This is a genomic window from Alkaliphilus transvaalensis ATCC 700919 (assembly GCF_000621485.1).
Taxonomy (GTDB): domain Bacteria; phylum Bacillota; class Clostridia; order Peptostreptococcales; family Natronincolaceae; genus Alkaliphilus; species Alkaliphilus transvaalensis.
Map to the genome: position 1 here is coordinate 34,427 of NZ_KK211287.1, position 57,671 is coordinate 92,097.

Consider the following 57,671-nt stretch of genomic DNA (forward strand, 5'->3'; position numbering starts at 1 on the left):
TTTTTGCTGTGACGATGAAGATGAGGCCTTTTCAACAGGCTTATCTGTTGAGATCAATATGACAATACCCCCCAGGATTCTTCTGCAAATACTTCTGGTGGTATTCTTCTGCTGGGTAATAGACTTTTAGTGGCTCTATTTCTGTTGCTATCTTTTCTGAGTATTTTTGTTGTTCAGTTTCTTTTGTTTTTATAATTACTGGCAGGTCCTTTTCATCTGAATAATAGACAGCTGTACGATATTGGTTGCCTATGTCTGGTCCTTGTCGATCTACGGCAATTGGATCAATGATCTTCCAAAAATAACTTAATAATTTTTCTAGGCTGATGATGTTTTCATCATATTTAATTTTACATACTTCTGCATGACCTGTTGTTCTACTACACACTTCTTGATAGGTTGGATTTTCTAAATGCCCATTAGCGTAACCTACTTCTGTTTCCATTATGCCTTCTTTTCTTAAGAAATAAGCTTCTACTCCCCAAAAGCATCCAGCTGCTAACACAATTTCCTTCATTTTTATCCCTCCAAGGTTTATTTTTGTTAATATACCCTCTTTTTGAACAATTACATGCTAAATATAATTTTTTTGCTACAGGTTACAAGTTTATACTTGGAAGAATCATACTATTGGAGACCAAATTTAATTTTTTTGTGTATCGAAAATTAGAGGTAGACTGTATTGTCTACCTCTATTAGGGGGAATGAAAAAAATATTAGATTAAACCTTTAGATTGTAGAAACTCTCTTGCAACCTGTTCTTCTGATCTTTCTTGTTCATCTATTTCATAATTCATATTCTGCATTTCTTCGTCTGAAATTTGATTTTCTAAAATTGATAATATTTCCCTTAGCTCAGGATGGGCTTCTGCAGTCTCTCCATTTAATAAAGGCGCTGCATAATAAGGTGGGAAAAACTCCTTATCGTCCTCTAATACGTATAAATCAAAGGCTGGTATACGACCATCTGTAGCAAAAGCATCAATTACATCTACATGTCCGTCTCTTGCTGCCATGTAGGTTAAGCCTGGGTCAAAACCCCTCTCGTCTTTAAAATTGAAACCATATACATCTTGTAACCCTAAATATCCATCAGGTCTTTCTAAGAACTCCATTGTACTACCTAATATCAAGTCTTGGTCATATTCTAATAAGTCTGTGTAGGTTTTTAACCCTAGCTCTTCGGCCATCTCTCTTCTTACTGTCAAGGTATAGGTATTGTTGAAACCCAACTGTTCAAGCCATTCAATATTATAGTTTTCTTCAAATTCTTCTTTAACGATTTCATAGGTTTCTTCTGAAGTAAGAATTTCATCGTAGCCTAACATTACTGTATAAGCTGTACCTGTATATTCAGGGTAGATGTCTACACTCCCTGTTCTTAAGGCTTCAAAAACCAACTGAGTACCACCAAATTCCCTTACTTCAACCTGAAGGTCTGTATTTTCTTCAATTAATACCTTAAACATTGTTGCTAATAGTCTAGATTCTGTAAAATTTTTTGAGCCTATTGTAATTCTATCTCCTTTAGGAGAACATGCCGCCATGATAGACGTTGTCATTAATATAGCTATTAACAACCATACAACCTTAGATTTTTTTAACAATATATTCATTCTTAACACTTCCTTTAATAATTATTTTAATCCTTTTGGTGTAACTAAATATTCAACCCCACCTAATATCCAATCTACTATAATTGCCAATAGGGCTGCTGGAATGGCACCAGCTAAAATCATATTGTTACTACCGCTAGAGATCCCTCTAAATATTAGATCTCCTAATCCCCCTGCACCAATGAGGGATGCAATGGTGGCAGTACCTATATTAATGACTGTAGCAATTCTAATACCTGCCATGATTACTGAAACCGCTAAAGGAATCTGAACTCTTCTAAGAATTTGTCCCTTTGTCATACCCATTCCTTTTCCTGCCTCTATTAAGGAAGAATCCACATTGATAATTCCTGTATAGGTGTTTTTGATAATGGGAAGAAGGGCATATAGAAAAAGTACAAAAATAGCTGGTACTTCACCAATCCCCATAACAGGAATAATTAGTCCAAATAATGCTAAGCTGGGTAAAGTCTGAAATATATTTGCAATTCCTAAAACAGGATTTGCTAAACGCTTATTCCTTGCAATTAAGATCCCCAATGGTAATCCCACTAATATTGCGCATAAAACTGCTAATCCGGTTAACTGCAAATGTTGAATTGTCAAACTTAACACTTGATCTAGTCTGCCCATGAAAAATTCTATAAAGCCTGGTCTTGCTTGATTCATCTATCATCTCTCCTTAAGCCTCTTCATAGTCTGAAATGGCATCAGCAAATAAATTTAAAATCGTTGTTTGTGTAATTAAACCCTTTAAATAGCCATCTTCATCAACTACTGGTAGATTCTTCAGTTTATTTTCCTTCATTATGTTTAGAACCTGCACCATATTGGTTTTTTCTGCAACAACATGGTAGCTTTTATTTAATATATCTTTCATTTTAATGTCAGAAGTAGTTTTATTCTTTAATTCCTTAGGTGTAATAATTCCTTGTACCTTCTTAGGTCGATCACCAGGTACATCCACCACCAATAAATAGTCGGTTTGCTTTTCTTTCATAATTTCTAAGGCCTTTGCTGGTGTACGCTCAAGAGATATTGTAGCGGGTTGTTTTTTCATTATATCCCTTGCATAAACCATTTCTGGCGATTTCCATAGTCGATCTTTTCCTACAAAATACTCAACAAAATCATTAATCGGATTTTTCAATATGTTCTCTGGTGTATCATATTGAATAATCTTACCATCCTTCATAACTGCAATCTTATCACCTAGTTTTAATGCTTCATCCATATCGTGGGTAACAAATACAATTGTTTTGTGCAGTTCATCTTGTAATTTTAGTAATTCTTCCTGTAATTGCTCTCTTGTAATAGGATCTAATGCACTAAAGGGCTCATCCATTAAAATTACTTCTGGATCTACTGCTAAGGCTCTAGCAACGCCGATTCTCTGTTGTTGACCCCCACTAAGCTCATTTGGATATCGGTCAATATATTGTTGAGGATTAAGTCCAACTAAATCAAGTAATTCTTCTGTCCTTTTTCTTTTTTTAGCCTTATCCCATTTTTTTAGGGTAGGAATTAATTCTATATTTTCACCAATCGTCATATGGGGAAATAATCCCACTTTTTGAATGACATATCCTATATTTCTTCTCAATTCAATCGGATTAATTTCCATGATGTTTTTACCATCTATTAAAATTGTCCCTGATGTTGGTTCATGAAGTCGATTAATCATTTTCATTGTGGTGGTTTTACCAGATCCACTCTCTCCTATAAGTACAACTAATTCACCCTTATTTATTTTCAAATCTAGCTGATCAATTACATTTGTTTGACTATCATAACTTTTAGAAACTTTTTTAAACTCTATCATCTAACCTCTCCCTTTCTAACCGACAACTTATATTATAATGTAAAGGTTGTCGGTTGTCAAATGACGACCTTTATAAATTACTATTTAACTATCAAAGAAATAGTATTTAGCCTTAATAGAAATGCTAAATCATAGTTATACTATTATACAAGTTCCTCATAATTTGAACTTTAAAAGAAAATTCTGTTGTAAATTTTAGTTGACAGGGCAATAATGGAAATATACTATTAAATAGTGATAGAACAAAGTCTTCCTTCAGAAGATTAAAGATTAAAGGATGACTTTATGTGATAAACTAACTAGATCATCGGTTTAATTAATTTGAATTGTTATCCACTTATGTAGAAAACTCTTTTACGTAAAGTTCTTTTTTATCTAATTTCAAGATAGAACTTTCCTATATTCCTGATAAGAAAAAGGTTGGTGAACTTCATCATGTTAAAACAAGGTACTCGATATAAGCTTATCGCACAAGATATTGCCAAGCAAATTGTTAATGGAAATATACAAGAAGGTGCTAAAATAAAGGGCAGGTCAAATCTTGCTAGTAATTATAACGTATCTCCAGAAACAATTCGAAAGGCTATAGCCCTTTTAGAAACAAGTCATGTTGTAAAAGTTGTCCCCAGTAGCGGAATCGTTGTTATTTCAAAAGAAAAAGCAAATCAATTTTTAGAAGAAGCTTTAGGTAAAGAACACCTTGGTTATCTTAAGCATCAACTAAAGAATCTATTAGATGATAAAACCAAATTGGAAGATCAAATAAATAGTACAATCAAAAGAATTACTGAACAAGTTTCAACATCTAGTGAATATAAACAATTTTTATTTATAGAAATGCAGGTGAAGGATAGTCCATTCCTCAATAAAACTATTGAAGAATCAGATTTCTGGACAGCTACTAAAGGAACCATTGTTGCTATTAGAAGAGGGGAATCTTTAATTGTCTCTCCAGACCCTAAAGAACTTTTGCTAGAAAATGATATAATCGTCTATATCGTAAGCAGAGGTGGCTATTTCACTTCCATTTAAGTCGATAAATTATGGCCATAAAAATAAGGACCTCTTTCAACTAATAGAGGTCCTTATTTATTGTAATGCGAAATATATAATTTACTCATTTATAAATCTGTAGAAGTTAATTTCAAAGACTTAACACCAAAGGTGAAAAAGACTAGACCAAATAGTAATAGTACTGCTAGTTCTGTATAGGCGTAGAAAATACTGTTTCCATCAGCTAGGTGGACAAAGGCATCAATTAACCATTTTTGTGGTGTAAGATTTGCCATTTTTTTTAGCAGGTTATTCATATATTCTAAGGGAAAAAATGCACCCCCTATAAAGCTTAGGCTTACGGCAATAGTAGTCAGTATCAGGTTATATTTTCCACTATCATTAATAAAACCAATCATTCCTATACCTAAGCCAATTGCAGTAATTAAAAATATAAGCAGAATTATAAAAACATTAATGATACTAGTGCCATAGTCGAATTTAAAAATAGTAGTTGATATGGTTAAAAATATTCCTATTTGGATCATCCCTAAAAATAGGTTTGCTAATAAATGACCTAATGCTAATTCATACTGCTTCAAAGGTGCACAAAAGCTTCTCATAAAGGTTTTAAGCCTTTTATCTTCTAACAATAACTGCATTCCTGTGCCGATAAACATAATAATAAACATAGACATCATTCCTATAGCCGTTTGGGATTGCATTACTTCATCATTTGTCTTATTTACTGATTTATCAATGCCAATTGATCCACCTGATATTACAGCAGTCAAATAGGAATCTATTGTTGCCTTTAATTTAATAGCCTCTTCGTCATTTTTCTTACTAACTAATTTTATTTTGTCTGTATCATCAATTGTATCAGGAAATACAATACCATATCTTACTTCATTATTATTTACGCTTTCTTCTACATTTTTTTCCTTTATGAAGTGCAGACTGTATCTGTCATCCTCTTCTAGAAAATTAATTAAGCCATAATCCTGCTGAGGCAAATTTGCAACTCCAACTTCTATTGACTTGGGTGAACCAAACATTAATGTTGCAAGGATGGCAGCGATTACTGGAAATAGAAAAATAAAACCCAATGAAGTAATTTCCCGAAGTAATCTTCTGATTACGTTTATAGCGATCAGTATGCTATTCATAAACATTCTCCCTCCTATATAAAAGACTAGCCAGCAACATTAGTAGAGTCCCAATAAGAGCTAATATGGTAAGATTTAAAGATATATCCCTTAATCTTCCCCCTTCTGCTAAGATCAGATAGGCATCTGAAATCCATTTATTAATTGTAAAATTTGAAACCTTCTCCAGTTTGTCCGACTGAATAAGCCCCCCACTCGTAAAAGTCATAGCAATTACAACAATCGACATAACCCCACCAGCAACATTTGAATTTCGGAATATACCTGAAATAATAAAAGCCATTGCTGTTGCCACGTAAACCGCCATTAAGGTAATAGCTATTAAATTTAAAAGAGAGTCTCCCCAATTAACACTAAAAAATCTATAAGAGGCAGAAATAATGACTAAAGCCACTAATAAAACCGTTATTGAATGCCCTAGTAAAATACCAGAAAGAACCTTTAATTTACTAATAGGAGCCACACAGACCCTGATCATTGTATTTTCTTCTCGTTCCGTTACAATATAGGCACCTGCAATCATACTTGTCATCAACAAAAACTGTGTTAAAATGGCAGCTGCATAGAGCTGTAACATATCATTGTTAACAATTCTCGAAACTATAAATATCTCTACAAACCCACTGTTAATACTTTCAGCTACTTCTGCTGCAGCATTTACCGTTGTTACATTAATTAAATAGAGTTGCATTAAAGGCATCACCGTTAGGAATGCCAACAACAAGAAATTTTTTGATATTGTCTTGAAATTCTTCCAAATAATACTCAATAATACCATTCCGACACCTCCCTTAATCCCTTAGCTTCCGCCCTGTTAGGGTAAGAAATACACTTTCTAAATTGGGTTCTTGTAGGGAAAACTTACGAATTAAAGTATTTTCCTTCCCCATTACGAATAACACATCATGTATAACTTGTTGAGCATTTTTTGTAATGATCTCAATTGTGTTTTCCTTCAAGGAAACATTAATAATTCCTTGTAATTTTTTAATTTCATCTATGACATTAAATCTGATGTCGGAGGCTTCTATTAATATAATTTGATCTTGATTCATTTGACTTTTTAATTCTTCTTTTGTTCCTATCCCCATGAGTCTACCGTGATCTATGATTCCTACACGATGACAGAGGACTTCTACTTCTTCCATGTAATGACTCGAATAAATAATCGTTGCTCCTCTTCTATTTAATTCTTTTATAGACTCTAAAATATGATTTCTTGATTGGGGGTCTATCCCTACCGTTGGTTCATCCATAATAATGATTTCTGGTTTATGAACAATAGCACAAGCAATATTTAATCTTCTCTTCATTCCTCCTGAAAATTTCTTAGGCTTTTCTTTCTTTTTATCTAAGAGACCTGTATAGACAAGGGCCTCATCTACAGCTTCCTTTAGTTTTTTTCCCCTTAGTCCATAGAGACTACCAAAATAGGCTACATTCTCCCTTGCAGTTAAGCTTTCATAAATTGCTATATCCTGAGGTACCATCCCCAGTAACCTTTTAATTTCGATACTATTTTTTTTGATATCCAATCCCTGAACTTCTATTTCACCATTATTAGGCTTTAATAGCCCCATAATCATTTTAATTATTGTACTTTTCCCTGCACCATTTGGCCCTAGCAAACCAAATATTTCTCCTTTTTGTATGTTTAAACTAACCTGATCTACCGCCAGTTTGCTATCGTATCGTTTCACTACATTAGTTAATTTGATTGACATCCCCACTACCTCCTATTTCATCTTTAAGTTAATTCTATATACTTTCTTTAGCCTTCTCTATTCCCTAAGGTCATCATTAAAAATGACTAAAGTAATTTTAAAAAGAACAAACCCAATAATAAACATCTAAAGATGATGTTAATTACTGGGTTATCACTTTATTCTACTTTACCACCTTTAAGGTGAAATATTGCAATTTGAGTCCGATCACGCAAATTTAACTTAGCTAAGATATCGGTTATTTTATTCTTTACTGTCCCTTCACTTAAAAAAACCTTTTCTGCTATATCTCGATTACTATAGCCATCGGCTATGTGTTTAATAATTTGCATTTCCCCTTCATTAATTTGATATCTCAAATAGTCAACCTCTGGTTGTTTAATCAATAATCCCGTAACCTTAGGGGCAATTTCTGGATGGATTAGCATATTCCCTTTTTCTACTACTTTAATTGCTTCAATTACTTTATCGGGAGATATATTTTTCAATAGATATCCTGATGCTCCGTTTTTTAAGGCATCAACAATATATCGGTCATCGTCAAAGGTGGTTAGTATTATAATTTTAATGTGTTTGAAAGATTCTAAAATCTTTTTTGTACCCAGTACACCATCGCAGATGGGCATTCTAATATCCATTAAAATAACATCAACAGGGTATTCACGACAAAATGTATAGGCCTCATCCCCATGACAGCATGTCCCTACCACTTTAATATCCTTTTCCATGGATAAAATTATTTTCATACTCTCCCTAATAATTTGATCATCATCCACTATTAAAACCTTAATCATAATCTTCCTCCTTAATTCCCTACGATCTCCTGTTCCACTCCTTGGTGGGGAATGATACTTTTAATTATAAAGCCATTAGTTTGATCTATTTCCAGATATCCCCCTACAAATTTCAAACGTTCTTCCATAGAGCTGATGCCAATTCCTTTCTTAATTTCAACACAACTTTTACCATCATTTTTAATCACTAAATACACTCTATTGGCTTCGTAAATTAAGCAAATGTATATATTCTTTGCCTTGCCATGTCTTACGGCATTGGTTAGGGCTTCTTGAGCGTTTTTATAAAGAACCATTTCTACCCCCGGGTAAAGTTTTTGAATATTTCCCGTTACTTTCAGATCTATGTTTATTTCGGTTTCCTTACTGAATTTTCGAATCATTTCTTCAAAAGATAAAATTAAATTCTTGTATTCCTTTGGCATGGTACTTCTAACAGTTTGCCTTAACACTTCTATACTCTCTCTCAAATTTTCTATTGCTGCCTTTAGAAAAGCCACACCATTGTTAAGGTCATTATCTAAAAGTCGAATGCCCGCCTCCATCTGCATTAAAAGGGCAGTTAATCGATGTCCTATAGTATCATGGATTTCTTCCGAAATACGATGTCTTTCCTTTAAGGAAGCTAAATGTTCTACCTGCTGGGAATAATCAGATATTTGACTCTTTGCCACCTCTAATTGATAGCTATATTTACGCACTTCATCGTAAACTTCTTCAAGTTCAGCAATTTTTTTCCCCATGCTTTTAAATAGGAGGGCAAAAATAGAAGTAAGTAAAAAAATAAAATAACTTAAAATAATCAGGTTAGAATCTTTATTTTGAGTAAAGTAAAACAAGAACCCACCTACTAATAGGAGAAGTCCATATCTATGTTCTTCCTTAAGGAAGATACTATCAATGGTGGTAATCAATAGTGAAAAGTAGGTAATTCCTCCATAACGATTATAAATTAAGTAAATGAGAGCTAAGTCGAGTAACAAAGAAAGGAATATTGCTTTTCTTTTTAAAAAGACGGCTCTAATTTGTACATTTAATGCCAATAGCAGCAATAACATTAAGGCAATTGGAATATCTGTTTCTTTTAAGCCAAGTATAATAGGTATATTGAATAGTAAAATCATTAATCTAGTGATGCTGATTGATTTATTAAGCAATGGACATCACCTCTTTATTAAAATTATAACTTGCTATACTTTTATAAATGTAAAGTAGGCAAAAATAAAATAGTACTATTTATAACACAAAATCTAACCCTAGTATACAGTATCCAAAATATCATCAACTAAACTTTTCCATCCTTCTTCTGGTGAAAATAAACTATAATAATTACCGTCTTCCTTAGCATAGATATTGTGAATACCCCAAAATATTTTATGAAGAATAGATTTATCCCCTATTTCAGCATAGGGAACGTATTGATAAACGCCACTTTTACTAATATAAATCTGTCTTCCCGTTTCCCTCTCACCACTATAAAGTAACAATAACGGAGTTTGTCTATTAACATAAGTTTTATTTACTTTATAATGATATAGGTCTTCTAATTCTTCTATTAACCCTCGTATAACCCCCTGATTCTCGTAATTGACATCTTTATGAATAACGTATAATTTAGGGGTTTCTTCAAAATAGATTAGATCTGTGAGGCGATCTGGCTCCATAATCGATTTGGAGCTAGCCATTAGAACAGCTATCATCAATATTAAAATGAAGACATTCTCTAGCAGAAAACTCATTTTACTCTTCTTTTTTACCTCAGCTTCTTCAAGTGCGCTTTCCAAAAAATAGATTATTTCTCTTTTGCCCTCGTAGTCAAACCACTTTTTAAAATGAATAGAATAACTCTTTTTCTTCTTGAAAGTTGAAACATTGGTTTTTACTTCAATGACCTTTGCTGAATTTGCTAGCGTATATAAAACTTCCTCTTCTTCTTCTTCTTTTTCAAAGTCTGAGTTTATGATTTCTTTTAAAGCAGTCTCTAATTGAACTAACAAATTTTTTCTGTCATCTAAGTTAACACTATAACTATAGCCACTAAAATATCTGATAACAACAGAAATAACAATTACTAAGAACAGTAAAAATAGTAGTTGTTGCGGTCTTTCAATGAATATAATAATGCTACTACAAACAAAAGTAACATTAAACATTAAACCTAAATCACTTTTAATTTTCACCAATTTTTTTCCTTTTGTAAATAATGAAATGATACCATCGATAATGCCCGCCAATGCAACAAACAGGAAAAAGCTCCCCTGTATAAATGCTACTGTATTTTCATCCCACATCAATTCCAGCTACCTCCATTAATTAATCATTTTAATAGGATGATTATACCATATCAACTAATTAATAGAAAGTGATGGCTAGATACTTTGTAGCTATGCGCCTTCATGATATATAAATCTAATTTCCGCTTCGTAGAGTCGCTTATATAGATTAATTTCCTCTTGTAGTTCCCTCTTACTAATAAAAACACTAGTGAAGAACTCCCAAAGAAAAACCCAACCTCCAATGAAAATTCCTTCATGAAGAACTTGATAAATTAAACTAGTTTCTGTCCCTCCAAAAAAGTAACCGATGCTTAAAAACAATAAAGATAAGACTAAATAGGAGGCAATTTTTTTATGAAGATTAGTAATTTTTTTATCAACCCTCGCCATTGCATATTCATAATAGTTCATATAGGCAGAAATTAAAGCTGTTTCCTTTCTTGTATCCTTCTTATTTATAGGAATATATAGAACAATAGAAATATCGAAATTTAGAGGAATATCTTCTGACGAATTCACTACAAAATCATTAAATTCATCTTCAATGTCTCGCTTCTTAAAGGGGGAAGGATCCCAATCATCATAAACGTCATCATAGTCATCTAATGATACTTCAATTAAATATTTCTTACTTGTATCTTCAAATTTGTATAGCTTTTGAAAGTATCTTTTTTTACGCATCTTATCACCATCAATTTAATAAATTTTTTAGAACAAAGTCTTTCTTCGGAAGATTTATAGGATGACTTTAGGTGAAAAAACTAAGCGACTTACACAATTTAATCCATTAAATTGGTTATCTGCTTATCTTGAAACTCATTACGTAAAGTTCTCTTATTTTAATAATAATTAAAATCCAACTTTCCTATTCGTTATAAAAAAGCTATTACTTGAGTAAACTTAAATTTTCTCTCTTATAATTTAGTTTACTCTAATGCTACTTGCTTTTATTCTTATTAAATGACGTATCTTATATCTGGAATAAAAAAAATAAGGAAGTCGCAAATGACTTCCCTTCTAATTATTTAATTCAGATATTTAATTATGATTTTAAATTTCATCTCCAAATATATTATTTATATAGTTAAATCTTCAAAACCCTTCTCTAGGTAGTCATCCTTCTTTAAGAATGCTCCTATAGCTGGTATTTTTGCCCGATAATACTTAGGATTTTTAAATACAACATCTTCTAAGGTTTTAATTTTAGAAAGGGTACTATTCTTCTTAGATTTAAGAACCTGTATTCCTCTAGAGTTTCTTGTGGTTTTTATAGGTATTTCATTCGTATCAAACACTAGAATTTTATCAATACTGCTGATGGCTACCAAATCTTGATCTTCTTGTAGATGTGCGATATAAACTAATTCTGCTTCATCGGCATAGGCATTGGCCAATTGTTTTCTCTTGGTTTTAGTCTGATAGCTTTCCATTGGAATTTTAGCACCTTTACCGTTTTTATAGAAAAAGATCATAAATCCACTGTAGTCTTCCGTTGAAGTCATATAAATAATCTTTTCATCGTCCGCTAATCCCAATAAGTTCTTTAAATAATCTCCTAAGCTACTGGTCTTCTTGTCTTCTAATTCATAATTTCTCACTTTATAAACCACATGCTTATTGGAGAATAGTAGTAGCTCTGACTTATTGGTGCTTTCAACTTCTTGCACAATATAGTCATTATCCTTCAGCTTATGACCATTAGTACTACTTCTTAGGGAGTTTAATGAAATCTTCTTAAGATAATTCTCGTTGGTTAAGAATACCTTAACACCGTAGTCTTCGATTAATAATTCTTCTGTTACTACTTCAATATGCTTTTCTTCGATCACATCGGTTTTTCTAGGATTACCGTACTTATTGGAGATTTCTTGAAGTTCTTTAATGATTAGTTTATTTACCTTGTCATCACTTTTTAATATATTTTCGAGACGTTCAATTTCTTTTTCTAGGGCTTTTATATCCTTAGTTTTATTTAAAATATATTCCTGGTTAAAGTTTCTTAATTTGATCTCAGCAATAAATTCAGCTTGCACATCATCTATTTCAAAGCCCTTCATTAAATTCGGGACAACATCCTTATCCTTCTTTGTGTCCTTAACAATCTGAACAGCTTTATCAATATCCAAAAGAATTTTCTCTAGACCTTTTAACAAATGAAGTCTCTCACTCTTTTGATTGATATCGAAGGCCAGCTGTCTTTTTACACAACCAATTCTAAAGATGGTCCATTCTTTAATAATGCCTTTTACACCTAAAACCTTTGGATTCCCATTTATTAAAACATTAAAATTGCAACTGAAGGAATCTTGTAGGGTAGTTAACTTAAAGAGACGATTCATAAGATGTTCTGGGTCGGTATTACGCTTTAAGTCTAATGTAATTTTTAGACCTTCTTTATCAGTTTCATCTCTTATATCACTAATGTCTTTAATCTTACCAGCCTTTACAAGTTCAATGATTTTTTCTATGATGGCTTCTGTTGTGGTGGTATAGGGAATCTCATAAATATCGATGCAATTATTTTTCTTGTCATATCTATATTTTCCCCTTAAGTAAAAACTACCCTTCCCTGTCTCGTAAATCTCTTTAAGTTCCTTCTTATTAAGGATTAATTGTCCCCCCGATGAAAAGTCGGGAGCAATTAAGTACTGAGATAGATCTACTGCTTCATCCTTAAGAAATTCAATTGTAGCCTCACATACTTCCTTTAGGTTAAAGCTACAAATTGAACTGGCCATCCCTACAGCTATACCCATATTAGGGTTAGTAAGGATATGGGGAAATGTTGTTGGAAGTAGTTTAGGTTCTTGCATTGTATTATCATAATTAGGCACAAAATCTACTGTATCCTTATTAATATCTTTAAAAAATTCTTCACAAATAGCTTCTAGCTTGGCTTCTGTATACCTTGGGGCTGCATAGGCCATTTCTTTAGAATAGTTCTTTCCAAAGTTACCCTTACTATCAATTAATGGATGTAATAATGCCTCGTTTCCTCTAGTCAACCGTACCATTGTTTCATAAATAGCACCATCCCCGTGGGGGTTTAGTTTCATTGTTTGCCCAACAATATTGGCAGATTTAGTTTTTGCCCCCTTCAAAAGACCCATTTTATACATCGTATAAAGGAGCTTACGGTGGGAGGGTTTTAAACCATCTATTTCTGGTAGAGCCCTAGAAACAATAACGCTCATTGAATAGGGCATATAGTTTTTTTCTAGGGTTTCAATTACATTTAAATTCGTTAATTTAGACTCCATTTACTTCCTCCAGTAGCTTATATTCTTTTTTCTATACCACATCGTAGTCTTCAATATATTTATACCCATGCTCTGAAATAAATTCTTTTCTACCAGAAAGATTATCCCCTAAGAAGAGTTCAAAGGCTTCTTTGGTGGCCTGAGCTTCTGCTGGGGTGACTTTAATCAACCTTCTTGTTTCAGGATTCATAGTGGTATGCCACATCATTTCTGGCTCATTTTCACCTAATCCTTTAGAACGTTGAATTTTGTAGTTCTTCTTTAGCTTCTTTAAAATTGTATTTTTCTCACTATCGGAATAAGCAAAATAAGTGTTATCCTTACTATCAGTAATCTCATACAATGGCGACTCTGCAATATATACATAACCCTTTTCTATTAATGTAGGAGTAAGGACATATAACATGGTTAAAATGAGGGTCCTAATCTGAAACCCATCAACATCGGCATCGGTACAAATAATAATTTTATTCCAATTTAATTTTTCAATATCAAAAAAGCTTAAATCATTATGCTTGTTTTTAATTTCAACCCCACAACCCAGTACCTTTAACAAATCAACGATAATATCATTTTTAAAAATTTTATCGTAATCGGACTTTAAACAGTTTAATATTTTCCCTCTAACAGGGATAATCGCTTGAAATTCTGCATCTCTACCCATTTTTGTTGAGCCTAGGGCAGAGTCTCCCTCTACGATAAATAACTCTCTACGGTTTAGGTCCTTTGTTCGGCAGTCTACAAACTTCTTAACCTTATTAGCAAAGTTGTCTACCCCTTTACTAAGCTTTTTCTTAACATCTATTCTAGTAGATTCTGCCTTTTCTCTACTTCGCTTATTGATTAGGACTTGATCTATAATCCGATCTAACTCTCCTTGATTTTCAACAAAATAGATTTCAAGCTTCTCCTTTAAAAAGGCTGTCATTGCTTCTTGAATAAATTTATTAGTAATTGCTTTTTTCGTTTGATTTTCATAGCTAGTAACGGTTGAATAAGTGTTTGTTACTAGAATTAAACTATCCTTAATATCTGTAAAGGTTACTCTTTTCTCGTTTTTGTTGTATTTATTCTTTTCTTTTATAAAGCTATGGATTTCTGATGTAAAGGCACTATCAACTGCTTTATCAGGAGATCCACCATATTCTAGATAAGACGAGTTATGATAATATTCTAATAGGGTGTTTTCATTATTAAAGGCAAAAGCTACCTCTATTTTTAGTTTATACGCTTCTTTATCTTCTCGATCTCGACCTTTTGTTTCAAGTTCAAAAAATTGAGGCTCTGTGAAGCCTTTATCATCGTTAAGTTCTTTTATATAATCAATGATACCATTTTCATAAAAATAGACAAAAGTTTCTTGGCTTTCTTCATCATACAACTTAAAAGTGATCCCTTTATTTGAGATGGCTTGTCTCTTTAAAGTTTCTTTAAAAAAGTCTAATGGAATATCTATATCATTGAAAACCTCTAAATCTGGCTTCCAACGAATAATTGAACCTGTATTTTCATAGTCATAACCCTCTTTAATTAATCCACCAATATTTTCTCCCTTTTCAAAGCGAAGCTGATAACGATGTCCGTCACGGAAAATTTCAACGTCCATATATTCTGATGCAAATTGAGTCGCAGCCGTACCAAGACCATTTAAACCAATACTATATTGATAATTGCTACCAGAGTTATTGTTATACTTACCACCTCCATATAAGATAGTAAAAACAATCTCCCAATTATATTTTTGTTCTTTAGTATTATATTCAACTGGAATTCCTCTACCTTGGTCTCTAACTTCAATAGACTTATCTTTATATCTTATAACCTCAATGAAATTTCCAAAGCCTTCTTGGGCTTCATCTCTAGCATTTGCCACGATTTCTACTAGGGTATGGCGACAACCTTCTATTCCGTCACTACCAAATATAACCCCTGGTCTAAGTCTAACCTTATCTTTTTCTTCTAAAGTTGACAAACTATCATTTCCATAATTGTGTTGATTTTTTTCAGTCATCTTTAGCCCTCTTTCCTTTTACTAAACACTAATAAATATAATACCACATTTACTACATAACTTTCGACCCAACTTTTGACCTGTCTTTTCTTTATTAGACACAAAGGTTCCATTTCCTTCTAGACAGCAGTCGTGTCAAGATGGAAATTTAGTTAATACTATAGCAAATTTCTAACAATAAGGCAAATATTAAAATTAAAATAAGGATATATTTTTTGTTTGATTAAATTGCGTAATACCATAATCTGAATTAATATTTGTTTTGTGTAAAGATAAAAACTATATCGTGCATTGTGAAAAGAGTAATCTAATAGAAAAGAGGCTAGAACATTATTCTAGCCAAATTTTATTCTATCATGCTTTTCAGTTGGTTAATTTTTTGTATCAGCCTATGATACTCTTGATCTAACGCTTCGAGATTACCTTTCTTATCTGGCAGGGATAGTTTACCCAAAATTTCTGAGAGTTTGTTTTGCGAAATTAATAATTCTTCTTGAAGTTCCTTCTTATTAAAGTCAAGCTGTTTGTTCTTTGTTTTTAAGAACTCCTGATAGCCTCCATTAAAAACTTTAATCTTTTGATGATCGATTGTCATGATTTGATTAGCAACCGATTCAATTAATTTTCTATCATGGGAAACAAATAATAAGCTTCGATCGTATTCCTTTAATGTTTCTTCAATCACCTCTAGGGATTTTATATCCAAATAATTTGTTGGTTCATCTAATATCAAAAGATTAAAATCTTGTAAAAGAATCTTAAGCAGTGAAGCCTTTACCCGTTCTCCTCCACTTAAAAGATGCACTTTTTTGTTTAAATCTTCCTTAGTAAATAACATTCTACTTAGTAATATTCTAACGAAGGTCTCGTTGTAAATACTGGTTTCTAAAAGGTTGATTAAAAGACTTTTCTTCATGTCTAAATTTTTTATATCCTGACTAAAGTAGCCTATTTTAGCTCCCTTAGCCCTTTTAATAGAGGTCTCTTCCTCAATAATCATTTTTAATAGGGTTGTTTTTCCACAGCCATTTGGCCCCACAAGGGCTATCTTTTTCCCATTGACTATTGTAAACGCTGCATCATTAAAGATAATTCTATCACCAAAGGCTTTATTTACTTTTTCTCCTTGAACCAGCACTTTACTATAAAGCTTATCTCCCGCTTGAAGATCAAGCTTAATACTAACCTGTTCCTTTGGCTTTTCTTTAACCTCCAGCTGTTCAATTCTACTTTTAATCCCCTTAGCTACCTTGTCAAAGTTGGCTTTAGCCTTCTGGTTGCCCATTTTATGAAGTCGAGCTTCAGAGTTACCCATCCTCTTTGGGGTCTTTTTTATTTTCTTTGACTTTCCCTTTGTTTCTTCTAGGGCCTCCTCTAATCTGGTCTTTTCTTTAATATATTGATGGTATTGAAATTGGGCCCGTTCTTCTTCCAGTTTCATTTGCAGAAGATAATCGTCATAGTTTCCATGATAAATTTTAATTTTTCCATCTTTTACTTCTAATATTTTGTTACAGACTCGATTTAACAGATGTCTATCATGGGAAACCAGTAAAAGTCCCCCTTTAAATTTTTCTAATGAACTTTCCAGCAAGGCTATCCCTTCTAAATCTAAGTTACTAGTGGGTTCATCTCCACAGAGTAAATGACTATGTGAAGTTAGGGCCTGTGCCAGCTTAAATCTAGTTTTTTCACCACCACTCATGGTTTCCTCATATTGGCTCTTAACACCAAACTTTGAAGCCAACTCTTTGCTGATTTCCTTTACCTTTGGCTCTTGCAGTTGAGTAATATAAGAAAGACTTCCTAATAGATTAATAACGCCTTCGTCTGGCTTAATTTCCTGACATAATATCTTCAATAAGGTAGTCTTTCCTACCCCATTGGCTCCAACAATCCCAATTCGGTCGGTGGCATATATCTTGAAGTCCTCAACCTCTAAAATTAATCTATCTCCAAAATATTTTTTTATCTTTATTCCTTCTAATAAAAGCATCAAAAAACCCTCCTTAATCTAGAGGGATAGTGTCGGTTTATAGGTTATGTCCTTTAGAGATCTCCTTAATAAAAATAGATGTCAAAGCAATAGTCCGCTTCAAGCCCCTATAGGGTCCTATACAAACCATTCCCATTGTTAAACAATCTTTTTTATAAGGTCAGTCCCTAAGCTTTAGAGCCAGTATTGACTACGAACAATAACCCACTATCCACTCTCATTTTAATAAAATTTCATGTCAATAAAAGGCTTACAAAAGGCCCTTTTTAACAGTTAATGTTTTATTAATGAAATGTAGTGAGTTATTTTTTCATTTGTCGATACCTTGCCCTTTCTTAAGTTATTTCTATTTTAGAATACAACCTTTTCCATTAATTGTCAAGGGGAGACACGATTAGAGTACCACTGAAACAATTGACAGTAAACCCATAACAAAAATTAAAATTAAGGTCAGTCTTTTAAAAACGTCTTCATCTACTTTATCCCCTAACTTAATTCCTAAAAAGGTCCCCATGATTAGGGCCGGCACTAATAATCCACCATAACGAAGGACCTCTTGGCTAATTAGCCCCCCGAGTAAATAGGTGGGGATTGTAAAAAGGTTAAGCAACCAAAAGTAGGTGGTCAAATTCGCCCTAAAGGTTTGTTTTTCTACCCCTTGATTCGTTAAGAATAAAACTAGGGGTGGACCACCTAAGGAAACACTACCATTTAAAATCCCACTAACTAACCCAACAGGCAGATATGATAGTTTTTCCTTCTTTACTTTTATTTTATAACCATAATAATTTATCACTGTTGATATGATTATAATGACCCCTACAACCAACTTTAATACCCCTTCATCGGTGACCTTTAAAAGATATGCACCAAAGGGTGTTCCCACCATGCCAGCTACAACTAAAATAATAATTCTCTTAATATTGATATATTCTTTGATGTGATGGAGGATCATGCTATTTAATATAAGGCTGTAAATTACTAAAATAGGCACTACAATTTGTAAGGGTAAAAACATCCCCAACAGAGGTAAAGCCACCAACGAGAAGCCAAAGCTAATCATCCCTTGGGTCATAGATGATAAAAAAATAATGATAAATCCTAATATAAGCTTAATTGATTCTTCCATTGTGCTCCTCCTAGAAGTACTAGTAATGTAACGCTATTATAATTCTCTATTTTTTCTTTAAATCCTTTTTTAGATGATTGAGAAGTTCGAACTACTTCTAAAGGCTATTATATTGTACTATAAATGATATAGTTGTAAAGTATTCCATTAAAAAAGCTACCTCTAAGGAAGGTAGCCCCTTTATGTATTTCACTTGATATTCTTGTATCCTTAAACCTTGTGGTTATTGTTGGATCATTGTTATTCTTCAGACTATAAAAGCAAGTTTAATAGATTAGTGGTCCATTTCGCAGCATCATGGTTATTCATTTCCCTTAGAGAATCCTCCATATCCTTAATAAAGTGCTGATCTAATCTCACGTGATTTAAAGAATTTTTAATCTCCTTCAAGCTATTTTCAACACTTCTTTCATTGTCTGCAAACTCTCTTACGATTTCTTCTCTCCAGCTTCCACCCTTTAACTTTATGGCTTCCATAAAGTCCTTAAGCTTAGTGCTATCACTAAAGATTTCCTTTAGATCAGTATTCCCATATTTTTCAGCATATGCCTTTAAGTTAATATAATCTTCTGGTGCATTGGCCATTGAATAGGACTTAAAGGGCTTCATATTGGAGTTGTCAAAAACAATGTATCCCTTCTCCCGTAATATATCCCTTTCGGCAGATTGATTAACTTTTTCAAAGAAATCATTACCTTCTTCTTTATCATTAAAGTAGTTTTCAGCAAGATAAGCTACAAATTTTAAAGCTACTTCTCGATTAAGGCCACGTTCTTCTACACTACCACTTTTATTGTTAACACTTCCTCTAACTTTAGCTGAAATTTCACTGGCCATTAACGATGGATTTTCTACTTTCCCCTCTAACGTTTTAGATAGATAGTCTTCAAGGGTCCCCTCATTAAAGATATAGGTTACGCCAGATATTTGAAATTCATTTTCTAAGGGATTTAAGTCTGTTCTCTCTGCTATACTATTTGCAAAATCTAGCCTTCTTAGTTCATGGTAATCTTTACGGAAAAATGTTTCATCCAGCTTTAAGAAACTATTTTGGTCATACTCTTTCAAAGCAAGATATCTTTCTTTTCCTTCATTGCTGATATAAAGGTCTACTCCCTTTTCATTGCTATTGCCTTTGTTTAAAGTGGTTTCCCCCGCCATCTTCCTCTTGTCACTATTAAAATATGCCCTGGGAAAACTATTTACGTTATTAGCCGTAATTTTACTCACTTCTATCTCCTCCTTAAAGAATAGCGCTTCTACTTTCTATCTTTATCGGCATCTATCAATGAAAAGTTAATACTTTACAAAACTAGTAATTAATTCAACCCTTTTTAATTCTCTTTGGTCTATAGAGAACTATATGCTATATGCAAAAATATAGATTGGAATCACATCTGTGACGGTACTTCCACTTACAGCATATACCCCCCCTATATCGTAATAATGGGTAAAGGGTCTTGGTCCACTTATATAGTATGACATGCTGGCTGTCGAATGGGATGTATTAATTGTTGCAGAAAAGTTTCCTCCACTATCTGTCGTTACAGTTGCTGTTCTATACCTTAGGTTATCTGGATTCCAATTTGGATTAATAACCGTTACAGTAACAGTGGCATTAGGGAGAACATAACCATTGGAGCCTGCAACACCATTTACTGTTATGGTGCTATTTCCATGAACTCTATAACGGGTTTCTCCGTAATAGGTAGCATATCCACCACCGCTAAAGCCAGTAATGAAGAGCTCATCTGCAACAAATTCTGGAGAAACTGTTAAAGTATAATTCCCCCCTGTTAGTCCACTACCATCTGTTGATGTTACTCTAACATAATAACGCCCTGCCCTTAAGGAAACCATATTGTTGGACATGCTCTCCTTTTTCATGGCATTGCCTGCCAGGGCAGTATAAACTTCAACTTGATGACCGGCTGCAACTGAAGCACTGTCCAGTGTAAATGATCCTCTACTAAAGTTTACATTGCTTCCGACAACAAATGTATACCAATCATTATCGCATAAAGTATTGAGGGATCTTACATTAATGGCAGTACTCCCTGCTGTTGATAAGGTAAAGTTAATAGCTTTTGAAGCATTTTCATCGGCTTCGTAGGGGTCTGTATTAATATTAATCCCTATATGGAGTTTAAAGGGGTGGCTTATACTGGAGCCAATATAAGAATTTACAAAAACAGCATAGGTTTTTATGCCTCCACTGGTATTGTATATACCGACGGCTTCTGATAATGTTCCACTGGTTCCATTAATGTAAGTAGCATACTCTGAAGCATCTACTAAAGTCATATTTCCACTAGAATCTACTTCATAAAGATATAAGTCGTAATCTAATTCTGCTATATTGGGCAAGTCTAGTTGGGCATGAAGAACTTCGCCATGGCCTATATGGATAGGATATACATACTTGTTTTGTCCTTCAACCGTTAAGTAATCCACCACTGTTGTATAGAAGCCATCATCAAATTGACTAGTTGATATAACTCCCTCAGAAATTTTTATTTCATTTTTAGGATTAAGGGAACTATCGATCCTGCTTCTTGCTACCACCTTTTGGCTAATCTCATTTACAGTTAAATCATCCCTTGTAACATAGCTTGTAGTTGCTTCCTTAAGGTTTATTTTGTTTTCGTCCATCTCCTTAGGAAAGGACTCTAGGTCCCCATTCAGTCTATTGCTGTCTATCGTAATCTTTTCATGGTGTAGATCTTCCTTGTCGGCTATTCCATAGGCAGATGTATGGAACAGCAATGTCATCATTAATAGAGATAGCACTAAACTACAAAATTTCTTTACCCTTTTGGTTTTCATCGGATCATCTCTCCCTCATATCAATTTAATTTGTGATACTAAACACCTTTTTAAATTTTCTTCTCTTTTTCCTTCAAAAAGTTAGTTTATTGGCTCCCTAACCTTAACTGGAGTTTTACCATTCTTCTAACCCCTCTACTTTATAAAGAGTCGATAGGATTTTCTCCCTACAATAGACCACCCCCTTCATCCTTTATTAATTATTGTTAAATTTTTAACTATATTTTAAAAAATATCTCATTTTTTACCTATTATCCCATTATATGTTCTATCCTCTTGATAATCAAAAAGTTTCGTTCCTCTTTTTTCATCAAACTATACATCCGATAAACACCCCTTCTAAATAGGTGTTTCAATTTGCCATAGGCCCTACAATATCGACTTATTTTGTCTCTGTTTTTTCTTCTTTATTTCTTTCCTCTCTCAAGAAAAAACAGTATAGAAAACCAATAATATCCTCTATTAAACCCCTTTTAAAATAATGATGATGTTTTATTTCCAAAAGAAAAAAAGGATCCCCTCAAAACACATATTAATGTATTTTAAGACAATCCTTTTATCTTTTTAAATAGCTCAATCGCCTTCTCTAATGATCTGCTATCGGTGGAATAGTCTATCGGCTATTATTCTCTTTAATTATCTTACTAGCTTTGCTGTAATGGTTGCCACATGTCTTCCCTGGAACCTAGCTCCATTTAATTCATTTTCACTTGGCATTCTGCTTCCATCACCACCAGCAATGGTTGAAGCTCCGTAGGGTGAGCCTCCAGATACTTCGTTTATTATCGTTTGTCCTTGGAAACTGTAGGGTAGCCCTACAATTACCATCCCATGATGTAATAAAGTTGTATGGAAACTTAAAATGGTAGATTCTTGCCCCCCATGTTGGGTTGCTGTACTAGTAAAGACACTACCAACTTTACCAATTAGCTGCCCATTGGCCCATAGGCCACCAGTAGCGTCTAAAAATTGTCTCATTTGTCCTGTCATATTACCAAAGCGGGTTGGCGTACCAAAGATAATGGCATCTGCTTCAGAAAGTTCATCTAGGCTACAAATTGGTACTTGACTTAAGGCCTTTTGAGCCTCTAATGCTCCCATTTTTCCAAGAATTTCATCGGAAAGAGTCTCGGGTACCCTCCGAAGAATAACTTCTGCCCCTTCTACTTCCTTTACTCCTTCTTCAACTGCCTTTGCCATTTCATATATATGGCCATATATTGAGTGGAACAATACTAATACTTTCAAAACAACTCCTCCTTTATTTCTATCAATTTTGATATTATATATATATCCCATTATCTGATATCATAACCATTAAAACCTTTATAAAGATAAAGGTTTTTCGTTTAGGGATTTTGAAGAAGTTTATTTAAAAAGTTTTTTGAAGGAAATTTTTAAAAAGTTCAAAGGAGTTTAAAGGAGGCACTTAAATAAGTAAATTCCTTAAGACATTCTCTTTCTAAGGTAGTAGCTTAGACTATCTATTATCATTACCATAACTGCAATTCCTAAAATAAGAAGACCTACCCTTTCCCAATTTCTCCAAGTGATATTCATACTTAGAATCGTCCCAATTCCACCCGCTCCAATAATCCCTAAAATTGTAGAAGTTCTTATATTAGACTCTAACCGGTATAATACCAAACTAATAAAAGTAGGTAGGGTTTGGGGAAGTATCCCATGCCTAAAACTAATTAAATTACTGCATCCCGTAGATAAAATACTGTTCTTTGTATTTTCATGGGAGTGCTCGATTACTTCACTATAGAGCTTTGTTAATACTCCGGTTGTATAGATACTTAATGCCATACTTCCTGCTAAGGGCCCTGGACCAACCCCTCGAAAGAAAATAATTGCTGTAACGATGGGGGGAAAGGTTCTTAATATGTTAGTTATCCCCTTTGAAATTAATACCATAGCTTTAGATGGTGATGTATTATAGGCTGCAAAAAATGATAAGAATAGGGCCCCAATTGCTCCTGTTAAAGTTGAGAAGATGGCTATAAAAAAACTCTCCTTTATTCCTTCTAACAATCTTGGAAGATAGGTTAAATCTATATAGAACATTCTTAAGATCATCGACTGAGCCTGCTCTAACCCTAATTTAAATCTGAGCATATTAATATCTATCGAATTAAACACACCTAAAATTATTGTAAGGAATATGACTAATATTGTCATCCCACGAAAAATAATAAATCTTCTATGGGATTCAATTGATTTACATGGAATATAGGTTTTTTTTATTTGATTTCTCACCAATAGACTAAGTCCATCAATTGTTAATATCGTGATAAATAGCATTAAGATTAATGTAGCAAGGTTATCGTATCTTAAATGATTAAGATCCCGCCACATAATTTGACCTATTCCCCCTGCTCCCACTAAACCTAACACGGTGGCACTCCTTATATTTGTCTCAAAAACCATAAAAAATACCGAAACAGTAAGCTCTAACATTGTAGGTAAGACACAATGTCTAAGAATTTGCAGTCGAGTTGCTCCCACAGATTTAGTTGAATTAATTAGATTTTCACTAATTGTCTCTATATTTTCTTTAAATAATTTTAATGAAATAAGAAAAGCCGTTATGGTTAGGGCCATCATCCCTGGTAACTGCCCTATGCTAAAAATGCTAACTAAAAGTGCCGCCCATATCAGATTAGGTATTGTTCTTAAAAAAGAAAATAGGGTATTTAACCCTATAGAGATATATTTGTTTGGTGTAATGTTTCTAGCAGTTAATAGGGCAAAGGGGATGGCTAATAATACCCCCATAATTGTAGAAGTCACAGCAATTTCTATGGTTTCCAACAGTTTAGAAAATACCTCCTGTCCATAGGCTAAATTAGGGCTCATCATTCTTTCAAATAGGTTATACATACTAGGTATGCCTTTATAGATTTTTATGAAGCTAAAATTAACCATTAATCCTAAGAAGACTAAAGACATGATTAAAAAAAATATCAATACATAAGTCCTTTGATTATTTTTATTGATATAGTTCTTGTAGTTGCTGATCATCTACATCACCCACTTTTTCATCAAAAAATATCCTACCATTTTTTAAAGCAATAATTCTACTACAATATTTTTTCGCTAAATTGACATCGTGGAGATTAATCATGATGGTGATCTTTCTCTTCTCATTTATCATTTTAAAATAGTCCATTACAATTTGAGCCGAAGAGGCATCTAAGCTAGAAACAGGTTCATCTGCTAAAATGATTTTGGGATTTTGGCACAGGGTTTTGGCTATCGCCACCCTTTGTTTTTGCCCCCCACTAAGTTGATCTGCCCGAACAAAGGTCTTTTCTTTTAGTCCAACCTGTTCCAATGCCTCCGTTGCAATTTTATAATCATTATTATCAAATAATCCAAAGAAAGACTTTAAGGAAGACTTATAGCCAAGTCTTCCTACCAGTACATTTTCTAAAACAGATGATCGCTCTACTAAATTGTAGTCTTGAAATATAAAGCCAATTTCTCTTCTTATTTGTCTGAGGCTATTGTCCTTTAATTTAGTAAGATCGGTTTCATCAACATATATTCTTCCTTTGGAAGGTTTAACTAATAAATTAATTGTTTTTAACAGACTCGACTTACCACTTCCGCTTAATCCAATAATTCCAAGAAATTCCCCTTGTTCTACCTTTAGGCTAATATCATCAACAGCCAAAGTTTTTTGATTATATAAAACAGAGATATTTTCTAACTTAACCATTTTTTCAGCTCCTAGTTTCCTGCTTTTAAATCCACATTCATTGATGCTGCCGTTTCTCTAATCACCTGATAGTCTTCATCTGTTGCTACTGCAAATCCATACATATTAAAGAGTTCCTTTAATAATTCTGCCCCCTCTTCTGATGCTGCAATTGTAAGTAATGCATTTTGAATTTTATCTTGCATTTCTTGCTCTAAGTCCCCTCTTACTGTTACGCTAATGTTTGGAATATCTTGTGTATACCCCAGAACTCTGGTTTCTTCTTGGGCATTTGGAAAGTCTTTTTCGTATCTTTGTCTTACATCAACAAAGGTTGTTGCCACATCTACATCTCCATTTAGAAGAAGTTGTAGGGATTTGTCATGACCACCACTATAAAAATATTGGATATCTTTCTCAAGATCTATCCCTTCTGCTACCAAATGGGCCCCTGGGAATAGGTAGCCTGATGTTGATGAAGGATCTACAAAGGCTACTCTTTTGCCTTTGATATCATTAAAATTAGTAATATCTGAATCTGCCCTTACTAAAAATTGCGAACGATAGCTACTTGCACCACTACTGTTTAGGGCTGTTAAAATTACTTGGGCATTACTTTCACTATTTGCTAAAACATAAGCAAAAGGTGGTATAAATCCAAAATCTACCTGACCAGAACCTAACCCTTCTACTACCCCTACATAATTAGTAGCGGTAAAGGCTTCTACTTTTATTCCAATTTCTTCTGTTAATAATGTTGCCAATGGCTCCACCGACTCAATTAATTTGTCGCCATCCCGCATGGGTACAAAGCCCATTCTAATAACTTCTTCCTGATCACTACTACAACCAACCAATGTACCCATAAGTACAATTAATATAAGTAAAATAGATAACTTCTTCATACTTTATGTCCCCCTAATTAATTAGTTTCTTAATTAAAGCTTACATCATTTTTTTTCGTTTTGCAATACAATTTTATAATAAAAATGAAATTGTATTGTATTTCGTAGCCTAAAGAAAAGAATTGTACCCACACATTCTGATTATTGACAAAAAAATAAACTCAACCCTTCGATTGATATCCTTAGATATCTTAAGAGTTAAGTTTATTCATATTTAAGGAAATTGTATGTAAGGTTTATTTCTTCACTACTGGAATCCATACTTCAGAATAAAACCGATCCCCTTCAATGTTGTAGGTTAATTCAAGTTCTGGGCCGCAATCATGTTCATACCCTGAGGTGGGAAACCATTCTGGGAATATCCGTCTCCAAACAGCTTGTATTTTCTCAGAGGCATCTTCATATCCGTGGTCCTCTGTTCTAAATATCGCCCAAGTATAGGGCTTAACTTCTACTGACAATAAATCTTGGGGAGCATTGGCACTACCATCAAAATCAATTACTCCGATCATGTAGGGGAAAGAATCCTCTCCGGTATTACGGTAACACATAATGGAATTAGTTTTCCCTAATCCCTCAAGCTTGTTATTAATTTCGATCTCACCTAAACGTTCCAGTATACCCTTATGACCACATTCCTGCCAGAACTTCGGGATTGTTGTAAAGTTCTCTTCGTTAGTCGTATTGATAATAGCTTCTACACCAATAACTTTAAAACTTCCTTTTTCCTCGATCTTATAATTCATCTCAACATCTCCTTTAATAGAAATATGAAAGGAAATACTAGGATAGGCCTTTAACTGTACTCCCTTTTCCCTTGCCACTGATGGTGTAACCCCATGAAGATTCTGAAAAGCTCGGGTAAAGGAATTGGGTGAATCATAACCATACTTCAGAGCAATATCAAGAATTTTTGTCGATGAGTTCTGAAGCTCAAAGGCTGCTAATGTCAGTCGACGACGCCTTATGTACTCTGATAGTGGCACATCAGTTATAAAGGAAAACATCCTCTGAAAATGATAGGTTGAGCAACAGGCTATTTTAGCTACTTCATTATAATCAATATCATTACTGAGGTTCTCTTCAATATAATAAATCGCACCCTTCATTCTTTCTAGCCATTCCATTATATTACCTCCCTTCTCCTATAGTTTATCAAAGCATATAATGAACTGCTCCACATTTCATGCACTAAAATGTTTGGTGGTTATGTAAGTAGCATCTTAATTAATGTAAAGGATACTCCTTTATTTTAGTGTATGTGAGCCTACCTTCAACCCGATGACTTTTAAATAGATAAACTTTTTCTACTAAAATTTCTCCTTTTAAATGGGATACTAGCTCACCACTATAAACAACATTTTGACCAATGGTGATATGGGGGGTATAACCTCTTTTTTCTAGTGAAAAACCGATACCCAGCATCTCTTTGTCAATGTCTTTATAAAGTTCATGAAGATTCTCTAAATCTCCAGTCACACCAAGCCACAATACCCTTATAGCGTTATTTCCGGGAAATATTCCTAAGTCTCCTAGTTGGAGTTTAAAAGACTTCCTGTTATAACAAATCTTCTTCATAACACCATCTATTTCATCCATCTGTATTGAATCTGCTTCTCCTAGATATTTCAATGTTATATGAAGATTATTTTTATCCTTCCATTTTCCCTTCGTTGAATGTATTTTAAACTGCTGTTGTAGTTGGTCAATTTCCTTCTTCAATTCTTCGTCTATATCAATACCAATAAATACCCTCATGGTTAAAATCCCTCCCTACATCTTCTGCCCTATGGTCACCAGAGCCATAGACTACTTATTATATTCCTCTAACTACTTAGTAAATATACCTTAAGGCAAGACTCCTTTGCAGTCGAAGTGTCCTTTGTTCCATAAGGACAATAGGTCTACTTTTTAGTTTTTCTATAACAACTTCTTCATTACCTCTTTTTTACATATATTTACATAAGAAATATCAGTTATTTGTTGGTATTATTCAAAAAAGAAAGAAAAGCCTAAACTTCCTAGACTTCTCTTTAGATTAATATCGATTTTTTGACTTTATTTTATTATTTCCTTTAAGGTATGCCATGCTAATACTGCACATTTAACCCTTGCTGGCATATTTGAAATATTTTTCATAGCAATGGCATCTTCAAGCTTTTCAAGTTCTTCTTCGTCGGTTATATCTTTTTTAATCATGGCTAAAAAGGTTTCCACCATATCTAAAGCTTCTTCTTTGCTTTTTCCCTTAATTAAATCAATCATAATAGAAGTAGATGCCTGAGATATGGCACAACCAACCCCTGTATAGGAGGCATCTTCTATTATATTATCCCTTAGCTTTATTTCTAAGGTAATATCGTCTCCACAACTGGGGTTATGGCCCCGTTCTTTAAAATCTGCTATGGGGAGCTGTCTTTTGTTGTGGGAGTTTTGACTATGTTGAATAATCAGTTCAGTGTATATTGTATTAAGATCCACTTCCTAACCACTTCCTCACTTTTTTGATTGAATCAACGAAAACATCGATCTCTTCAAAAGTATTATAAAAATAAAAACTTGCCCTCGATGTTGCTGCCACCCCTAAAAAGTTCATCAGGGGACGTGCACAATGATGTCCAGAACGGATAGCCACACCATAGGCATCTAAAATACTGGCTACATCATGGGGATGGGCCCCTTCAACGGTGAAGGAAATTACTCCGCCCCGATCTTTCATGGTTTTAGGTCCATAAATCTTTAAATAGTCTATTTCTAATAATTTATTTAGGGCATAGGCTGTTAAATCTTTTTCATAGGCTGTAATGTTATCCATACCAATTTCATTTAAATAGTTAATTGCTGCTGCTAAACCAGCTGCACCAGAAACATTTTGGGTTCCTGCCTCAAACTTGTAGGGAAGTTCTGCAAAGGTGGTTTCTTCTTCTGAAACATATTCGATCATGTTTCCACCGGTTAAAAAGGGAGGCATTTCATTTAATAGTTCCTCTTTACCGTATAGCACCCCAAACCCCATTGGTCCCAACATTTTATGGGCAGAAAAGGCGTAAAAATCTGCATCCAGTTCCGTTACATCTACCTTTCTATGGGGTAGCCCTTGGGCTCCATCTACAACAACGATGGCCCCCATTTTGTGGGCATAGTCGATTACTGACTTCACAGGGTAAACAGTGCCCAAGACATTAGAAACATCGCAAAGGCTTACAAGTTTTGTTTTTGGTGATATTTTTTCTTTCATCTCATCTTCTGTTAGTCTTCCTTCATCATCTAAATACATGTATTTTAAATGGGCTCTTTTTGTCTTTGCCACCTGTTGCCAAGGGACAATATTACTATGATGATTTGCAATTAAAAGAACAATTTCATCCCCTTCTTTAATAAAATTCATTCCATAGGAAAAAGCTATTAAATTTAGTGATTCTGTTGTATTTTTAGTAAAAATTATTTCTTTAGTGGATTTTGCATTAATGAAACCCCTCACTAGCTCCCTAGTATTTTCATACACCTCTGTTGAAAGGACACTTAACTGATATGCCCCTCGATGGGGATTAGCGTTTTTGATCTCATAATATTTTTTAATTTCCTCTAGTACTATATTCGGTTTATGGGCTGTTGCTCCACTATCAAGGTAGATTAAAGGTTGATCATTGATTTTTTGATTAAGAATGGGAAAATCTCTTCTTATGTTGTTTACATCGAAGTTATACATAAACTAACCTCCTATGGATTTCTGCATCAACAACCTCCCTAAGTTCGAGATCTGGTATATCATCTAATATATGGCTAAAGGAAGCTTCGACAATAAGTTTTTTTGCCTCCTTTTCCTTTAACCCTCGGCTCATTAGATAAAAAAGTTGGTTAGCATCAATCTGTCCTGCACTAGCAGCATGGTTACCTTCTACATCATCCTCATGGGAAAATAGGACTGGAATAGAATGGGATCGTACATTTTTGTCTAGTAGTAACACATACTCTGCTTCATCCCCTTTACTTCTTCGAGAACCCTTTTTAAAATCAAGATTTCCCCTAAATACTTTTTTGGCGTTGTCCTTTAATGCACCACGGGCCTCTATTTTACTTAGACTTCTCATTCCTTTGTGATTCATAGTATAACTTAAATCTTGCTTACTTTCTCCATCACCAAGATAGATGGATTTTAGGTTTGACTGACTTTCAACGCCTTCTAAATTACTAATATAATTTACTACATTAATTTCTCCACCAATATCAATTAAAACCCAATTTACCTGTGCGTCTCGACCAATAAAAGTAATATTAGAATCAAGATTAATTGCTTTATTATTGAGCCTTTGTATCTTTATGATATTTATTTTTGCTCCATCTTTTGCAAAGACCTTTGTTATTCCATTATGAAATACTTGACTGTTACCACCATCGTCGGAGGAATAGTCAATAACAACGGTTACTTCACTATCTTCTTCCCCTACAATAATATTATGGTCTATCACCAGTGGGTTAGCTTCATCAAGAGTATATTTCATCTTAATAATCTCTTCAGCCTTAGTTTTTCTATCGATCTTGATCAGAAACCCAGAATTAAAAAGGGCTTCTCCAAAGGCAACAAATTTATCTGATACCCCGTAGGATTCTTCTACCGATAAATATTTATTAAGGTTGTTAAGGTTATTAAGCTTATTAAAGTTATTAAAGTCATTTAATCCCTTTATTGTTTCTTCTATATAAACTCCTTCTTGTTTTTTTGTCGGCTTAATAAAAGATTTATAGTAATCTCTATATTCTGGTAGGGTAATTTCGCCTATATTTATTCTTTTCCAAGAAGGAATAGAAGCTTCGTTAAAGTTCTTTAGCTTTTCTTTTCTATATTCCTTTACCCAATCGGGGTAATTTTTTATTGTGTTGATCATCTCAAGATTATACATTCTAATCCTCCTTTAGCCAATAGCGCCCTCAAGCTCTAGTTTTATTAGATTATTCATCTCTACGGCATATTCAAGAGGTAACTCTTTAGATATTGGTTCTACAAAGCCCCTTACAATCATAGCCTTAGCCTCTTCCTCACTAATCCCTCGACTCATTAGGTAGAAAATTGCTTCATCACTGATTCTTCCAATCTTCGCCTCATGGCCGATGTCGATGTTGTCATTATTTAGTTCTATAATAGGTAAAGTATCTGATCTAGATTCATTATCTAACATTAAAGATTCACAGGAAACTGTCGACTTACAATTATGGGCGTTGGGGGCTACCCTTAAGAGACCTCTATAAAAGGCATGACCGCCACCCTTAGAGATTGATTTTGAATTGACACTGGAAGTAGTATAGGGAGCAGCGTGAACAACCTTTGTTCCCGTATCTAAATACTGTCCCTTTGAGGCAAAGGTGATTCCTGTAAACTCTGACTTCGCCCCTTCTCCCCTTAAGATACTCATAGGATATAACATAGAAACCCTTGAACCAAAGGAGCCAGAAACCCATTCAATGATTCCATTTCGATCTACTACTGCTCGTTTTGTATTTAGGTTATACATGTTTCTAGACCAGTTTTCGATTGTGCTGTAACGAAGCCTTGCATCTTCCTTAACAAAAAGCTCTACACAACCTGCATGTAGGTTTATTACAGAATGTTTTGGGGCTGAACAACCTTCTATAAAGTGTAGGTTTGCACCCTTTTCAACAATAATTAAAGTATGCTCAAACTGACCTGCCCCAGGTGCATTTAATCTAAAATAAGATTGTAGGGGTATGTCTACATTCACCCCTTCTGGGACATATACAAAGGATCCACCAGACCAGACAGCTCCATGAAGGGCGGCAAATTTATGGTCATTTGGAGGGACTAGCTTCATAAAGTAGTCTTTAACAATCTCTTCGTAATCCTTAATGGCTGTTTCCATATCTGTATAAATAACACCTTGCTTTGCTAAGTCTTCCCTCATGTTATGATAAACTACCTCTGAGTCATACTGTGCCCCAACCCCCGCTAATGATGCCCTTTCAGCTTGGGGGATTCCCAATAAATCAAAGGTCTTTTTAATATCTTCTGGCACGTCTTCCCAACTATGCTTCATCTCTGTATCGGGCTTTATATAAGTGACGATATTTTCTATGTCTAATTCTGATAGATCTGCACCCCAAGTTGGAATAGGTTTTTTATTATAGATTTCTAAAGATTTAAGTCTAAAATCTGTCATCCATTGGGGTTCATTTTTAGTTTTTGAAATTTCTTCAACAATCTTTGCCGTTAATCCTTTTTCTGATTTATAACTGTATCGAACCTCATTTTTAACATCATATATACCACGATCTATGTCTTCTACATAAGTCTTTTTCTTTTCCATGGTCCCACCTCTACTTTATAGAAAATTGGTTTTTAAGTTCTTCATAACCAGAAGCCTCTATTTCCCTCGCTAAGGTCATATCTCCTGTTTTAACAACTTTTCCCTCTAATAACACATGAACAACATCTGGCTTTAAATAATCTAAAATTTTATTATGATGGGTGATGATAATGATAGCGGTTTCCTCTTCTTTTATCTTCTTAACTCCCTCTGCTACAATCTTAATTGCATCAACATCTAAACCAGAGTCTGTTTCGTCTAATATTGCTAACTTAGGCTCTAGGACAGCCATTTGAAGAATTTCATTTTTTTTCTTTTCTCCTCCAGAAAAACCTTCATTTAAGTATCTTGATAAATACTTTTCATCTATACTCAATAATTGAGCCTTTTCCCGTAACAACTTATTAAAGGCTAAGATACTTTGATTTTTTTCTGTTATTGCAGCTTTAGCTGTTCTTAAAAAATTTTCAACTGTGATTCCTGGAATTTCTTCTGGGTGTTGAAAGGACAGAAAAATCCCCTTTTTAGCCCTTTCATCAGGAGAAAGCTCATTGATAATCTCATCTTCCCAAAGGATATCTCCTTCAACTACTTCATATCTTGGGTGCCCCATTAATGTATAGGCAAGGGTTGATTTACCTGCCCCGTTTGGTCCCATGATTACATGTATTTCTCCTTTATTTACTTCTAAATTTAAACCTTTTAATATTTCTTTATCTTCTACCTTTGTAGTTAGATTAGTTATTGTAAGAAGTTTATTTGCCATGTGATCGCTCCTTATCCCTTAAACAAGATTATTGTAGAGTATTCCACTATAGTATGATACCCTACTAAATTAGTATACATTTTTATTAGTATGGTTTATACCCATAATTTTATACTGTAACCATTGGATAACCCCTTATCGAAAGATTTATATGAAAAAATATAGACTCCCCTAAAGATAGCAGTTAAATTTTTACTGCGTCTATCGGAGAGCCTTTTTATATAATTCTATATAGAAATCTTTATAGAAACTCTTTTATAAATTTCTCTGCCTTCATTGGGTTTAACTCTAGGTCTACTAGTGGCTTTCCATCCCTTAATTTAGGAATCTGGTCTATAAAAGTTGGTTTCTCCACCTGATAGAATATCCCCATTGGTACACCTTTACCTTCTTCATATTCGAAGGCCCTTGATAGTGCCTCTATTTTATTAGTTGGATCATGATCCTCTGGTAATTGATATAGGTTTTCTCTATACCATTGATAGGTATTTTCTTTATTAAAGATAACGCAAGGTTGCATGATATCTACTAATGCGTATCCTTTATGCTGTATCGCTGCCTTAATAATTGGAACTAGATGCTCTCTGTCTCCTGAGAAGGTTCTTGCTACAAAGGTAGCACCGCTAACAATTGCAAAGGCTATAGGGTTTAAGGTTTGGTTAATTACCCCTTCTGTTTGAACACTGGTTACATGCCCTGGAAAGGTTGTTGGTGATGCCTGCCCCTTTGTTAATCCATAGATTTGATTATCGTGGACGAAATGGGCAACATCAATATTTCGTCTCATATTATGGAGGGCGTGATTACCGCCTTCACCAAAGGTGTCACCATCACCTGATGTGATGCATATTTTCAAATCTTTATTGGCTATATGGGCTCCCAATGCTGGGGGTAGGGCTCTACCATGAAGGCCATTGAATCCATTGGTTCTAATATATTGAGGTGTCTTGGCTGCTTGCCCTATACCCGATGTAATTAATATTTCGTGGGGCTCTAACCCTAGCTCTGCTAAAGCTTGTTTTAAGGCGGCTAAAATACCGTGATTACCGCAACCTGGGCACCATGCATTTTTTACTGAGTCAAATTGTTTTGTATTGATTGGGTTTAAGTTTGTCATTCTACAGCACCTCTCTTCTTACAAAATCTACAATTTCCATAGGAAGTATTTGTCTTCCATCAAACTTTAAGATGCTTTTATCTATGGTAACACCTGTTTCTTGTCGTATTAATTTAGCTAATTGTCCTGTATAGTTTTGCTCTACATTGATAACAGTTTTAGCAATGCCAGTGTACTGTTCTAATAATTTTGTAGGTAGAGGATAGATGTCTCCAAAAATTAAACCTCCAACTTTTTTTCCTTCACTATTTAATAGATCAACAGCTTCCTTAATGTTCCCTTGGGTTGAACCCCACCCTACTAGAAGAATGTCTGGTGTTTCGACTCCGTAATATTCTGGTTCTATAACAATTTCTTTTAATAGGTTTAATTTCTTCATACGTTTATCCATCATTTTTATACGGGTTTCTGCATCTTCGATAATATGACCAGATTCATCATGCTCATCACTGTCAATAAAGACCACTTGCCCCTTTACCTTTCCTGGTATAATTCTAGGTGATATGCCATTTTCTGTGAATTCATAACGATTATAGATTCTTTCTGTGTCATTTGGGTCGAACGTTGCTAAATGTCGGTCGATGGTTACTTTAGATAAATCAAAAGGTTCTATTGTTTGGTTTGCATCGGCTAAATACTGGTCGCTTAATATAATGACAGGAATCTGATATTCCTCGGCAATATTTAATGCTCTAGTGGTTTGATAGAAGGCATCTTCTGGATTTCTTACAGCCAATACCATTCTTGGAATTTCACCGTGGGAAGCTGTTAGAATAAAACTTAGGTCACTTTGTTCTGTTCTTGTTGGCAATCCAGTTGCTGGCCCTGGTCTTTGGACATTAACAACAACTAGAGGTAGTTCTGCAATGCCCGATAGCCCCAATGTTTCTACCATTAAGGAGAATCCGCCCCCAGATGTACCTGTCATGGCACGAACCCCGGCATAGGATGCTCCCAAGACCATGTTAATGGCTGCAATTTCGTCTTCTGCCTGTTCAACAACAATATCTGACTCTCCTTGTTTTGACGCTAAGTAGGTCATAATGCTTGTTGAGGGGGTCATTGGATATGCTCCGTAGAAGGTTACACCCCCTGCTAAAGCCCCTAAGCCGATGGCTTGATTTCCATTGATTAGCATACGAGTTTCAGCTTCTGGCTTTTCAAGTTCGTAGTGGGAAACTGCCATGTTGTAACCTATTTCTAAGGCTTTTTGATTTTTAGCTAAAATTTCACCTTTAAAGACATCATTAATAATTGTTTTTGCTAGTTCAAAATCTAAATTAAATAGTTTAACAAAAGCTCCAAAGGCAATTGTTGTTTGAGTCCTTACGTCTCCTACTTCCTTTGCTCCTGCTACGATAGGTAAAGAGAAGACACCTTCCTCTAAAGATAGAATCTTTTCGTCGCATAAAATAGCGCCACCTTCAACTAACTTTTCACGATGTACTTCAACAGTTTCGTCATTTAATGCAATAATCAAATCAATTTCATTTGAATGGGAGCCAACAGGTTCGATGCTAAATCGAATTTGAGTGAAATTATGTCCTCCTCTAACTCTTGACTCATAGTCTTTGTTTGAAAATAGGTGGTAACCTGTTCTTTGTAATATTTTTTCTATATTGTGGGCTAATGTGTCCATGCCTTGACCGGCTGAACCACCTATTAAAAGATTGTATTTTTTCATACACATTCTCCTTTTCTTATTCAGCTTTAAAATCATATATTCAAGAAATAATCTATTAAGGAAATTTCATAATTAATATTAAATTTATATTTTAGGCCATCTGCTTTTCACAATGCACCACTCAGCTTTTATCTTTGCATAAAACGAATATAAATTCAGGTTTATGGTATTATGCAATTTCCTTTTTAAAATAATAACTTTTATTTATTGATAATGATTATTATTAACTATAGTATACAGTATACAATATACATTTTCAATGATAAATTAGTTTTTAACAATAACTTGCTATTAACTTTGAAATTTTAATATTTAAAGGTTTTTTATCGATAACTAATAAGAACACAGTCTTCCTTCGGAAGATTTATAGGATGACTTTAGGTGAAAACACTAAGCGACTTACACAATTTAATCCATTAAATTGGTTATCTGCTTATCTTGAAACTCATTACGTAAAGTTCTCTTTTTTAATAATAATTAAAGTGGAACTTCCTATTCGTTATAAAAATATGTTTGTATATAATATTATATTTTTATCTTTAGTAATGGATTACCCATTATTTTTTAAAGCTAACAGGTTTTTGGTTGGGATTTTAAATTCAGTTCTCTAGGGAAAGTATTAAAGACTTTAGTACAGATCATTTGATGGGATGGATTTTTTGTATTATAAAACCCCCAGTGAAATATACTAGGGGTTCTCAAATTGTCTACATTATTAAACTATATAATAAATCGCCATCAAAACTCTACCTGTATCTTTAAAGTTAAAGCTTTTCATAAAGGCTTTTCTTAACACGATTTTCTGGATGAAAGGATAGAAAAGTAATCCTTTTGATTATAGTATTACCTTATATTCCGTAAAAGCACTTTTCGATAAAATCCTCTAAAGGTTCCTTACCTGCTGATTTTTATTATCTATTATAACTATTTTGTCTTTTTAAGCAAATCACTTCTCTTAAAAATCAATTTAGGAATATAGCTAATAATGATAAAGGCCACTGCTGCAACCCCTATATAGATTATTGTTTTCTGGGGATCATATCCCCTGCTACCAACCTTATTAATTGCAATAACCCATACTGCAATTGGCGGCACTATACAAAGTAAAGAAGTTAAACTGTAGGTTTTAAAAGAGATTGAGGTTAATCCATAGGCATAGTTTTGTAGGCAATGGGGTATTATTGGAACCATTCTAGTTAAAATTAAAATTCTCCATCCTTCTTGTCTAACACCTTTATTAATTTCATGAAACCGCTTATTTCTCTTTAGTTTTTTTTCTACCCTTTGCCTCATAATGTACCTAGCCATAATAAATGCGATTATAGCGCCACCCAAATCTCCTATAGACGCATAGATGATTCCCTTCAGGGTGCCATAGGTAATCCCCCCCAAAATAACAAAGGGCAAGCTTGGTAAAAACATAAGGGTTGCCAAAACGAAAGCAATAATATACAAAACTACTCCAATACTTCCTAATTGTTTAAGCCCTTTAGTAAAATTTTTTATGTAATCAATTGAAATATACCGCCATGCTTCATATTTCCATATAAAAAAAATAGCAAGGCTTAGTAATATAACAAATAATATTATTGTTTTCTTATTAAACCATTTAAACCATCTAATTTTCATTGTAGTTCCTCACTTGGTCTATATACTTATCTTTATTAGTTTATTCCATATTAATTTTTTTATTTCAATTAGTTTTTATAAGGTTAGAATATAGAATTACAATATATCTTATTTAGTTTGGTTTGTTTGTTCATTTTACTGTTCATAAAAAACCACCAAGCAGATTCAATCCACTTGATGGTTTACTTAAAAGATGATTTTGTAGGTTATTTTACAATTTATTTTATAGTTTATTTATAGGTTGTATTAATAGTTTGTTTTACAGATTATTAAATATATAGATTTTAAATGTTATTTCTAATAGCTTATTTGATATTGTATCGAGTAGTTTTAATTTGCTTCTCTACCCTTGTATATCCCGTCTATTATAACCGATTAACCCAATTAACATTAATGCTACTGCTATAGCTGTTAATGCAAAAACCTTTACATAATTCATCTCATCTACTGGTAAATTTGGAACATAACCAAAGGGTGTTAGTTTTGTCATCCATTCTGGAACCTGTAATAGCTTACCAAAATAGACAACGAAAAATGAATAACCTAAATATAGCCAAGCAAATACTGTTCCCTGTGGCAGATATCCCAGCAGAAGCACTGCTACACCCACCATCATCATCATTGCTGGCAAATAAACCATAGCACTACTTAAGACAGTACTAAAGGATAGTGGGGCATCCATCACTGCCGAACCTGCAGCCCATAATCCTATCGCTGCAAATAACTGTACTAGAATACCTACAATTATTGAAATTGCAAGGAAACTTCCTAGTAATTTAGTTCGAGATACGGCTCTAGACAATAAATGCTCTGTCCGATTTCTTTTTTCTTCCCCTTTAAGTTTTAATATCATTAATAAAGCTGGTATAGTGCCAACCATAGAAATAACCGACATTAAAACTGTTATAAACTGATCAACTAGGGAGAAGCCTACTCCATAGGAAAACATTTCCCTCATCATTTCGCTTGATTCAAAATAGCCTTCAATATCACCAAATATCGATCCATAGGATGCCCCTAGTATAAACATTCCAATAATCCATGAAATGATTCCAACCCGTTGAAGTTTAATTCCTAGTCCAAGGGGACTTTGAACAAAAACTGAGGCAGTCTTTCTACCAGGCTTTGCTGCAATAAATCCAGCTTCTAGATCTCGAATGGAGTTTAAATATAGGGCAAAGAGTATAATAGCAAACCCTGCACCTATGGTTAGGAAAATTGGCAACCAATAGTTATTAACATAAACCTCTGCCCTAAGCACCCATCCTAAGGGAGAAAGCCAAGATAGAGCCCCACCACCAACATCACCAACTGCACGAATTAGATAGGCAAGCCCTAAGAAAGTAAAGGAAAAACCAACTGTACCTCTGGTGGTAGATGAAAGTTGGGCAAATAATGCAGTAATGGCTGTAAAGAATATTCCTGTTGCACCTAAGGTTGCCCCATATAATAATGAGCCCTGTAAATCAAGACTTTCAATTCCTGTTAGATATAAGCCAAACCCCAGCAAAAGAGATAAAATCAAATTAATTGCGATTAAGAAGATTACAGCTGCACTTAAATTCGATAACCTCCCTACAGGCAGGGAACGAATTACTTCTAGACGACCTTCTTCTTCATCTCCTCTAGTGTGACGATTGACCAGTAAAATACTCATAATTGCTACAGCTATGGCTGTAAATAGTAGCATTTGGTGGGCCATAATAGCGCCATAGGTATAATTATCTATACCATAAGCAGGGCCAAGCATAGCAATTATTGCTGGGTTATTCATGGTCTCTGCAGCCATTAATCTATCCTGCTGAGTAGGATATAATTGAGTGTAGGCTGGTGCAATCACAAGGGTTATTAAAATAATAGCTAAGATCCAAATTGAAACACGAATACGATCTCGTCTCAATAATAGATGGGTGTATTTCCAAGTATTACTGTATAATTGTTTTGACATTATAAAGCACCTCCAACTCCTTTATAATGGCGCATAAATAAATCTTCTAGTGTAGGTGGTGCGCTTTCAAACTTAACAATTTCAAACTGACTGATATATTTAATAACATTTCCTAACTCTTCTGAATCTACTTGAAAGGTTAGACTATGGTCCTTTATTTGGATATCATGTACACCATTTAACTCGCTTAAAGCCTTTATCGTTTGTTTTGTTTCCACCAATACACTTGTTCTAGTTAAGTGACGAAGCTCGTCTAATGTACCCGATTCTATAATCTTTCCTTGGCGAATAATACTAACTTTATCACACAATTTTTCTACCTCTGATAGAATGTGACTCGAAAGAAATATACTTTTACCTGCCATTTTAGCTTCCATGACACACTCTTGAAACACCTTTTCCATCAATGGATCTAAACCAGAAGTTGGCTCATCTAGTATATATAGCTCTGCATCGGAAGCAAAAGCTGCAATTAGGGCTACTTTTTGACGATTTCCCTTTGAATAGGTTCTACATTTTTTACTAGGATCTAAGTTAAATCTCTCAATAAGTTCTTCTCTACGGTTTTTGTTGTTAGTACCCCTTAACTTAACAAAAAGATCAATTACCTCTCCACCCGTTAGATTAGACCAAAGGCTTACATCTCCAGGTACATAGGCAATTTGCTTATGAATCTCTACGGCCTCTTTCCATGCATCCTTCCCAAAGATTTTTGCTTCTCCTTCTGTTGCTTTTAATATCCCCAACAACACCCGTATTGTAGTCGTTTTACCTGCTCCATTTGGACCTATAAATCCGAATACTTCCCCTTTATTTACTTCTAAATTAACCCCATCTAAAGCTGTAAACTTTCCAAACTTTTTTGTTAGATTTGCAGTTTTTAAAATAGACATCTCTTACCCCTCCTTTTAATTTTTATAAAATACTAGTTTTAACGTATCAAGATAATTAAAGAAATCCTCCCAATAGGGATCGAAGTTCATTGCAGATAACTTTTGTCCCTTCAGTTGATTGGTAAGCTCTTTTTCATAACCTTCGATTAACCAATGGATCATTTTAATAACCTTTTCTGCTGGTAAGTCTTCTCTAAAAAGGGATGTATCAATATTACTAAAAATCTTTGAATAACCTAGTGATCGAACTTCCATCAGTCGGTTCATTAGCTGCTCTGAAAATTCTTTAGATATACCTGCCTCTAGATTAATGTAAAGAGTACCAAAAAAATTAAATATATAGGGATGTATTATATAGGCCCTTAATTTTACTTTTGCTGCCTGTTTATATCTTTCAATGAAATCTCCTTCGCTATCGTTAAGTAGGCTAAAATACTCATTAATAACAAAATCGATTCCATACTCAATCAAATACTTATAAAGATCTGTTTTACTCTTAAAGTAATAGAATAACATCCCCTTACCGATTCCAGCGGCCTTTACAATCCGATTGGTGGAGGCATTTTTAAATCCATGATCAGCAAATTCTCCATATGCCGCCTCTAATATTCTCTTTTGTTTCTCTTGATCCAAATTTTCAAATGTTTCAGCGATGATAATTCCCTCCTTTATAATTTTAGACCAGTGTGGTCTAATTGAATTATATCATCATTAGACCACACTGGTCAATTTATTTTTCCAAAATACACCTAAAGAAATTGGGAAATCTAATTATCTGTCAAGTAACCAAAAGTCAACATGTTGTTGAAGCAAGAAATAGATTTAAAGCATATTTCCTTAATATAAACAAAGTCTTCTTTCGGAAGATTTAAGGATGACTTCGTTGAAACCTATTATATTTCGTTGAAACCTATTATATACAGTTCTTTTATATTTAAAAAATTAAAATCATTAAAATAGACTTGGTGATTTGGCCTTATCATGTTTTTTTATAGGGTATAAAAAAGCTAGTTAAAATTACTTTAACCAGCTAAAACACTTCATCTATTTAGTTTTTTTACAAAAAGATTCACTTCAGAAGTCGTAGGCCAGTCGCCTAAATCTAAAATTGCCTTCGAGTCTTCTTGCATTTCAATATTAATAATAGCTTTAAAATCTAATTGGCTTTTCTCACTCTTTTTTTGGGGTGCTTTGGTCTCCATAGTTTTCCCCAATAATATGAATTGATTAATTTCTTCTTCTGTAATTCTCTCAAACTTCTTTTTTAAAATTAAATTACCATTTAAAACATAAAACAGCTTATAACCATTTTCTAAGGCCTCTCCCATTAAAACCCTTTTAGGACTTAAATCATCTTGTTTATGCATATTGTTTTCATAGAGATATTTAATATAGTTTCCTATATCTCGATAGATTGAAGCTGTCTCAAATTGATAATCTGCAGCAGCTAAATTCATTTTCTTCTCTAAAGTCTTTAAAAATGTTTCCATAGAATCCTTTAAAGTGAAGATTTCCATTAAGTTACTTCTGTTTCTTTCAAATTCCTTTAGCTCTAAAGGATGGGGTAGTATCTTATATGTAAACTGATATTCTCCTATACTTTTTAAAATTGGATAACTCTTCTTAAAGAAATCAATTAATCCTAAAAGGGCATTTTTGTTTCGATAAGGTCCAAAGCAAAACTCATCTTCCTTTTCATGGACAATTGCTAGTGGCGTAGGGGAGTTGGACTCCTCAATCTTTAGATAACAGTATTTTTTATCATTTTTAAATTGAGAATTGTATAGGGGTTTAATCTTTTTAATTAAGGCACATTCCAGCAGTTGGGCCTCAAGGTGGGTGTCTGTCAATATAATATTGATATCATGGATATGAAACACCATTCGCTTAATCTTATTCCACTCATGCTGGGTGCTAAAATATGATCTTACCCTCGACTTTAAAGTCTTGCTCTTTCCAATGTAAATTACATTCCCATAAGAGTCCTTCATTTGATATATACCAGGTTTAGCAGGTATATCCCTTATTTTTTCTATTAAATGTTTTGGTATATTAGCCATATAGTCACCTTCTAAATTAATCGAGTAAAAAACTAAAATTCTATTATCTTTGATTAAGTCATTTCTTTTATTATTAAGATATAGAATTTACTTTATAAAGTCAATACAAAGAGTAGCTTCATAAAAATAATAAATCGAGGGTAATATAAGGCTATAGATCTAGAGAGGAGAGAAAATGATGAATGTAATTGAGGTAGGTAGTGAAGCTCCAAATTTTACAATAAAAGATCAAAAGGATCAAACAATTAGTCTATCTGATTATCGTGGAAAAAAAGTATTGTTATCTTGGCATCCCCTTGCTTGGACTCCCGTATGTACAGATCAAATGAGGTCTTTAGAAAATAATTGGCAAACCTTTCAAAAGCTTAATACAATACCTTTGGGTTTTAGTGTAGATGCGCCACCTTGTAAAAAAGCTTGGTCTACAGCCCTATGCATTGAAAATGTAAGCCTTCCATCAGATTTTTGGCCCCACGGTAAGGTTGCTAAAGCCTACGGGCTATTTAATGATGAACAGGGGGTATCAGTAAGAGCCAATATAATAATTGATGAAACTGGAAAAGTAAGTTGGGTTAAAGTGTATTATTCTCAAGAATTACCTGACATTAATGAAGCGATACAGGTACTAACTAATATGTAAAACAATGTAGCAAGTGGAGGTAGGCCTAAGCTTACCTCTTACTGATATACTAATGTCTATGCTATAAACAAATCTAAATTTATTTAAATTTAAGTAAATGCTCTCTAATTACAGAAAATACAGTAATAAGTGCATTAATCTCTTCTTTAGAAACATCTGATATACATAATTTCATCAATATGCTAAAAAAAGAACAAGATTAGAAAGGGAATTTATGGCCCTAACAATCTTGTTCTTTTCTTCAATTATTCTATAACAATTACAGCACCATTTTCGATATCCATCCAATTATAAAGAAATTCTGCATGACTAGTAAAATTACGTACACACATGTTAGAACGAGGGAATGTTCCTATTGTATGAAGATATTCAATAAACCCAGGATCTACCTTCTCTCCATCTTCTTCCTCATAGGCTACTGGAACACCATGAATGTAAGCTCCGCCAGTAAATCGAATGGCAAAAGGAGCATAACCCGCTATTTCCTGAGTTCCATTTTGAAGGTATTCAAAACGGTCTCGTTTGACGATAGCTTTAAACATACCAAGGGTTGTTTCAAAGGAGAAGTCTCCTGGAATTCCAGTAGTGGAAAGGGTATAAGAAATTAGATTTAACCCGCCTTCTCCTACCTCAAAGGAAGCCTGATTCTGTTGAGTCCTATCTATTACAACTACATGGTTTAGCTGACTTAAGGTTACCTCAGGGTCAATAAATTGCTTTGGAACAAAGAATTCTCCACCAAAGGTAGGAATATCCACGTGATAAAAATCTTCTTGTTCATCTAGTATTCTAACCAACATACCATCTGGTACATATCGGTAATCACTATTAATGTCAGCCGTTATATAGGCTGGAGCACTATGATACACTCGATATCCATATTCATCAACTGCTGCGTCTCCTTCTTGGGGAGGTGTTCCATTTTCATTTTTATAATTACTAATAAAATGTAGTTCTCCTTCTACTAGTTGTTGGTTTAACTCATTGATGGCATCTTGCATCTTATCAAACTGGAAGCTTCGAGGGGTTCCTAAAGAAGAATGAATATAGCCATCCCTCAATTCACCATTACTTTCAAAGGCAACACGGTACCATATATTTGAACCTTGAAATTCGCCACCTTCAACCCGCTGCAATAAAGCTAACTTGTCTAAGTTCTCTGTCTCTCCAATAGAAATATCTCCATCTGTTGGATTTTCATTAATAACTGTACCACCCTCTGCTGTAATCAATAAATAATCATAAGTAATTGGTTGCTTAAAATACTGAACTTCATTTGTTATAGTTTCTGGTAACATGGTATTAAATTCTTCAAGAACAGTATTCATGCTTTTACTTTCAAGATTTTTTATGAATTCCATTTTCTCCTGTTGCGTAAGAAAACCTATTCTATTTTCTTCCTCCTCTGTCATTTCAGTCATCCTAAGATCATCTTCAAGATTATAACCGTTAATATTCTCTTCTACAGCATCCTTTTCTGATTTTGTTAATCGGTCTGGTCTATTCTCATCTACCTGAGGTCGTTGTTGTTGCCCCTGATCACGAGGTATATCTCTTCGATATCCACAGCTAGAAACTACAAACATAAGAAAAACCATTAATATTAGAGTAACTTTCTTTTTCATAAATATCCTCCAATCTATCGGTTTTATTTAATATCTATTTTGCTCTAATTGAAAGATATTTATGTAAATGTAAATGATCCCCTTACTATTCTGTTCTTTTGAATATGGCTTTTTCTAGTATCACTTTTTTAGACAGCTCTTCACTTTGCTCTTCATTATAAAGTTCAACAATATTTCTTCCCTTCTCCTTTGCCTTGTACATTGCAATATCTGCATTTCTCATCAGCATTTCTCCGCTACTTCCGTGAATTGGGTGTATTGCAACCCCAATACTTGCAGTAATATTAATTTCAAAGCCCTTTATATAGAAAGGTTCTTTGAGAGATTCGGTAATTTTATTAGCAATCGCCAATGCATCTTCATAATCATTAATCTGATCTAATAAAATTAAAAATTCATCCCCTCCTTGACGACAGATTGTATCTATAGGGCGGGTACAAGCTTTTAATCGTTTAGTGATTTCAATTAATAGATAGTCTCCAGTTTCATGCCCTAAAAAGTCATTCACCTTTTTAAATCTATCTATATCAATAAATAATAGGGCAAACTTACTTACATCACCGTTTTTACTGGATTCAAAACAGGCTTCCAATCTTTGCCTAAATAATCTTCTATTGGGTAATCCCGTCATAGGGTCATGTTGAGCCATATACTCTAATTCTTTATTAATTAATTCAATTTCTTGCGTTCTTTCCCTTACCCTTTCCTCTAAAAGATTATTGGCCTCACTTAATTTATTAATTAACATTTTATTTTCCACTAACATTATTGAATGTTTTATAATTAATAAGATAATATAAATTCCCCCACCTACTACAATACTTAAAATTTCATCCCATTTAATGATCGTAAGTAAAGTTAGTATGACAATATTAATATAGGGCATATACAGACGAAGTAAGTAGGTAGAATTTTTTAAATCCATTATAATATCAATTTTCTCTTTAAATTGAGTAGTTGGATAATCGCTAACTTGTTGATCAAATAGACTAGAAATACCAATTAATAAAGGACAAATAACCCATAATAGATAAATCACCATTGGTTGGCTTAATTGTGTCGGATCATTGATATAATTGGTAAAAAATATGATGGTAGTCGTAAAGTAAATAAATGTACTGGCCATATTTAATATTATTGTCCATTTATGAAAGGCATATCTAGGGATAAATAGAAACATCACCAAGCAGTAAAATAATGTCATTTGCAAAATGGGATAACTAAAGAAAATAAGGTTTACTAGATTAAGGCCCTTTTCATTTAAAATTGGCTTGATAAAATAAATCCAACCAACTGTAGTTATTATTGTCAGTACCATAAACGTATCCATTATAATTTGAATAAACTTATAATAGAATTTATTAATATAAAGCTTGTAGAATATTGCTATTGCATATAGTAATATAAATATAAAAAGGAACAAATCTGCCAAATTTGGGAAAGGCAAATTAATACCTATGTAAATCATATAATAGCTCCATATTACATGGGCAATAAACAAGCTTATTGTTGCCCATAGCATAAGGAGCCACACATTTCTTTCTTTTCCTTTAAATCTTCTACTAGAGAAAAAAATAAGTGTCGCTGCAATTAAAGGACTTAATGCCCCCATATACCCCCCTCCGATTAGTAACACCTTTGGGTGGTTTGACCAAACTAATCCCCAAATCTTCAAAAAGCAAACATAGAATATGCAGGTCAAAATGCCAACTCTTTTTAATTTTGTCTTATGCATAATCATTCTCTCCTTGAAAATTTGATAACAACTTTTCAACTAATATATCACATAAAATCATAAACTAGCAATGTATTATCATTAACTAATATGTTAAAATTTACCTTTTTTATTCTGTAAATACCTTGAAAAGACTTAACTAACTTTCCAATTCTTGTATACATAAAAAATCCTACATTAAACTGTAGGATTTTTTATAATACATAGGAAATTATGGTCTTTTAAAGGTTACAATCGTCATAATTTTCCATAATGTATTTCAACACAAGCCTATCACTAAATCTTTCGTAGGAAGGCTTTGTTCTTATTCGAAGAAATAACAGAACACCATTAACCCTATTTTTATATTCGTTAATACAAATATAAAGCTAAAGTTGATTAAGAAATTTCCTCATATTGTTAATCTAAGTATCTTATTGAATTAATTTTAATCGATTTAAAATCTTGCTATTTTCATATTTCAATGTATTACTCATTGAAGTTTAAGCAGCGAAGTTTTTATTTTTCATTAGTATAAATTTAATATTAATTTGGATTTCCTCAGTAACAAGTAATGATTATGTATTATTTAACTAACTGTCCACCCAAAGTTTTGCAAGCCTCTAGTCCTTCATCAGAAGGTGTTAGTTGTAAAATAAGTCCTTCTTCAACCAACTTAGCTCCATAGTTTTTCATTCTTTCTTCCCAATCCTTCATCCATTCACCATTTCCCCAGTCATATGAACCAAATAACACTACTGGTTTACCAGAAATAACTGCTTCTAAGGATTCTACAAAAGGCTCCATTTCTGACTCTTCTAAAACTTCAGCTCCCATTGATGGACAACCTAAAGCGACGGCATCTGCATTAACCACATCATCTGCTGAAGCTTGGTCAACACTTAGTAATTTTACCTCATTACCTCCATCTTTAGCCCCTTCTGCTACTGCTTTCGCCATCATTTCAGTATTTCCAGTACCACTCCAATAAATTACAGAAACTTTTTTCAATGTATGTTCCTCCTTTACAAGATATGTTATTATTTGATATTGAAATTCATTATCAATACATATTAAGAATATCATCATTTAGAATAATTGTCAATCATTTATTTATTGGAGGAAATTCCATAGCGCCTAGGATGAACTCTCTTTCAATTGATTAATAATTTTGAAAGTTAAGTCACCTAAGGGACATTTTGATTTTCCTCACTTAACTAAATGCCTAATGAATTCTATAGGCTGATAGATCATTAGCCTCGGTCCAGAAAACCTCATTACATCCTTCATTTTTAGCTTCATATCATGCTTATAGCATGGTGTACTACACTTACCACAGTACCCCTTATTACTGCCATATCTACAGTTGGATAACCTAATATGGGCATAGGTTAGTAGTTTTTCACAATCTTCACATGGCCCCGCTGTAGAAGCATGTACTTTTCTACAATAAAGTTTAATCATTAAAGAGATAATTTCTTTTTCTTTTTCGATTCTACTCATACTTAATACCACCTCAACACAATAATAATTTTTAGGTTTTGACTAAATTTTTGTTTTCTATTTTATAGGTTTTCCTGCAGATAGAAGCACTGGATTTTCGATGGGTAATTAAAATAATGGTTTTAGCCTCCATATTTTCTTTAAGGGCTAGTAAAATTTGTTTTTCATTTAAGGTATCTAAATTACTGGTGGGCTCATCTAATATTAAAAGATTTCCCTTATGAAGAAATGCTCTAGCTAAACCAATCCGCTGCTTTTCTCCTGATGAAAAGTTAGCCCCCAGTTCACCAATCTTTGTTTCATATTTTTGAGGTAGGGTCATGATAAAGTCATGAAGAGATGCTTTTTTAGCCGCCTCTATAATTGCTTCATTGGTAGCTTCTAAGTCTCCCATTCTTATATTATCTGCTATTGTCCCACTAAACAGATATGTATCTTGACTCATTAAAACTTGATTGTCCCTTAAAGTATTTGTAGGCATCCTTTTAATATTCTTGCCGCCAAGGATAATTTCACCTTCGTTAGAATCCCAGAAACGCATTAAGAGCTTTACAAAGGTACTTTTTCCTGTTCCGCTCTCTCCTACTACTGCAATTTTATCCCCTTGGGGAATACTAATACTAATATCCTTAAGAACCTCTTCTCTCCCTTGATAACTAAAGGAAACCCTATCGTATTCAATATCTAGATGGTCTAAGGCTACTCTGCCTGGTATTTCTTCTACTTCTGGCTCTTCATCTAAAAGATCAAACAGCCTTTGGGCTGAAGCAAAGGTTTGAAGTAGATTATTAGACAGGTTACTTAGGGCTACAACGGGTCCAAAGGAGGATGCAATAATTACAATAGCAATAATCATACTGCCTAATGAAATTTCATTTGATAGGGCTAAATTACTCCCCACCACTAGAAAGGTTATAATTGCCATCATAATTGATAAATCTGCTGTTCCTCTAATTACGCCTTCATGGAATTTTAACTTAGCCTGTTTTTGATTAAGTTCTTCAGAGGTGGTATTAATATAGCCAGCCCTTATGCTTCCATTCTTAAAGATTAAGATTTCCTTAAGCCCCCTTAATGAATCTAATAAATATGAATTGGCTTTTCCAAAGGCTTCTCGATACTGACTACCGTCTTCCTTTGCAAATTTTGAAGAAAAATAAGGTATGATCAATCCAACAAGTATGAAGAATAATAGTGCGATTCCTCCAAACAAAGGATGAATCCAATAAAGTACTGCTGTTATAATACTATTGGTCAACAAAGCAATAGAGATGGGGGCTACCGTATGGGCATAAAACACTTCTAATAATTCGATATCTGCAGTGATTAAAGAAACTAAGTTCCCCTTTTCCTTACTTTCCAGTTTTGCAGGTGCTAGCCTCCTTAAAACAGTAAAAACCTTATCCCTCAAAATCGCCAATATTTTAAAGGCGATATAATGACCACAGAGTTGTTCTCCATATCTTAAGGGCCCCCTTATTAAAGCGCATATGATCATTAATTTAATTGCAGTGGTAAAGTTTATCCCAATGCCTTGCCCTAAAACATCTACAATAGCTATGGCTGCAAAGGTTGCGATTGAAATTGCAGCTAAAAAACCCAAAACCCCAAGAATAATTGTCATCATCATAAATTTTGTAAGGGGCTTTAATTCAACAATTAATCTTCTCATTATTTTAAAACCTGATTGTCTCGCCACTATTCCATCTTCCTCCCTTCTAGCATACTTTGTTCATTGATCATGTTATAATATTTCCCCTTAAGCGCCATTAATTCTTTGTGATTTCCAAACTCAATAACCCTTCCATTATCCATCACATAAATTCCATCTGCCCCAATAACATTAGCCAATCGATGGGAAATAACAATAGTGGTCTTCTCCTTCGATAGCTTACCAATTGAGTCCCAAATTACCTCTTCACTTTCAACATCTATATTGGAAGTAGCTTCATCAAATATAAAGACTTCTCTATTTGTTAGAATAGCCCTTGCTAATGCCAGTCTTTGTTTTTGCCCGCCAGATAGTAAGGAGCCACCTTCACCTACTTTAGTATTTAAACCATCTTCTAATGACTTAACAAAGCCTGACAAATTAGTTAACTGCAGGGCTGTTTCAATCTCTTCAACAGTTGCATCGGGTTTAGCCATAAGGAAATTATCTAAAATTGTCCCATTGAAAATATAACTATTGGTGGCGATTAAGGCAAGTTTATTATAAAGTTTCTCGTTGTTAATCTGGTTTATATTTACACCATTAAAGCTGATTTCTCCCTCCTCTACCTCATAATTGTTCAATAATAATGAAGCAATTGTACTTTTTCCGCTTCCACTTTCTCCAACAATAGCGATAAAGGATTTGGCAGGAATCTCCATAGAAACCCCTTTAATAACCTCCTTTTTACCGTCATAACTAAAGTTAATATGATCAATGAGAATATTAAGACCTGTTGTTTCAGTTCCATCAAATCTTGCTACGGCAGCTTCATCAATTGATGTTGAAGTCGCCTTCAGCTTTTCTCTTTCTTTAGTATCTAAAAGTACAAAAATCTTATCGGCAGCAGCAATACCATTCATTGCTACATGAAAGAAGGAGCCTAGTAGTCTAAGGGGGATGAAAAATTCAGAAGACAGTAGGATAATAATCAAGGTTTGCCCTAGATTAATATTTCCTATAAGATATTGATTTAATGCCACAATACTCCCTAATGCTGATCCGCCAAAGGCTATTAAGTCCATAATTGTAATAGAATTTAGTTGCATACTTAGAACCTTCATGGTAATTTTTCTAAAGCCTTCTGCTTCATCATTCATTTTTCTATGGACCGACTCATCAATATTAAATATTTTTAGTGTAGTTAGCCCTTGTAGATTATCTAAAAATGACTCTCCTAGGTTGGAATAAGTGTTCCAATAATTCTTCAAAATTCTTTTAGCAATCTTCATAATTGCTATAATTGATAAAGGAATTAATGGTACACATAATATAAAAACAATTGCCGTTTTTAGGGATATGAAGGAGAATACGATAAATAGAGTGATTGGTGCTAAGAGGGCATAAAAAAATTGTGGTAGATATCTTCCAAAATAAATTTCCAATGCCTCCACCCCCTCTATCGACATTTGTAAAATAGATGAAGTTGAGGTGTTATCATTATAATTTAATCCTAATCTAAGTAATTTATCATAGATCATATTCCTAAGTTTTACTTTGGCCTTTGATGATGCCCTATGGGAAAAATGGGTTGAAACAATATTAGAAATAAAGCGAATGATCAATAAGATACCGATTATTAAATATTCTCTATGATAAGGAATACCCCCTAATTCGGTTGGAAGGGCTACCCCATTAATTTGATTAAATACGCCATTAATTATCTTGCCTAGTAAAAGAACAGTTAAAATATTGCAAACAGTAGCTAGCCAATTTGTCATAACCGTTAATAAAATATACTTCTTCGATTCACCACAAAGGTTGATTAACCTTTTGTTAATCATCATTAAAATCACCTTTCTCTCATTAATCCTCTCAATTAATCCTTCTAGCATGAAGGACAAATCTTGCATTATCAAAATCATAACTGCAGGTAGACAGGGTTAGAATTTGATCTTTTTCAGAAACTTCAACATCTGTGTTGAAGATCGACTTTTCTTTTATACTTTTTAAAAAGTCTTGGTAGGCTTGCTGTCCATTAAATTCTGTCTGAATATAGTAAAAATCTACACTGGTGACATAAACAGAAAAGATTTCCCACTTTATCTCTTCATATAAGGTAGAAAATTTTATGATAGGATTATGATATAAAAAATCCTCATTTTGATATTTTAAGAGGTCTTTAAACATGCTCCCATCCCTCATATTGTGACCATACAATATTTTATGTTCTTCATCTAAGAAGGCTTTATTTCTAAAATCCATAAAAATTGCCCCAGCTTTAGATTGTTCCTTCAATAAATTATGACGGAGATAAAAATCATTATCTTCTCCTTTAACAACAGGGTAGTCAATCCTCGTGTTGGTTACTGTAATCCACCCTACTAAGTCTTCATTTATTTCTAAAATAGAATGATACCTTTCTAATATCATTTTTTGACTATCTTTACTAACATCTGCTAACCCCTTTGTTTCTTCAAGTAAAGCTTCATTTCCATAAAATGAATTACGTATCGCTTCATATACCTGCTTATCGTTTTGACGATCCATCTGATCAATTGCAAATGTATATATGATATAAATAAGAAGCCCTCCCCAAATCAAGAGGATTACTTTTTTAAAGTTCATTTAGGCTCACCTTTTCAATAGATTTGTGAATATGAGAAAAAAGAGGGATATTGTAATCCCTCTAAGTAAGTAAGAAAGTAAATAATTAATGATTAATGATTAGTTAGTTACCTTTTTTCCCTTAATGTGGTATACACCATATGTAGCGCCAGTCATAACTAATGCAACTAATATAACATTCATTAAGTTTGAAAGAACTTGATCACCAGTTTTAGGATTTTCTACATTAGTACTTGTGTTTGTTGTAGTCGTGTTAGTCGTGTTAGTCGTTGTCGTATTAGTAGATGTTGTATTAGCAGGGGTTGTGTTTGATGCTGTAGAACCTTGTGGTGTAACATTTACCACCGAACCTTTGTTAAATTGTAATACAAAATTTACTTTTCTTCCCATTGCTGCTACGATGGTTTCCATCATTACTGGCTCATCAATGCTTTTAACTTCGAACTTATAAGTGATTGTCTTTGCAGCAACGTTCTCAGATACTTCTTCTGCTACTTTGAAGCTTCCATCAGCTGTTTCTGCAGCTAAATCGTACATAGAATCTGCCATTTCCATTGTTACAAAAATCTTACCCTTTTCTACATCTAATCTTACAGGTTTCACGATTGAATCATTTGCCATAGATGGTGAACCATTTGATGCATTAACAGCATCTACACTAATTGTATACTGTCCATCTTGAAGTGGAGCTGCTGCAAAAGTTACCCCTGTAAATACCATCAGTGTCATCATTAATGCTAAAATACCTTTAAATAAACCATTTTTCATTATCATCGTCTCCTATTCTTTTTCTTTTTTTTAATAAAACTAATTTTGATTTTAATTTTGAAAAAGTAATAATTATAATAGGTGGGCTTCACCTAATTAACTATGGGTAAAGAATTTCGGCTAGTACTTCTAAAGCATCGATGGCATTAAGACCAGGATTAGCAAAGAATAATTCCGTCTCTAAATCATGTACTCTATTGTTTTTTACAGCATTTATCTCATGCCAAACTGCATTGCTTTCAAACTCTGCTTCATATTGTCTTTGCACTTGCCTTGGATTTCCGTGGGAAATTCTTAAAATAATTTCGGGATCAAATTTGACTACTTCTTCTATGCTTATTGGTACCATAGAAGCCATGTCCTCACCAAAATCTAGATCATCAGTTACGTTTTCTCCCCCTAGGATCATTACCATTTCTCCTACAAAGGAATTATTTCTAGCCATTGTAAAGGATTCTCCTGAACCAAACATTACCATTACCCTTGGTTTTTTTGTGGCAGTAACATTCTTTAATAGTGCTTCTTCTCTTTCCTTAATAGGCTTTAAAATCTCTTCAATTTTTTCTTCTTTACCAAAGGCTTCTGCCAACATTTCAATTGATTTTTGAGTATCAGAATATTTTTGATTATCTAAGAAAAATGCATTCAGATTAAAATGTTTAAAATTCTCCGCTTGTTGCCCTTTAAAATTTGTTGACATAATCACCAAGTCTGGATTTAAAGCTGCTATTCTTTCCATATCTGGTGTCATAGGTATACCGACATCAGGAAGTTTCTTTAGTTCTTCTGATAATTCTCTACTGGTGGTGGTAATCCCCACTAGTGGTATTCCTAAACTATGCATAATTTCTGCTGTGGCAACTGAAAGTACAACGATTCTCTCTGGGATATCATCAAGAATCAACTCTGTTCCATCAGATTCAACTAGTCTAAATTGTTGCCCCTCTATTGGTGCTGAATCTTCATTAGAGGTTGTTGGTGTAACAGTACTTCCTTGACAACCCGCCAGTAGAATTAATACTAACAACAAAGATAAGCTGACTAGTTTTTTTGATCTTTTTATCATGTTTCTCCTCCTATCTCATTAATTTAGACTGATATTTCTAAAATTGATTATCATTATCAATCAATGTCTAAAAAAAATATTGCCTTCTAAGCCCCTATAGATTATATGGACTTAAGTATTTCGGTAAAGATTTTCTTTGCCTTTATAAAATCTTCTTCATTAGGATGTTTACTTGCCTCTTGAAGCCTAGCCTTCCTCTCTGGAGTCATTCCATGGGGATGGTCCGCAGGTAAATTTTCAAATCTGGCAACTAATTTAGGATCTACTTTCCCTTGGCATAAAAAATCTCCCAAAATTTCATTTTCCTTTACAAGTTCTCTAGCATTTTTCATTGTTTCTTTAGCATGGTCAGAATCTGGATAAGCTCCAAGGGTCCCAAATATAGCAACCTTTTTTCCTTTTATTTGTTCCATGTATTTTTGAGCCTTTTTATCAGCATTGGTTCGATCCGCCCAGAAACCTACTATTATCAAATCATAGTTCTCTGGTGATGGTGCTTCCTCTACAGAATAAATTGCTGTCCCCTCTGGCATAACCTCTAATATGGCCTCTGCCACCCGCTTTGTGTTTCCAGTAAGACTGGAATATGTAACTAAAGTCTTCATTTTCTATCTCCCCTTTGTGATAAAATATCTAGAGTAAATTGCATATTACCATAACTACAAATTTATATTCAATTATATAAATCTAAAGTGAATACGCAATCTACTCTACAAACTAAAATTTACTTTTTAGGTTTTTACGATTGTGACTGATTTGATTTAGTAAAACTTCTATCAAATAGATTGCCCCATTAAAGCCCATAAATGGAGTACCTTCAAATATTTGTATTTGATGTAAATTAGGATTAGACACTTGAATCATCATTGAAACTTCTTTTCCCATCTCCAATAAAATACCATCACCAAAAATTATTTGGGGTTCTTCCTTTAGTAATAGATCTTCTTTAGCTTCTTCACTTGGATTAAAAATTAATTTTTCCTTCATTGTTTCTACTACATTTCTATGGCTAATATCTTTACCAGAATGATTTACAATTAATTTCGTAAGATTAATTGAAAGTTCATCCATTAAGAAGGGGTAAATATCCATAACAAAATCAAAGTTACCAGACAGTATTCCTCTGAATTGCTTAATTGTAAAGGTAGATTGCTTCATCCTCATAATTAATCTTCTAGACTTTTCCATCTGTCTGCCAAGGAAAAGATCATTCCCCTTTAAGCTAAAAGACTTCTCAATCCCTTTTAACCAATTGATTGTACCCTTAAATCCATAGGGAGCACCAAAGTAATAGTCCATTTGGAATTTTTCCTTTAATACTTCAGCACATTTAATTCCTTCTCCCCTTAAAACAATATTAAATTCAGCTTTAGAAGCTTCTTGAATTTCTTGAATAGATGAATTTCCACTAAAAACAGCATGTAACTTATATCCAAAATAAGCCTCCATCAGACCCTCTAATTCTTTAAGATCTGATGCAAAGTTATATTGATCTATATTACAACCAATAATATTATAAGTTTTAGGCAGTTTTTCTGTAGGCTCCTTCACAACATCCATTGCAAGGGAAGTTAGCACTTCTTTAATCCCAAGGGTATAATCTCCCCTTAGCCCTCCACCTGAGAAGGGAACTAATTTAGCCTTTACTTCATTCTGTATGTTTTCACATATATTTTCGATATCAGCCCCAATAATAGATGAAATTGTTGAAGCTAAAACAAAGATGACAGGAGGGTTGTATACTGCATCCACTTCCTTAATGGTCTCTTCTAACCTTTCACAATCTCCCATAACGATATTGGTCTCATCCATATGGGTTGTGTAAAGTTTTGCCCTTAATTCAGCATTAAGCTGCATAAAACCTTCTATCCCATAATGGGTTGTACCAGCAGGTCCATACTCGATAATACAAGCATCTTTAATAGAGGTTAAGGCCCATAGGGTCCCCATTCGGTCGGAGGGTAGGGGTAAATATTTATGAAGCTGCATGATGATTCTCCTTCCCAGTCATTTTATTCATTGATTCGAAGTTATTCATTGCTGCAGAAATGATTTTCATAACTGTCATCGGAACTTCAAACCCTAATTTTTTAGCCACCATATCCAGTGTCACCTGCATAATTCCCCGCTCCATCAAGTTTCTAGGATTTTCATGGCCAACATAAATATTGGGCTTTAGTTCTCCATAAATTTGTTGTAATGGTGCGATATTGGCAATTCTAGTTACATAGGGATCAAAACCCAGCTCGTTTATTTCCTTCATATATTGGTCATCATTGATGTATAAGTCCCGAGCCATAATTAACTTTGGAATCATTCCCATTTCGCAAAGAAAACTGGAAAACTCAAAGGCTAACATAGGGGTATTTCCATAGATAAAGGTTTTACCACCAAAGACTGGCTTTAAAGTTTCCATCATAGCATCGGCAGCTGCACGATAAGCTGCTACTTCTTTTTTAATATCAATATTCAGCTTTTCTGCCACTTCGTAATAACCCTTTTCAACTCGGTCTAAACTTAAATATTTATCAAAATATACATAGTCTATTCCAAATTTCTTTTTCATTTTTTCAGCTAAGTTAATAGCAGTAAAATCTGTTACGATATTTAAAGCCGCTTGGGGGGCAGTAGCGATACGATCCACACTACAGCTAGAGGGTAATACTAAATTAATCTCAATCCCTTTACTTTGTAAAAGTTTTAATAGCTCTGTATTTTCAACACCATCGTATCTATGACCTATGATGTTAATGGCATTTTCTTTCGTAGGCTGCTCCTCCATTAATTCAATTAAGGCTTCTAAACTCCGTTCGATTCCCGGAATATGGCTGTTACATTTAAAGTGCTCTGTATGAACAACCATTAATTTAGCCTTAACCTCATCTTGAATAGCGTAAACAATAGCTTCAAAGTCTTCTCCAATAATTTCAAGAACACATGTAGTCACTAATAAAATTGCCTTTGGTTTGTATTCCTGATCGATTTTCTTAATTGCCTTCTCTAACTTTTCCTGACATCCAAAAACAACGTCGTCTTGATTAATTGCAAAGGAAAGAAAGTTGTCTTCTAATCCCTCTATACTATTACTTCTTTCCATAGTAAAAGTTTTGGTATAGTAGGTACATTCATCAGTTCCCACAACTAAGGTAAATAGATCTTTTACATAGCCGGCTGTTAAGGCAACTCCAAACAACGGGCAATGGGTACCTGGAAATTGGGCATGGGACAATTGCTTGATATCTTTAGCCGTCTCGGTCTCTGATACTTTTTTTAGCTTATCTAGCCTATATTCATAATGCATTATTTTTCACTCCTTTATTAAAAATCTGCAGCGTAGGAAAGTCCTATAGGTAAAAAGACCGGTTTACCTATCATTTTATCCACAGTTACTTCTGCTTCAACATGATAAACATTTCTCAGAAGTTCCTTTGT

50 protein-coding genes (1 of these 50 cut by a window edge) are annotated in these 57,671 nt (G+C 33.8%); 2 read left to right on the forward strand and 48 right to left on the reverse strand.

The window, feature by feature from the left end:
• Nucleotides 1-40: 40 nt before the first annotated feature.
• The 4 genes from msrA to T335_RS0117035 all read right to left on the reverse strand — a co-directional run bounded on the left by msrA (nt 41) and on the right by T335_RS0117035 (nt 3,438).
• A complete protein-coding gene (gene msrA / locus T335_RS0117020; RefSeq protein ID WP_026478597.1) occupies nt 41-517 on the reverse strand; it encodes a peptide-methionine (S)-S-oxide reductase MsrA in 477 nt (158 codons plus the stop codon).
• Nucleotides 518-716: 199 nt separating this feature from the next.
• On the reverse strand, nt 717-1,616 hold the full coding sequence (locus T335_RS0117025) for an ABC transporter substrate-binding protein (protein ID WP_034328845.1): 900 nt from the start codon (nt 1,614-1,616) through the stop codon (nt 717-719).
• 21 nt (nt 1,617-1,637) lie between these two features.
• Nucleotides 1,638-2,285, reverse strand: coding sequence for an ABC transporter permease (locus T335_RS0117030; RefSeq protein ID WP_026478599.1), 648 nt, complete (start codon nt 2,283-2,285; stop codon nt 1,638-1,640).
• A gap of 13 nt (nt 2,286-2,298) precedes the next feature.
• A complete protein-coding gene (locus T335_RS0117035; protein ID WP_026478600.1) occupies nt 2,299-3,438 on the reverse strand; it encodes an ABC transporter ATP-binding protein in 1,140 nt (379 codons plus the stop codon).
• A gap of 435 nt (nt 3,439-3,873) precedes the next feature.
• Here T335_RS0117035 and T335_RS0117040 point away from each other — a divergent pair, with 435 nt between their 5' ends.
• Entirely contained in the window at nt 3,874-4,470 is a 597-nt protein-coding gene (locus T335_RS0117040) for a GntR family transcriptional regulator (protein WP_026478601.1), read from the forward strand.
• 89 nt (nt 4,471-4,559) lie between these two features.
• On the opposite strand, the gene T335_RS0117045 is transcribed toward T335_RS0117040, so the two are convergent.
• The 31 genes from T335_RS0117045 to T335_RS0117205 all read right to left on the reverse strand — a co-directional run bounded on the left by T335_RS0117045 (nt 4,560) and on the right by T335_RS0117205 (nt 42,644).
• Nucleotides 4,560-5,600: an ABC transporter permease gene (locus tag T335_RS0117045; protein ID WP_026478602.1), complete on the reverse strand. Its 1,041-nt coding sequence runs from the start codon at nt 5,598-5,600 to the stop codon at nt 4,560-4,562.
• Nucleotides 5,593-6,378, reverse strand: a complete 786-nt coding sequence (locus T335_RS0117050) for an ABC transporter permease (protein ID WP_026478603.1) — start codon at nt 6,376-6,378, stop codon at nt 5,593-5,595. Before T335_RS0117050 ends, T335_RS0117045 begins: the two co-directional genes overlap by 8 nt.
• Before the next feature lie 13 nt (nt 6,379-6,391).
• The gene (locus T335_RS0117055; RefSeq protein ID WP_026478604.1) at nt 6,392-7,324 is read right to left on the reverse strand and encodes an ABC transporter ATP-binding protein; all 933 of its coding nucleotides are present in this window, start codon (nt 7,322-7,324) and stop codon (nt 6,392-6,394) included.
• Between the two features lie 158 nt (nt 7,325-7,482).
• On the reverse strand, nt 7,483-8,118 hold the full coding sequence (locus T335_RS0117060) for a response regulator transcription factor (RefSeq protein ID WP_026478605.1): 636 nt from the start codon (nt 8,116-8,118) through the stop codon (nt 7,483-7,485).
• A gap of 11 nt (nt 8,119-8,129) precedes the next feature.
• A complete protein-coding gene (locus T335_RS0117065) occupies nt 8,130-9,275 on the reverse strand; it encodes a sensor histidine kinase (protein ID WP_026478606.1) in 1,146 nt (381 codons plus the stop codon).
• 99 nt (nt 9,276-9,374) lie between these two features.
• Nucleotides 9,375-10,409 (reverse strand): hypothetical protein, encoded by a 1,035-nt coding sequence (locus T335_RS0117070; protein ID WP_026478607.1) that lies wholly within the window; start codon nt 10,407-10,409, stop codon nt 9,375-9,377.
• A 93-nt stretch (nt 10,410-10,502) separates the two neighbouring features.
• The gene (locus T335_RS0117075) at nt 10,503-11,075 is read right to left on the reverse strand and encodes a hypothetical protein (protein ID WP_026478608.1); all 573 of its coding nucleotides are present in this window, start codon (nt 11,073-11,075) and stop codon (nt 10,503-10,505) included.
• Nucleotides 11,076-11,470: 395 nt separating this feature from the next.
• Nucleotides 11,471-13,654, reverse strand: coding sequence for a DNA gyrase/topoisomerase IV subunit A (locus T335_RS0117080; RefSeq protein WP_026478609.1), 2,184 nt, complete (start codon nt 13,652-13,654; stop codon nt 11,471-11,473).
• Between the two features lie 31 nt (nt 13,655-13,685).
• The gene (locus T335_RS0117085; RefSeq protein WP_026478610.1) at nt 13,686-15,665 is read right to left on the reverse strand and encodes a DNA gyrase/topoisomerase IV subunit B; all 1,980 of its coding nucleotides are present in this window, start codon (nt 15,663-15,665) and stop codon (nt 13,686-13,688) included.
• 346 nt (nt 15,666-16,011) lie between these two features.
• Nucleotides 16,012-17,661 (reverse strand): ribosomal protection-like ABC-F family protein, encoded by a 1,650-nt coding sequence (gene abc-f, locus T335_RS0117090; protein ID WP_034328846.1) that lies wholly within the window; start codon nt 17,659-17,661, stop codon nt 16,012-16,014.
• 394 nt (nt 17,662-18,055) lie between these two features.
• Nucleotides 18,056-18,790, reverse strand: coding sequence for a sulfite exporter TauE/SafE family protein (locus T335_RS0117095; protein ID WP_026478612.1), 735 nt, complete (start codon nt 18,788-18,790; stop codon nt 18,056-18,058).
• Nucleotides 18,791-19,042: 252 nt separating this feature from the next.
• Nucleotides 19,043-20,020, reverse strand: coding sequence for a hypothetical protein (locus T335_RS21185; RefSeq protein ID WP_051569383.1), 978 nt, complete (start codon nt 20,018-20,020; stop codon nt 19,043-19,045).
• Between the two features lie 129 nt (nt 20,021-20,149).
• On the reverse strand, nt 20,150-21,616 hold the full coding sequence (locus T335_RS0117105; protein WP_026478613.1) for a hypothetical protein: 1,467 nt from the start codon (nt 21,614-21,616) through the stop codon (nt 20,150-20,152).
• 636 nt (nt 21,617-22,252) lie between these two features.
• The gene (gene wrbA / locus T335_RS0117115; protein ID WP_026478614.1) at nt 22,253-22,864 is read right to left on the reverse strand and encodes an NAD(P)H:quinone oxidoreductase; all 612 of its coding nucleotides are present in this window, start codon (nt 22,862-22,864) and stop codon (nt 22,253-22,255) included.
• 198 nt (nt 22,865-23,062) lie between these two features.
• The gene (gene phnE, locus T335_RS0117120) at nt 23,063-24,643 is read right to left on the reverse strand and encodes a phosphonate ABC transporter, permease protein PhnE (protein ID WP_026478615.1); all 1,581 of its coding nucleotides are present in this window, start codon (nt 24,641-24,643) and stop codon (nt 23,063-23,065) included.
• Nucleotides 24,612-25,343: a phosphonate ABC transporter ATP-binding protein gene (gene phnC / locus T335_RS0117125; RefSeq protein WP_026478616.1), complete on the reverse strand. Its 732-nt coding sequence runs from the start codon at nt 25,341-25,343 to the stop codon at nt 24,612-24,614. The genes phnE and phnC overlap by 32 nt, the downstream gene beginning before the upstream one ends.
• An 11-nt stretch (nt 25,344-25,354) precedes the next feature.
• Complete coding sequence (locus tag T335_RS0117130) at nt 25,355-26,227, reverse strand: phosphate/phosphite/phosphonate ABC transporter substrate-binding protein (RefSeq protein WP_026478617.1); 873 nt, start codon at nt 26,225-26,227, stop codon at nt 25,355-25,357.
• A gap of 236 nt (nt 26,228-26,463) precedes the next feature.
• The gene (locus T335_RS0117135; RefSeq protein ID WP_026478618.1) at nt 26,464-27,354 is read right to left on the reverse strand and encodes an AraC family transcriptional regulator; all 891 of its coding nucleotides are present in this window, start codon (nt 27,352-27,354) and stop codon (nt 26,464-26,466) included.
• Nucleotides 27,355-27,454: 100 nt separating this feature from the next.
• On the reverse strand, nt 27,455-27,985 hold the full coding sequence (gene thpR / locus T335_RS0117140; RefSeq protein WP_026478619.1) for an RNA 2',3'-cyclic phosphodiesterase: 531 nt from the start codon (nt 27,983-27,985) through the stop codon (nt 27,455-27,457).
• A 300-nt stretch (nt 27,986-28,285) separates the two neighbouring features.
• Nucleotides 28,286-28,708, reverse strand: a complete 423-nt coding sequence (gene sufU, locus T335_RS0117145; RefSeq protein WP_026478620.1) for a Fe-S cluster assembly sulfur transfer protein SufU — start codon at nt 28,706-28,708, stop codon at nt 28,286-28,288.
• Nucleotides 28,698-29,936, reverse strand: coding sequence for a cysteine desulfurase (locus T335_RS0117150; protein WP_026478621.1), 1,239 nt, complete (start codon nt 29,934-29,936; stop codon nt 28,698-28,700). Before T335_RS0117150 ends, sufU begins: the two co-directional genes overlap by 11 nt.
• Entirely contained in the window at nt 29,929-31,128 is a 1,200-nt protein-coding gene (gene sufD / locus T335_RS0117155; protein WP_051569384.1) for a Fe-S cluster assembly protein SufD, read from the reverse strand. Before sufD ends, T335_RS0117150 begins: the two co-directional genes overlap by 8 nt.
• 12 nt (nt 31,129-31,140) lie before the next feature.
• Nucleotides 31,141-32,547, reverse strand: a complete 1,407-nt coding sequence (gene sufB, locus T335_RS0117160) for a Fe-S cluster assembly protein SufB (protein WP_026478623.1) — start codon at nt 32,545-32,547, stop codon at nt 31,141-31,143.
• Between the two features lie 10 nt (nt 32,548-32,557).
• Nucleotides 32,558-33,313 (reverse strand): Fe-S cluster assembly ATPase SufC, encoded by a 756-nt coding sequence (gene sufC, locus T335_RS0117165; RefSeq protein ID WP_026478624.1) that lies wholly within the window; start codon nt 33,311-33,313, stop codon nt 32,558-32,560.
• Nucleotides 33,314-33,554: 241 nt separating this feature from the next.
• Nucleotides 33,555-34,430 (reverse strand): 2-oxoacid:ferredoxin oxidoreductase subunit beta, encoded by an 876-nt coding sequence (locus T335_RS0117170; RefSeq protein WP_034328847.1) that lies wholly within the window; start codon nt 34,428-34,430, stop codon nt 33,555-33,557.
• A gap of 1 nt (nt 34,431) precedes the next feature.
• Entirely contained in the window at nt 34,432-36,114 is a 1,683-nt protein-coding gene (locus T335_RS0117175; protein WP_034328849.1) for a 2-oxoacid:acceptor oxidoreductase subunit alpha, read from the reverse strand.
• Nucleotides 36,115-37,038: 924 nt separating this feature from the next.
• Nucleotides 37,039-37,743: a TVP38/TMEM64 family protein gene (locus tag T335_RS0117185; RefSeq protein WP_026478628.1), complete on the reverse strand. Its 705-nt coding sequence runs from the start codon at nt 37,741-37,743 to the stop codon at nt 37,039-37,041.
• A 343-nt stretch (nt 37,744-38,086) separates the two neighbouring features.
• On the reverse strand, nt 38,087-39,691 hold the full coding sequence (locus T335_RS0117190; protein WP_026478629.1) for an ABC transporter permease: 1,605 nt from the start codon (nt 39,689-39,691) through the stop codon (nt 38,087-38,089).
• The gene (locus T335_RS0117195; RefSeq protein ID WP_026478630.1) at nt 39,691-40,584 is read right to left on the reverse strand and encodes an ABC transporter ATP-binding protein; all 894 of its coding nucleotides are present in this window, start codon (nt 40,582-40,584) and stop codon (nt 39,691-39,693) included. The genes T335_RS0117190 and T335_RS0117195 overlap by 1 nt, the downstream gene beginning before the upstream one ends.
• Before the next feature lie 15 nt (nt 40,585-40,599).
• Nucleotides 40,600-41,217, reverse strand: a complete 618-nt coding sequence (locus tag T335_RS0117200; RefSeq protein ID WP_207640692.1) for a TetR/AcrR family transcriptional regulator — start codon at nt 41,215-41,217, stop codon at nt 40,600-40,602.
• A 407-nt stretch (nt 41,218-41,624) separates the two neighbouring features.
• On the reverse strand, nt 41,625-42,644 hold the full coding sequence (locus T335_RS0117205) for a GIY-YIG nuclease family protein (protein ID WP_026478632.1): 1,020 nt from the start codon (nt 42,642-42,644) through the stop codon (nt 41,625-41,627).
• A 178-nt stretch (nt 42,645-42,822) separates the two neighbouring features.
• Between T335_RS0117205 and T335_RS0117210 the strand changes: the two genes are divergently transcribed.
• Nucleotides 42,823-43,284 carry a redoxin domain-containing protein gene (locus tag T335_RS0117210; protein WP_026478633.1) on the forward strand — a complete coding sequence of 154 codons (462 nt, stop codon included), beginning with the start codon at nt 42,823-42,825 and terminating at the stop codon, nt 43,282-43,284.
• 245 nt (nt 43,285-43,529) lie between these two features.
• Here T335_RS0117210 and T335_RS0117215 read toward each other — a convergent pair whose 3' ends face one another.
• The 13 genes from T335_RS0117215 to T335_RS0117275 form a co-directional block, all read right to left on the reverse strand.
• Complete coding sequence (locus T335_RS0117215; RefSeq protein WP_026478634.1) at nt 43,530-44,909, reverse strand: L,D-transpeptidase; 1,380 nt, start codon at nt 44,907-44,909, stop codon at nt 43,530-43,532.
• A gap of 85 nt (nt 44,910-44,994) precedes the next feature.
• A complete protein-coding gene (locus T335_RS0117220; protein ID WP_169735941.1) occupies nt 44,995-46,521 on the reverse strand; it encodes a GGDEF domain-containing protein in 1,527 nt (508 codons plus the stop codon).
• A 687-nt stretch (nt 46,522-47,208) separates the two neighbouring features.
• Nucleotides 47,209-47,634 (reverse strand): flavodoxin, encoded by a 426-nt coding sequence (locus T335_RS0117225; RefSeq protein ID WP_026478636.1) that lies wholly within the window; start codon nt 47,632-47,634, stop codon nt 47,209-47,211.
• A 198-nt stretch (nt 47,635-47,832) separates the two neighbouring features.
• On the reverse strand, nt 47,833-48,126 hold the full coding sequence (locus tag T335_RS0117230; RefSeq protein WP_026478637.1) for a nitrous oxide-stimulated promoter family protein: 294 nt from the start codon (nt 48,124-48,126) through the stop codon (nt 47,833-47,835).
• A 31-nt stretch (nt 48,127-48,157) separates the two neighbouring features.
• Nucleotides 48,158-49,825: an amino acid ABC transporter ATP-binding/permease protein gene (locus tag T335_RS0117235; RefSeq protein WP_026478638.1), complete on the reverse strand. Its 1,668-nt coding sequence runs from the start codon at nt 49,823-49,825 to the stop codon at nt 48,158-48,160.
• On the reverse strand, nt 49,825-51,621 hold the full coding sequence (locus T335_RS0117240) for an ABC transporter ATP-binding protein/permease (protein WP_330371277.1): 1,797 nt from the start codon (nt 51,619-51,621) through the stop codon (nt 49,825-49,827). The genes T335_RS0117235 and T335_RS0117240 overlap by 1 nt, the downstream gene beginning before the upstream one ends.
• A 31-nt stretch (nt 51,622-51,652) precedes the next feature.
• Nucleotides 51,653-52,405: a class B sortase gene (srtB, locus tag T335_RS0117245; RefSeq protein WP_051569386.1), complete on the reverse strand. Its 753-nt coding sequence runs from the start codon at nt 52,403-52,405 to the stop codon at nt 51,653-51,655.
• A gap of 99 nt (nt 52,406-52,504) precedes the next feature.
• Nucleotides 52,505-53,173: an NEAT domain-containing protein gene (locus T335_RS0117250; RefSeq protein ID WP_026478641.1), complete on the reverse strand. Its 669-nt coding sequence runs from the start codon at nt 53,171-53,173 to the stop codon at nt 52,505-52,507.
• Between the two features lie 100 nt (nt 53,174-53,273).
• Nucleotides 53,274-54,239 carry an ABC transporter substrate-binding protein gene (locus tag T335_RS0117255; RefSeq protein ID WP_026478642.1) on the reverse strand — a complete coding sequence of 322 codons (966 nt, stop codon included), beginning with the start codon at nt 54,237-54,239 and terminating at the stop codon, nt 53,274-53,276.
• 101 nt (nt 54,240-54,340) lie between these two features.
• Complete coding sequence (locus T335_RS0117260) at nt 54,341-54,844, reverse strand: flavodoxin family protein (protein WP_026478643.1); 504 nt, start codon at nt 54,842-54,844, stop codon at nt 54,341-54,343.
• Between the two features lie 112 nt (nt 54,845-54,956).
• Nucleotides 54,957-56,228: a nitrogenase component 1 gene (locus T335_RS21190; protein WP_051569387.1), complete on the reverse strand. Its 1,272-nt coding sequence runs from the start codon at nt 56,226-56,228 to the stop codon at nt 54,957-54,959.
• Nucleotides 56,215-57,540 carry a nitrogenase component 1 gene (locus tag T335_RS21195; protein WP_051569388.1) on the reverse strand — a complete coding sequence of 442 codons (1,326 nt, stop codon included), beginning with the start codon at nt 57,538-57,540 and terminating at the stop codon, nt 56,215-56,217. The genes T335_RS21190 and T335_RS21195 overlap by 14 nt, the downstream gene beginning before the upstream one ends.
• A 17-nt stretch (nt 57,541-57,557) precedes the next feature.
• On the reverse strand, nt 57,558-57,671 hold the 3' portion of the coding sequence (locus T335_RS0117275) for an ABC transporter ATP-binding protein (RefSeq protein WP_026478644.1). It continues 678 nt past the right edge of the window; 114 of the gene's 792 nt are visible here — the last part of the coding sequence; the start codon falls outside the window, past its right edge; the stop codon is at nt 57,558-57,560.

Bases quoted from the DNA above. Each gene is read 5' to 3' on its own strand.
- msrA (WP_026478597.1), bottom strand. From the start codon at position 517: ATGAAGGAAATTGTGTTAGCAGCTGGATGCTTTTGGGGAGTAGAAGCT.
- T335_RS0117025 (WP_034328845.1), bottom strand. From the start codon at position 1,616: ATGAATATATTGTTAAAAAAATCTAAGGTTGTATGGTTGTTAATAGCT.
- T335_RS0117030 (WP_026478599.1), bottom strand. From the start codon at position 2,285: ATGAATCAAGCAAGACCAGGCTTTATAGAATTTTTCATGGGCAGACTA.
- T335_RS0117035 (WP_026478600.1), bottom strand. From the start codon at position 3,438: ATGATAGAGTTTAAAAAAGTTTCTAAAAGTTATGATAGTCAAACAAAT.
- T335_RS0117040 (WP_026478601.1), top strand. From the start codon at position 3,874: ATGTTAAAACAAGGTACTCGATATAAGCTTATCGCACAAGATATTGCC.
- T335_RS0117045 (WP_026478602.1), bottom strand. From the start codon at position 5,600: ATGAATAGCATACTGATCGCTATAAACGTAATCAGAAGATTACTTCGG.
- T335_RS0117050 (WP_026478603.1), bottom strand. From the start codon at position 6,378: ATGGTATTATTGAGTATTATTTGGAAGAATTTCAAGACAATATCAAAA.
- T335_RS0117055 (WP_026478604.1), bottom strand. From the start codon at position 7,324: ATGTCAATCAAATTAACTAATGTAGTGAAACGATACGATAGCAAACTG.
- T335_RS0117060 (WP_026478605.1), bottom strand. From the start codon at position 8,118: ATGATTAAGGTTTTAATAGTGGATGATGATCAAATTATTAGGGAGAGT.
- T335_RS0117070 (WP_026478607.1), bottom strand. From the start codon at position 10,409: ATGTGGGATGAAAATACAGTAGCATTTATACAGGGGAGCTTTTTCCTG.
- T335_RS0117075 (WP_026478608.1), bottom strand. From the start codon at position 11,075: ATGCGTAAAAAAAGATACTTTCAAAAGCTATACAAATTTGAAGATACA.
- T335_RS0117080 (WP_026478609.1), bottom strand. From the start codon at position 13,654: ATGGAGTCTAAATTAACGAATTTAAATGTAATTGAAACCCTAGAAAAA.
- T335_RS0117085 (WP_026478610.1), bottom strand. From the start codon at position 15,665: ATGACTGAAAAAAATCAACACAATTATGGAAATGATAGTTTGTCAACT.
- abc-f (WP_034328846.1), bottom strand. From the start codon at position 17,661: ATGCTTTTATTAGAAGGAATAAAGATAAAAAAATATTTTGGAGATAGA.
- T335_RS0117095 (WP_026478612.1), bottom strand. From the start codon at position 18,790: ATGGAAGAATCAATTAAGCTTATATTAGGATTTATCATTATTTTTTTA.
- T335_RS0117105 (WP_026478613.1), bottom strand. From the start codon at position 21,616: ATGAAAACCAAAAGGGTAAAGAAATTTTGTAGTTTAGTGCTATCTCTA.
- phnE (WP_026478615.1), bottom strand. From the start codon at position 24,643: ATGATCAGCAACTACAAGAACTATATCAATAAAAATAATCAAAGGACT.
- phnC (WP_026478616.1), bottom strand. From the start codon at position 25,343: ATGGTTAAGTTAGAAAATATCTCTGTTTTATATAATCAAAAAACTTTG.
- T335_RS0117130 (WP_026478617.1), bottom strand. From the start codon at position 26,227: ATGAAGAAGTTATCTATTTTACTTATATTAATTGTACTTATGGGTACA.
- T335_RS0117135 (WP_026478618.1), bottom strand. From the start codon at position 27,354: ATGGAATGGCTAGAAAGAATGAAGGGTGCGATTTATTATATTGAAGAG.
- thpR (WP_026478619.1), bottom strand. From the start codon at position 27,985: ATGAGGGTATTTATTGGTATTGATATAGACGAAGAATTGAAGAAGGAA.
- T335_RS0117150 (WP_026478621.1), bottom strand. From the start codon at position 29,936: ATGTATAACTTCGATGTAAACAACATAAGAAGAGATTTTCCCATTCTT.
- sufD (WP_051569384.1), bottom strand. From the start codon at position 31,128: ATGTATAATCTTGAGATGATCAACACAATAAAAAATTACCCCGATTGG.
- sufB (WP_026478623.1), bottom strand. From the start codon at position 32,547: ATGGAAAAGAAAAAGACTTATGTAGAAGACATAGATCGTGGTATATAT.
- sufC (WP_026478624.1), bottom strand. From the start codon at position 33,313: ATGGCAAATAAACTTCTTACAATAACTAATCTAACTACAAAGGTAGAA.
- T335_RS0117170 (WP_034328847.1), bottom strand. From the start codon at position 34,430: ATGACAAACTTAAACCCAATCAATACAAAACAATTTGACTCAGTAAAA.
- T335_RS0117175 (WP_034328849.1), bottom strand. From the start codon at position 36,114: ATGAAAAAATACAATCTTTTAATAGGTGGTTCAGCCGGTCAAGGCATG.
- T335_RS0117185 (WP_026478628.1), bottom strand. From the start codon at position 37,743: ATGAAAATTAGATGGTTTAAATGGTTTAATAAGAAAACAATAATATTA.
- T335_RS0117190 (WP_026478629.1), bottom strand. From the start codon at position 39,691: ATGTCAAAACAATTATACAGTAATACTTGGAAATACACCCATCTATTA.
- T335_RS0117195 (WP_026478630.1), bottom strand. From the start codon at position 40,584: ATGTCTATTTTAAAAACTGCAAATCTAACAAAAAAGTTTGGAAAGTTT.
- T335_RS0117205 (WP_026478632.1), bottom strand. From the start codon at position 42,644: ATGGCTAATATACCAAAACATTTAATAGAAAAAATAAGGGATATACCT.
- T335_RS0117210 (WP_026478633.1), top strand. From the start codon at position 42,823: ATGAATGTAATTGAGGTAGGTAGTGAAGCTCCAAATTTTACAATAAAA.
- T335_RS0117215 (WP_026478634.1), bottom strand. From the start codon at position 44,909: ATGAAAAAGAAAGTTACTCTAATATTAATGGTTTTTCTTATGTTTGTA.
- T335_RS0117220 (WP_169735941.1), bottom strand. From the start codon at position 46,521: ATGGGGGCATTAAGTCCTTTAATTGCAGCGACACTTATTTTTTTCTCT.
- T335_RS0117230 (WP_026478637.1), bottom strand. From the start codon at position 48,126: ATGAGTAGAATCGAAAAAGAAAAAGAAATTATCTCTTTAATGATTAAA.
- T335_RS0117240 (WP_330371277.1), bottom strand. From the start codon at position 51,621: ATGATTAACAAAAGGTTAATCAACCTTTGTGGTGAATCGAAGAAGTAT.
- srtB (WP_051569386.1), bottom strand. From the start codon at position 52,405: ATGAACTTTAAAAAAGTAATCCTCTTGATTTGGGGAGGGCTTCTTATT.
- T335_RS0117250 (WP_026478641.1), bottom strand. From the start codon at position 53,173: ATGAAAAATGGTTTATTTAAAGGTATTTTAGCATTAATGATGACACTG.
- T335_RS0117255 (WP_026478642.1), bottom strand. From the start codon at position 54,239: ATGATAAAAAGATCAAAAAAACTAGTCAGCTTATCTTTGTTGTTAGTA.
- T335_RS0117260 (WP_026478643.1), bottom strand. From the start codon at position 54,844: ATGAAGACTTTAGTTACATATTCCAGTCTTACTGGAAACACAAAGCGG.
- T335_RS21190 (WP_051569387.1), bottom strand. From the start codon at position 56,228: ATGCAGCTTCATAAATATTTACCCCTACCCTCCGACCGAATGGGGACC.
- T335_RS21195 (WP_051569388.1), bottom strand. From the start codon at position 57,540: ATGCATTATGAATATAGGCTAGATAAGCTAAAAAAAGTATCAGAGACC.